The organism is Pseudomonas sp. NFACC37-1, from assembly GCF_900101575.1.
Classification (GTDB): domain Bacteria; phylum Pseudomonadota; class Gammaproteobacteria; order Pseudomonadales; family Pseudomonadaceae; genus Aquipseudomonas; species Aquipseudomonas fluorescens_AA.
In genome coordinates, this window is the sequence record NZ_FMUZ01000031.1 from 1 (window position 1) to 56,523 (window position 56,523).

At 62.8% G+C, this 56,523-nt stretch carries 52 protein-coding genes (1 of these 52 only partly in view); 22 read left to right on the plus strand and 30 right to left on the minus strand.

The window, feature by feature from the left end; translation table 11 throughout:
• The first annotated feature begins 841 nt into the window (after positions 1–841).
• Positions 842–1,786, plus strand: a complete 945-nt coding sequence (locus BLP82_RS23970; protein WP_092173875.1) for a S66 peptidase family protein — start codon at positions 842–844, stop codon at positions 1,784–1,786.
• Between the two features lie 113 nt (positions 1,787–1,899).
• Here BLP82_RS23970 and BLP82_RS23975 read toward each other — a convergent pair whose 3' ends face one another.
• From BLP82_RS23975 to leuS, 5 genes are all read right to left on the minus strand, one after another.
• On the minus strand, positions 1,900–3,222 hold the full coding sequence (locus BLP82_RS23975) for a lytic murein transglycosylase (protein WP_092173878.1): 1,323 nt from the start codon (positions 3,220–3,222) through the stop codon (positions 1,900–1,902).
• Between the two features lie 72 nt (positions 3,223–3,294).
• The gene (gene arfA, locus BLP82_RS23980; RefSeq protein WP_030140368.1) at positions 3,295–3,459 is read right to left on the minus strand and encodes an alternative ribosome rescue factor ArfA; all 165 of its coding nucleotides are present in this window, start codon (positions 3,457–3,459) and stop codon (positions 3,295–3,297) included.
• 177 nt (positions 3,460–3,636) lie between these two features.
• Entirely contained in the window at positions 3,637–4,674 is a 1,038-nt protein-coding gene (holA, locus tag BLP82_RS23985) for a DNA polymerase III subunit delta (protein ID WP_092173883.1), read from the minus strand.
• Positions 4,675–4,713: 39 nt separating this feature from the next.
• Entirely contained in the window at positions 4,714–5,319 is a 606-nt protein-coding gene (lptE, locus tag BLP82_RS23990) for an LPS-assembly lipoprotein LptE (protein ID WP_092173887.1), read from the minus strand.
• A gap of 90 nt (positions 5,320–5,409) precedes the next feature.
• Positions 5,410–8,016 (minus strand): leucine--tRNA ligase, encoded by a 2,607-nt coding sequence (leuS, locus tag BLP82_RS23995; RefSeq protein WP_092173890.1) that lies wholly within the window; start codon positions 8,014–8,016, stop codon positions 5,410–5,412.
• Between the two features lie 292 nt (positions 8,017–8,308).
• On the opposite strand from leuS, the gene BLP82_RS24000 reads away from it, so the two are divergent.
• Both BLP82_RS24000 and BLP82_RS24005 read left to right on the plus strand, forming a co-directional pair.
• Positions 8,309–8,629 carry a hypothetical protein gene (locus tag BLP82_RS24000; RefSeq protein ID WP_092173893.1) on the plus strand — a complete coding sequence of 107 codons (321 nt, stop codon included), beginning with the start codon at positions 8,309–8,311 and terminating at the stop codon, positions 8,627–8,629.
• A 103-nt stretch (positions 8,630–8,732) separates the two neighbouring features.
• A complete protein-coding gene (locus BLP82_RS24005; protein WP_092173896.1) occupies positions 8,733–9,494 on the plus strand; it encodes a YdcF family protein in 762 nt (253 codons plus the stop codon).
• 172 nt (positions 9,495–9,666) lie between these two features.
• Here BLP82_RS24005 and lnt read toward each other — a convergent pair whose 3' ends face one another.
• From lnt to miaB, 5 genes are all read right to left on the minus strand, one after another.
• On the minus strand, positions 9,667–11,190 hold the full coding sequence (gene lnt / locus BLP82_RS24010) for an apolipoprotein N-acyltransferase (protein WP_092173899.1): 1,524 nt from the start codon (positions 11,188–11,190) through the stop codon (positions 9,667–9,669).
• Positions 11,191–11,217: 27 nt separating this feature from the next.
• Positions 11,218–12,057 carry an HlyC/CorC family transporter gene (locus BLP82_RS24015; RefSeq protein ID WP_092173903.1) on the minus strand — a complete coding sequence of 280 codons (840 nt, stop codon included), beginning with the start codon at positions 12,055–12,057 and terminating at the stop codon, positions 11,218–11,220.
• Between the two features lie 39 nt (positions 12,058–12,096).
• Positions 12,097–12,555 (minus strand): rRNA maturation RNase YbeY, encoded by a 459-nt coding sequence (gene ybeY / locus BLP82_RS24020; protein WP_003205868.1) that lies wholly within the window; start codon positions 12,553–12,555, stop codon positions 12,097–12,099.
• Complete coding sequence (locus tag BLP82_RS24025; RefSeq protein WP_060740491.1) at positions 12,548–13,558, minus strand: PhoH family protein; 1,011 nt, start codon at positions 13,556–13,558, stop codon at positions 12,548–12,550. Before BLP82_RS24025 ends, ybeY begins: the two co-directional genes overlap by 8 nt.
• 217 nt (positions 13,559–13,775) lie before the next feature.
• Entirely contained in the window at positions 13,776–15,104 is a 1,329-nt protein-coding gene (gene miaB, locus BLP82_RS24030; protein ID WP_170842368.1) for a tRNA (N6-isopentenyl adenosine(37)-C2)-methylthiotransferase MiaB, read from the minus strand.
• Positions 15,105–15,237: 133 nt separating this feature from the next.
• On the opposite strand from miaB, the gene BLP82_RS24035 reads away from it, so the two are divergent.
• Positions 15,238–15,567 (plus strand): DUF1820 family protein, encoded by a 330-nt coding sequence (locus tag BLP82_RS24035; RefSeq protein WP_003185742.1) that lies wholly within the window; start codon positions 15,238–15,240, stop codon positions 15,565–15,567.
• Between the two features lie 181 nt (positions 15,568–15,748).
• Here the strand turns inward: BLP82_RS24035 and BLP82_RS24040 are convergent, their stop codons facing one another.
• From BLP82_RS24040 to BLP82_RS24055, 4 genes are all read right to left on the minus strand, one after another.
• On the minus strand, positions 15,749–16,303 hold the full coding sequence (locus BLP82_RS24040) for a tetratricopeptide repeat protein (protein ID WP_072411482.1): 555 nt from the start codon (positions 16,301–16,303) through the stop codon (positions 15,749–15,751).
• Between the two features lie 217 nt (positions 16,304–16,520).
• Positions 16,521–17,804 carry a glutamate-1-semialdehyde 2,1-aminomutase gene (hemL, locus tag BLP82_RS24045; protein ID WP_060740493.1) on the minus strand — a complete coding sequence of 428 codons (1,284 nt, stop codon included), beginning with the start codon at positions 17,802–17,804 and terminating at the stop codon, positions 16,521–16,523.
• 28 nt (positions 17,805–17,832) lie between these two features.
• Positions 17,833–18,459: a thiamine phosphate synthase gene (gene thiE / locus BLP82_RS24050; RefSeq protein WP_060740494.1), complete on the minus strand. Its 627-nt coding sequence runs from the start codon at positions 18,457–18,459 to the stop codon at positions 17,833–17,835.
• A 17-nt stretch (positions 18,460–18,476) separates the two neighbouring features.
• The gene (locus BLP82_RS24055; protein WP_060740495.1) at positions 18,477–19,274 is read right to left on the minus strand and encodes a hydroxymethylpyrimidine/phosphomethylpyrimidine kinase; all 798 of its coding nucleotides are present in this window, start codon (positions 19,272–19,274) and stop codon (positions 18,477–18,479) included.
• A 408-nt stretch (positions 19,275–19,682) separates the two neighbouring features.
• Between BLP82_RS24055 and BLP82_RS24060 the strand changes: the two genes are divergently transcribed.
• The 4 genes from BLP82_RS24060 to BLP82_RS24075 all read left to right on the plus strand — a co-directional run bounded on the left by BLP82_RS24060 (position 19,683) and on the right by BLP82_RS24075 (position 26,171).
• Positions 19,683–22,067 carry a hybrid sensor histidine kinase/response regulator gene (locus BLP82_RS24060; protein WP_092173913.1) on the plus strand — a complete coding sequence of 795 codons (2,385 nt, stop codon included), beginning with the start codon at positions 19,683–19,685 and terminating at the stop codon, positions 22,065–22,067.
• Between the two features lie 71 nt (positions 22,068–22,138).
• The gene (locus BLP82_RS24065; protein WP_092173918.1) at positions 22,139–23,788 is read left to right on the plus strand and encodes an acyl-CoA dehydrogenase family protein; all 1,650 of its coding nucleotides are present in this window, start codon (positions 22,139–22,141) and stop codon (positions 23,786–23,788) included.
• Between the two features lie 177 nt (positions 23,789–23,965).
• On the plus strand, positions 23,966–25,465 hold the full coding sequence (gene amn, locus BLP82_RS24070; protein ID WP_170842369.1) for an AMP nucleosidase: 1,500 nt from the start codon (positions 23,966–23,968) through the stop codon (positions 25,463–25,465).
• 139 nt (positions 25,466–25,604) lie between these two features.
• Positions 25,605–26,171: a pseudouridine synthase gene (locus tag BLP82_RS24075; protein WP_170842370.1), complete on the plus strand. Its 567-nt coding sequence runs from the start codon at positions 25,605–25,607 to the stop codon at positions 26,169–26,171.
• On the opposite strand, the gene BLP82_RS24080 is transcribed toward BLP82_RS24075, so the two are convergent.
• On the minus strand, positions 26,166–26,375 hold the full coding sequence (locus tag BLP82_RS24080; protein ID WP_003228500.1) for a DUF2788 domain-containing protein: 210 nt from the start codon (positions 26,373–26,375) through the stop codon (positions 26,166–26,168). The genes BLP82_RS24075 and BLP82_RS24080 overlap by 6 nt on opposite strands.
• Before the next feature lie 241 nt (positions 26,376–26,616).
• On the minus strand, positions 26,617–27,096 hold the full coding sequence (locus tag BLP82_RS24085; protein ID WP_003185723.1) for an Lrp/AsnC family transcriptional regulator: 480 nt from the start codon (positions 27,094–27,096) through the stop codon (positions 26,617–26,619).
• A 414-nt stretch (positions 27,097–27,510) separates the two neighbouring features.
• Between BLP82_RS24085 and BLP82_RS24095 the strand changes: the two genes are divergently transcribed.
• Complete coding sequence (locus BLP82_RS24095; protein ID WP_092173930.1) at positions 27,511–28,518, plus strand: DUF6515 family protein; 1,008 nt, start codon at positions 27,511–27,513, stop codon at positions 28,516–28,518.
• A 184-nt stretch (positions 28,519–28,702) separates the two neighbouring features.
• On the opposite strand, the gene BLP82_RS24100 is transcribed toward BLP82_RS24095, so the two are convergent.
• Both BLP82_RS24100 and BLP82_RS24105 read right to left on the minus strand, forming a co-directional pair.
• The gene (locus BLP82_RS24100; RefSeq protein ID WP_092173933.1) at positions 28,703–29,596 is read right to left on the minus strand and encodes a cation diffusion facilitator family transporter; all 894 of its coding nucleotides are present in this window, start codon (positions 29,594–29,596) and stop codon (positions 28,703–28,705) included.
• A gap of 28 nt (positions 29,597–29,624) precedes the next feature.
• Positions 29,625–30,044 (minus strand): hypothetical protein, encoded by a 420-nt coding sequence (locus tag BLP82_RS24105; protein WP_060740501.1) that lies wholly within the window; start codon positions 30,042–30,044, stop codon positions 29,625–29,627.
• 98 nt (positions 30,045–30,142) lie between these two features.
• On the opposite strand from BLP82_RS24105, the gene hrpB reads away from it, so the two are divergent.
• The gene (gene hrpB / locus BLP82_RS24110; RefSeq protein ID WP_092173937.1) at positions 30,143–32,659 is read left to right on the plus strand and encodes an ATP-dependent helicase HrpB; all 2,517 of its coding nucleotides are present in this window, start codon (positions 30,143–30,145) and stop codon (positions 32,657–32,659) included.
• Positions 32,660–32,793: 134 nt separating this feature from the next.
• Here hrpB and BLP82_RS24115 read toward each other — a convergent pair whose 3' ends face one another.
• Together BLP82_RS24115 and BLP82_RS24120 are read right to left on the minus strand one after the other, a co-directional pair.
• Positions 32,794–33,873, minus strand: coding sequence for an endonuclease/exonuclease/phosphatase family protein (locus tag BLP82_RS24115; RefSeq protein ID WP_092173942.1), 1,080 nt, complete (start codon positions 33,871–33,873; stop codon positions 32,794–32,796).
• Positions 33,874–33,963: 90 nt separating this feature from the next.
• Positions 33,964–34,626 carry a YciC family protein gene (locus BLP82_RS24120; RefSeq protein WP_092173946.1) on the minus strand — a complete coding sequence of 221 codons (663 nt, stop codon included), beginning with the start codon at positions 34,624–34,626 and terminating at the stop codon, positions 33,964–33,966.
• Positions 34,627–34,801: 175 nt separating this feature from the next.
• Between BLP82_RS24120 and BLP82_RS24125 the strand changes: the two genes are divergently transcribed.
• From BLP82_RS24125 to BLP82_RS24135, 3 genes are all read left to right on the plus strand, one after another.
• Positions 34,802–35,551, plus strand: coding sequence for a DUF2076 domain-containing protein (locus BLP82_RS24125; protein WP_092173950.1), 750 nt, complete (start codon positions 34,802–34,804; stop codon positions 35,549–35,551).
• A gap of 128 nt (positions 35,552–35,679) precedes the next feature.
• On the plus strand, positions 35,680–36,159 hold the full coding sequence (locus tag BLP82_RS24130) for a LabA-like NYN domain-containing protein (protein WP_092173954.1): 480 nt from the start codon (positions 35,680–35,682) through the stop codon (positions 36,157–36,159).
• Between the two features lie 21 nt (positions 36,160–36,180).
• A complete protein-coding gene (locus tag BLP82_RS24135) occupies positions 36,181–36,792 on the plus strand; it encodes a 3'-5' exonuclease (protein ID WP_092173958.1) in 612 nt (203 codons plus the stop codon).
• A 180-nt stretch (positions 36,793–36,972) separates the two neighbouring features.
• Here BLP82_RS24135 and BLP82_RS24140 read toward each other — a convergent pair whose 3' ends face one another.
• The gene (locus tag BLP82_RS24140; RefSeq protein ID WP_003205835.1) at positions 36,973–37,425 is read right to left on the minus strand and encodes an Lrp/AsnC family transcriptional regulator; all 453 of its coding nucleotides are present in this window, start codon (positions 37,423–37,425) and stop codon (positions 36,973–36,975) included.
• A 161-nt stretch (positions 37,426–37,586) separates the two neighbouring features.
• On the opposite strand from BLP82_RS24140, the gene yedA reads away from it, so the two are divergent.
• Together yedA and BLP82_RS24150 are read left to right on the plus strand one after the other, a co-directional pair.
• On the plus strand, positions 37,587–38,489 hold the full coding sequence (gene yedA / locus BLP82_RS24145) for a drug/metabolite exporter YedA (RefSeq protein WP_060740508.1): 903 nt from the start codon (positions 37,587–37,589) through the stop codon (positions 38,487–38,489).
• Positions 38,490–38,547: 58 nt separating this feature from the next.
• A complete protein-coding gene (locus tag BLP82_RS24150) occupies positions 38,548–39,885 on the plus strand; it encodes an RNA helicase RhlE1 (protein WP_092173962.1) in 1,338 nt (445 codons plus the stop codon).
• Positions 39,886–40,006: 121 nt separating this feature from the next.
• On the opposite strand, the gene BLP82_RS24160 is transcribed toward BLP82_RS24150, so the two are convergent.
• Positions 40,007–41,242, minus strand: coding sequence for a TIGR03862 family flavoprotein (locus BLP82_RS24160; protein ID WP_092173970.1), 1,236 nt, complete (start codon positions 41,240–41,242; stop codon positions 40,007–40,009).
• Positions 41,243–41,521: 279 nt separating this feature from the next.
• Positions 41,522–42,442, minus strand: coding sequence for a histone deacetylase family protein (locus BLP82_RS24165; protein ID WP_092173974.1), 921 nt, complete (start codon positions 42,440–42,442; stop codon positions 41,522–41,524).
• 73 nt (positions 42,443–42,515) lie between these two features.
• Here BLP82_RS24165 and BLP82_RS24170 point away from each other — a divergent pair, with 73 nt between their 5' ends.
• The 3 genes from BLP82_RS24170 to BLP82_RS24180 all read left to right on the plus strand — a co-directional run bounded on the left by BLP82_RS24170 (position 42,516) and on the right by BLP82_RS24180 (position 44,650).
• Complete coding sequence (locus tag BLP82_RS24170; protein WP_092174073.1) at positions 42,516–43,085, plus strand: GNAT family N-acetyltransferase; 570 nt, start codon at positions 42,516–42,518, stop codon at positions 43,083–43,085.
• 105 nt (positions 43,086–43,190) lie between these two features.
• Entirely contained in the window at positions 43,191–44,060 is an 870-nt protein-coding gene (tesB, locus tag BLP82_RS24175; protein ID WP_072411434.1) for an acyl-CoA thioesterase II, read from the plus strand.
• Positions 44,057–44,650, plus strand: coding sequence for an HAD family hydrolase (locus BLP82_RS24180; RefSeq protein ID WP_092173979.1), 594 nt, complete (start codon positions 44,057–44,059; stop codon positions 44,648–44,650). The genes tesB and BLP82_RS24180 overlap by 4 nt, the downstream gene beginning before the upstream one ends.
• A gap of 141 nt (positions 44,651–44,791) precedes the next feature.
• Here the strand turns inward: BLP82_RS24180 and BLP82_RS24185 are convergent, their stop codons facing one another.
• Both BLP82_RS24185 and BLP82_RS24190 read right to left on the minus strand, forming a co-directional pair.
• The gene (locus BLP82_RS24185) at positions 44,792–45,739 is read right to left on the minus strand and encodes an alpha/beta hydrolase (RefSeq protein ID WP_092173984.1); all 948 of its coding nucleotides are present in this window, start codon (positions 45,737–45,739) and stop codon (positions 44,792–44,794) included.
• On the minus strand, positions 45,740–46,624 hold the full coding sequence (locus tag BLP82_RS24190; protein WP_092173988.1) for a KPN_02809 family neutral zinc metallopeptidase: 885 nt from the start codon (positions 46,622–46,624) through the stop codon (positions 45,740–45,742).
• Positions 46,625–46,876: 252 nt separating this feature from the next.
• Between BLP82_RS24190 and BLP82_RS24195 the strand changes: the two genes are divergently transcribed.
• Positions 46,877–47,755 (plus strand): DMT family transporter, encoded by an 879-nt coding sequence (locus BLP82_RS24195; protein WP_092173992.1) that lies wholly within the window; start codon positions 46,877–46,879, stop codon positions 47,753–47,755.
• 192 nt (positions 47,756–47,947) lie between these two features.
• On the opposite strand, the gene BLP82_RS24200 is transcribed toward BLP82_RS24195, so the two are convergent.
• Entirely contained in the window at positions 47,948–49,285 is a 1,338-nt protein-coding gene (locus BLP82_RS24200) for an MFS transporter (protein ID WP_092173996.1), read from the minus strand.
• 271 nt (positions 49,286–49,556) lie between these two features.
• Between BLP82_RS24200 and quiC the strand changes: the two genes are divergently transcribed.
• Both quiC and BLP82_RS24210 read left to right on the plus strand, forming a co-directional pair.
• Positions 49,557–51,458: a 3-dehydroshikimate dehydratase QuiC gene (gene quiC / locus BLP82_RS24205; protein ID WP_092174000.1), complete on the plus strand. Its 1,902-nt coding sequence runs from the start codon at positions 49,557–49,559 to the stop codon at positions 51,456–51,458.
• Between the two features lie 103 nt (positions 51,459–51,561).
• On the plus strand, positions 51,562–52,239 hold the full coding sequence (locus tag BLP82_RS24210; protein WP_092174004.1) for a TetR/AcrR family transcriptional regulator: 678 nt from the start codon (positions 51,562–51,564) through the stop codon (positions 52,237–52,239).
• A 70-nt stretch (positions 52,240–52,309) separates the two neighbouring features.
• Here the strand turns inward: BLP82_RS24210 and BLP82_RS24215 are convergent, their stop codons facing one another.
• From BLP82_RS24215 to BLP82_RS24230, 4 genes are all read right to left on the minus strand, one after another.
• Positions 52,310–53,161 (minus strand): shikimate dehydrogenase, encoded by an 852-nt coding sequence (locus tag BLP82_RS24215; RefSeq protein WP_371914147.1) that lies wholly within the window; start codon positions 53,159–53,161, stop codon positions 52,310–52,312.
• 5 nt (positions 53,162–53,166) lie between these two features.
• Entirely contained in the window at positions 53,167–53,607 is a 441-nt protein-coding gene (aroQ, locus tag BLP82_RS24220) for a type II 3-dehydroquinate dehydratase (RefSeq protein ID WP_047702651.1), read from the minus strand.
• 299 nt (positions 53,608–53,906) lie between these two features.
• Positions 53,907–54,986, minus strand: a complete 1,080-nt coding sequence (gene trmA, locus BLP82_RS24225; protein WP_092174012.1) for a tRNA (uridine(54)-C5)-methyltransferase TrmA — start codon at positions 54,984–54,986, stop codon at positions 53,907–53,909.
• A complete protein-coding gene (locus tag BLP82_RS24230) occupies positions 54,983–56,278 on the minus strand; it encodes an NCS2 family permease (protein WP_092174016.1) in 1,296 nt (431 codons plus the stop codon). The genes trmA and BLP82_RS24230 overlap by 4 nt, the downstream gene beginning before the upstream one ends.
• Positions 56,279–56,482: 204 nt before the next feature.
• On the opposite strand from BLP82_RS24230, the gene BLP82_RS24235 reads away from it, so the two are divergent.
• Positions 56,483–56,523: the 5' portion of a DUF4879 domain-containing protein gene (locus BLP82_RS24235; protein WP_092174019.1), read on the plus strand. The gene runs 412 nt beyond the window's last position; the window shows 41 of its 453 coding nt (coding positions 1–41); it begins with the start codon at positions 56,483–56,485; its stop codon lies beyond the right edge, outside the window.

The following is a 56,523-nucleotide window of genomic DNA, read 5'->3' on the forward strand; positions in this document are numbered from 1 at the left end:
GGCATTGCTCCGTGGGCCGCCGCGAAGGGCCATCCATGGCCCAGCGCGGCTACCTCGGCATCCATGCCGAGGTGCCCACTGCGCAATACCTGCGTTCGGCCATCGTGGTTAACGGGGCGCCCCAGATCAAAAGCCAGCGCGAGGCGGCCTTATAGCCGGCCTGGCTCAGAGTGAACGCGTTCCTCCTGTGGGAGCGGGCTTGCTCGCGAAAGCGGTGTATTAGTTTGTGATGATGTTGGCTGTGCTTAAGTCATCGCGAGCAAGCTCGCTCCCACAGTTTTTTTGTGTTGTGTGCAGATGCTGTGATTAGCCGCAACCCCATGTGGGAGCGGGCTTGATCACGAAAGCGGTGTATTAGTTTGTGATGATGTTGGATGTGCCGACGCCTTCGCGAGCAAGCCCGCTCCCACAGGTTTTTGCGCATCCCCGGATATTGTGAACACCGCAAAGCCATGTGGGAGCGAGCTTGCTCGCGATAGCGGTGGTTCAGTTACATAGATGCTGGATGTGTCGCGCTCTTGCTTGGATCTTGATCTTGATCTTGATCTGGGCGCCCCGTTAAACCACGCTGGCCGAACGCAGGCATTGCGCAGTGGGCATCCCGGCATGGATGCCGGGATAGCCGCGCTGGGCCATGGATGGCCCTTCGCGGCGGGCCCACGGAGCAATGCCTGCGTTCGGGCATGCCGAGCCTAGGCGAGGCACCGAGTGGTGGGGCAAAGCGTTTTTGGTTACTTTTGGCGCTTTTCCAAAAGTGACCCGCTGTAAGAGCGGAACCATAAGTGGCCGTTACACAAAAAACGGATATACACGCATAGCAAGCCGAAAAACCGGGAACCCCATGGAAGCCACCCAAGTCCTGAACCCACATCAACCCGTCCCAGCACTCCCATCCGAAGGCCTGATCGCCGTGATCGCCCCCGCCGGCCCCGCCCCCCTGGACACGGAAAAAGCCATCCAATGGATGCGCGCCCGAGGCCATGAGCTGCGAATACTCCCAGGCGTCTACAAAAAAAACGGCTACCTCGCCGGCAGCGACGAAATACGCCTCAACGACCTGCACACCGCCTTCGCCGACCCAGAAGTAACCGCGATCATCTGCCTACGGGGTGGCTACGGCACACCACGCCTGCTGGACCGCATCGACTTCGACCTCCTACGACGCAACCCCAAGCCATTCGTAGGCTACAGCGACATTACCGCCCTGCACCTGGCCATCAGCCGTTACGCAGGCTTCGTGACCTTCCACGGCCCGCTGCTCAACGCCGATCTGCTGGGCGACAAGGAACCCCCAACCGTCACCTCGTTTTTCAGCCTGCTGCGTGGACAGTTGAAGACCGGCAGCGAGCTGAACCACCCCGCCGCCTACCCATTGACCACCGTCGAGCCTGGCATCGCCCACGGACGCCTGCTGGGCGGCAACCTGTCGATCATTGCCGCGACCATGGGCACGCCTTATCAGATCGACGCCGAAGGGGTGATCCTGTTCATCGAAGACGTCAACGAGCCGCTGTATCGCATCGACCGTCTGCTGACCCAACTGCGCCTGGCCGGCACGTTGGCACAACTGCGCGGTGTGTTGGTGGGGGACGTGGCCGGGGTCGATGTCGAGGCGCTGAACGGGCTGCTCAAGCAGACCTTCGCGCCGTTGCGCATTCCGGTGCTGTCCGGCTGGCGCAGCGGGCATTGCGATCCGAACCTGACCTTGCCCATGGGGGCGTTGGTGACGCTGGATGCGGGGGAGAAGAGGTTGGTGTTGGAGCAGGATGTGGTGGTCAGTCGCTAGTCATGTAGCGCCTGGGAGTCAGTCATCGCGAGCAAGCTCGCTCCCACAGGTTGATTGAGAACACCTGTGGGAGCGAGCTTGCTCGCGATAGCGGCAGTCGCCAATAAGGTGAATCAGCGGCTACGCAACGCCTCCAGCAACTGCTGCGTCGGATACCCATCCGCCGGCCAGCCGAACGACTGCTGGGCGCTGCGGATGGCCTTGCGGGTGTTGGCGCCGATGATGCCGTCGGGGTTGCCCGCATCGTAGTTGTGCTTGCCCAGCAAGGTTTGCAGTTCGATGCGTTCGCTGCGGCTCAGGGGCAGGTCTTCCTTGGGCCACTGGCCGTAGACCAGCCCGCCGTCGGTAAAGCGCTTTGACAACAGCCCGACCGCCAAGGCATAGGACGACGAATTGTTGTACTTGAGGATGGCACGGAAGTTATCGAAGATCAGGAACGCGGGGCCACGATGGCCGGCCGGCAGGAGCAGGGACGCCGATAGCTGCCTGTCATCCGGGGTGATCGGCAAGCCGCCATATTCTGATACGCCCAGTCGAATCCATTCGGAGACGGGCTTGCGGATCGTGCCATCGGCCAGCGTGTAGTCGAAGCCCTCGGCGAGATCGACCTCGAACCCCCACGGCTGGCCACGTTGCCAGCCGGAGCTTTGCAGGTAATGCGCAGTCGAGGCCAAGGCGTCGGTGGCGCTACCCCAGATGTCCCGGCGGCCGTCCCCATCGAAATCCACCGCGTGGGTGTTATACGTGGTGGGGATGAATTGGGTCTGGCCCATGGCGCCGGCCCAGGAGCCGAGCATTTTTTCCGGTGTGATATCGCCCTGTTGCAGGATTTGCAGCGCGGCGATCAATTGTGCATGGGCGAAGCCCGGGCGTCGTCCTTCGTAGGCCAGGGTCGCCAGGGAGTTGATCACCGACTTGCTGCCCTGGAACTGGCCAAAGTTGCTCTCCATGCCCCACACCGCCACCAGTGCTTCGCGATCAACGCCATAACGCTGCTCGATGCTTTGCAGGACCTGGGCGTTTTGCTGGATCAGGCTCTTGCCTTTGTTGACCCGCAGTGGCGACAGCGCGCCATCGAGGTATTCCCACACGGGGCGGGTGAATTCCGGCTGGCTGCGGTCGGCCTTGATCACGCTCATGTCCGGGCTGACGCCGATAAACGCACGGTCGAACAAGTCGGCGCGGATCCCGGCGGCCAGGGCTTCCTTGCGAAATCCGGCCTGCCATTGAGCGAAGGTCTGGGTGGGCGCAATGGCCAGGTCATCACCGGTGGGCACCACGGGCGGCACGATGGCCGGAGCGGTCACGGCGGGAACGGTCTGGAGCGGTTGGGCGTCGGCGGCGGTAGGTTTTTCGGCGCAGGCGACAAGCAGGACAACGCTTGCGGCAACAATCATTTGGCGCAGTGGCCAACGATGGGAAAGACAGAAGGGCATGCACGGGTCCAGAAATACAAATCAGGTGCTGACCTTAACATGCGAAAGGGGCGTAGGGCTTGTCCGAGTGTTTCAAGCGGCTAGAAAGCAAGAAGCCTCCCAGTTGTCAGACTGGAAGGCTTCGCGGCGGTAGCTGCCTTTGCCCTTGGCGGGTCGTTCCTGGCGGCTGCGGAACAGGGGCTGGGCGACGATGGACTTGGCCTTGTTGGGGCCATGCCTGGATGGCTTTTTGCTCATGATGGGATCTCTCGTGGGGTGGTTTTGCGGGGCAAATCATGGGACAGAGTTGGGGCGTTGTCCATAGGGTAAATGGAGGCGATATTTGTAGGATCAAGAGCGAAAAAGATCGCAGCCTTCGGCAGCTCCTACAATGAAATGCACGCATCTGTAGGAACTGCCGAAGGCTGGGATCTTTTATTCCGCTGGCAGAGTCAGCCGCTGACCGGCCATCAACAACGACAACCGGCTGAGGCTCATCCACGGCGAGCCGGCGGCCTGGCCCTTGATCTGCGCGTCGATGCGCTGGGCCTCGAGCAGCAATTGCGCCCAGCGTGGCGCCGAATAGCGTTGCAGGGCCTTGCTCATCAGGGGTTTGCGCTTGTCCCAGATGGGCGGGCGGGCCTGGCTGAAGGCTTTGTCCAGCGGTACGCCCTGGCTGTACTGCAGGGACAGGTTGGCCAGCAGGCGCAACTCCCGGGCCAGGGCCCAGAGGATCACCGGCGGCTCGACGCCTTCGCCCCGCAGGCCTTCGAGCATGCGCAGGGCATGGGCGGCTTCACCGTTGAGGATCGCATCGGTCAGGCCGAAGACGTCGAAGCGCGCACTGTCGGCCACGGCAGCCTGCACCGTTTCTACGGTGATCTGCCCGCCTTCGGCCATCAGCTTGAGCTTTTCGATTTCCTGGGCGGCGGCCAGCAGGTTGCCTTCGACCCGGGCGGCTATCAGTTCCACTGCGTCCTGGCTGGCCGACAGGCCGGCCTGGGACAGGCGTTGGCGGATCCAGCTGGGCAACTGGCTGACATCCACCGGCCAGATTTGCACGAACTGGGTCTGCTGGCCTTCAACCAGGGCCTTGCCCCATTTGGTCTTCTGCGCGCTGCCGTCGAGTTTCGGCAAGCTGATGAGCAGCAGCGTGTCCTCGGCCGGGCGTGAGCAATATTCGATCAGCGCAGCGGCGCCTTTGTCCCCGGGTTTGCCGGAGGGCAAGCGCAGTTCCAGCAGGCGTTTTTCGGCGAACAACGACATGCTCGCCCCGGCCTGCAGCAGCGTGCCCCAGTCGAAACTGGCGTCGGCGGCGAAGACCTGGCGCTCGTCGAAACCTTGCTGGCGTGCAGCAGTGCGGATGGCGTCGGCGGCTTCCTGGCACAGCAGCGGGTCATCGCCACTGATGATGTAGACCGGCGCAAGGGCGCCTTGCAGGTGTTTGCCGAGTTGGGCGGGAGCGAGCTTCATAAGAGAAAGCGAGCGGGGCGCCGGAGCGCCCCGCAAGGCTTATTCAGCCGGGATCTGCATCGGCGACTGTTGCGGGGTTTCCGCTTCAGCCTTGCGCGCCGCTTCCAGGGCTTCGGCTTCGGCTTTGGCCTTGGCATCGGCGGTCTGTTGCAACTGGTCCAGTTGAGCCGGGGTCAGCTGTTGCAGGCGCAGCATCATGCGTTGCACGAGGTCGCGACGCATTTCGTCGCGCACTTCGCTCGACTCCTGGTCGGAACCGGTGATGTTGTTGCCATCGTGCAGGTAGACCTTCTGCACTTGCAGCTTGTCGTCCAACAACACCAGATTGTTCTGGCCGCGGATTTCATAGCTCAGCACGTTGTTCAGTTCGTACTCGGCCGACCGACCGGCACCGGCATAGCTCAGGCTGCGCTGGCTTTGCTGTTCACGGGTCAGTACCAGCTTGTAGGGCGCCCCGCCGTAGACTTTCACACCGCTGTTTTCCAGGTTGTCGCGCAGCAACTTGACGGTGTCGCCATAGGCGTCCCGTGCGCTGAGGTCCAGTTCCTTGATCGCCAGCTCGGTGGTGCCGGTGCCGCGCAGTTGGAAGCCGCAGGCGCTCAACAGGACCGCCAGGCCCACTACCAGCAGATTACGTTTGATCATCTTGTTGCTCCCCTTGAACCCTATGGGGGTCGACCATGCGACCCCGCAGGTTGTATTCGGCGCCAGGCTTGAGCCTCGCGCCCGATCCAATTAGCTTGCGACGATATTGACCAGCTTGCCGGGCACGACGATCACTTTGCGAATCGTCAGGCCATCGACAAAGCGCAGCACGTTTTCATTGGCCCGCGCAGCGGCTTCGACTTCTTCACGTGTGGCGGCGGCCGGCATTTCGATCTGGCCGCGCAGCTTGCCGTTGACCTGGATGACCAGGGTCAGGCTGTCCTGCACCAGTGCGGTTTCGTCCACCACCGGCCAGCGAGCGTCAATCACCGGGTCGGCGTGACCCAGTTGATTCCACAGCTCGTGGCTGATGTGCGGGGTGATCGGCGCCAGCAGCAGCGTCACGGCTTCCAGGCCTTCGTGAATCAGCGCGCGATCCTGCTCGGTGCCTTGCGCGGCTTTTTCCAGTACGTTCATCAGCGTCATCACCTGGGCGATGGCGGTGTTGAATTTGTGGTTCTGGCCGACGTCATGGCTGGCCTGCTTGATGGCCAGGTGAATCGAGCGACGAACGGCTTTCTGCTCATCGTTCAGGCCGGCGACGTCCAGCTTGCCCGGCAGGCCCTGGGTGACGTGGGCCTGGGCCAGGCGCCAGACGCGCTTGAGGAAGCGGTGCGAGCCCTCGACGCCCGAGTCGGACCATTCCGCGCTCATGTCAGGTGGCGAGGCGAACATCATGAACAGGCGGCAGGTATCCGCGCCGAACTGGTCGATCATCGACTGTGGGTCGACGCCGTTGTTCTTCGACTTGGCCATTTTCTCGGTGCCGCCGATTTCCACCGGCAGGCCGTCGGCGATCAGCTTGGCGCTGATGACCTTGGCCTTGCTGTCGCGTTCGAGCTCGACGTCGCTCGGGTTGAACCAGGTGTAGGCACCGTTGGCTTCGCGACGATAGTAAGTCTCGGCGATCACCATGCCTTGGGTCAGCAGGTTCTTGAACGGCTCGTTGGAGCTCACCAGGCCTTCGTCACGCATCAGCTTGTGGAAGAAGCGTGCGTAGAGCAGGTGGAGAATGGCGTGTTCGATGCCGCCGATGTACTGGTCCACCGGCAACCAGTGGTCGGCCGCGGATTTTTCCACCAGGCCGCCCTCATAGTGCGGCGAGGCGTAGCGCGCGTAATACCACGAGGACTCGACGAAGGTGTCCATGGTGTCGGTTTCACGCTTGGCCGGTGCGCCGCATTTCGGGCAGGTGCACTCGTAGAACTCGGGCATGCGTGCCAGGGGCGAGCCGGCGCCGTCGGGCACGACGTCTTCCGGCAGGACCACGGGCAACTGGTCTTCCGGCACCGGTACGTCACCGCAGGTGTCGCAATGCACGATCGGGATCGGGCAGCCCCAGTAGCGCTGGCGGCTGATGCCCCAGTCCCGCAGGCGGAACTGGGTGCGCGAGGCACCGAGGTTCTTCTTGATCAGGGCGACTTCGATGGCATCGAATGCACCTGGGAAGTCCAGGCCGTTGAACTCGCCGGAGTTGATCAGTTCGCCGTGTTCGCCATAGGCGTCCTGCCAAGGTGCCGGAGTCTGGTCGCCGGCGCTGGTGCGCACGACCGGTTTGACCGGCAGGTTGTACTTGTGGGCGAATTCGAAATCACGTTCGTCGTGGGCCGGCACGGCCATGACCGCGCCGTCGCCGTAGTGCATCAGCACGTAGTTGGCGACCCACACCGGCAGTTTCTCGCCGGTGAGCGGGTGTTCGACGAACAACGACGTCGCCAGGCCTTTCTTCTCTTGAGTGGCGACATCGGCTTCGGCGACGCTGCCGCCCTTGCATTCGGCGATGAACGCCTGCAGCTCGGGGTTGTTCCGGGCCGCCAGGGTGGCCAGCGGATGCTCGGCGGCCACGGCCACGTAGGTGGCGCCCATCAGCGTGTCCGGACGGGTGGTGAAGACTTTCAGGGTGCCGGCTTCGCCAATGGAGGCGACGTCATACGGGAACTGCACTTCCATGCCCCGGGACTTGCCGATCCAGTTGCGCTGCATGGTCTTGACCTGCTCGGGCCAACCGGTCAGCTCGTCGAGACTCTCCAGGAGTTCATCCGCGTAGGCGGTGATCTTGAAGTAGTACATCGGGATCTCGCGCTTTTCGATCAGCGCGCCGGAGCGCCAGCCGCGGCCGTCGATCACTTGTTCGTTGGCCAGTACGGTCTGGTCCACCGGGTCCCAGTTCACGGTGCCGTTCTTGCGGTAGATCACGCCTTTTTCGAACAGGCGCGTGAACAGCCATTGTTCCCAGCGGTAGTAGTCCGGCTTGCAGGTGGTCACTTCGCGGGACCAGTCCACCGCCAAGCCCAGGCTGCGCAGCTGGGTCTTCATGTAGGCGATGTTTTCGTAGGTCCACTTGGCCGGGGCCACGTTGTTCTTCATCGCGGCGTTTTCCGCCGGCATGCCGAAGGCGTCCCAACCCATGGGTTGCAGGACGTTCTTGCCTTGCATGCGCTGGTAGCGGGAGATCACGTCGCCGATGGTGTAGTTGCGCACGTGCCCCATGTGCAGCTTGCCGCTGGGGTAAGGGAACATCGACAGGCAGTAGTAAGTCTCCTTGCCTGGCTGTTCACTGACTTCAAAGGACTTTTGCTCGTCCCAGAACGACTGGGCGGCGGCTTCGATTTCACGGGGCTGGTAGTGTTCGTGCATGGCTACTTTTGTACTGAATGGGGTGGCCCAATCCTCTTCGTGGCCATACTGGACGCAGACGACGCCGAATGCGGCGTTTTCGATGCCCAGCCAAGCTGGAAGTGGAGTTACAGGAAGCGCCGTAGCATACATGACCGCGCTCTGCCGAGGGAAACCCTGATTGCGTGCTGGCCATCGACGACCGCTGGCGGGGACCCGTGTTCAGGGCCGTTGGTCGCGGCGCCCTGCCGGTTTGCCCAACGAAGCTAAGCTTCTCAATGGGGAGTGAGTCTTATCTTCAATGAGGTGAGGGATGGTTGAATCACAACGAAAAGTCGCTACACCTGAGTTGTATGAAAAACTGATCGATCGTCTCGGGGTGGCCCTGGACGCTGCAAGAACCGCCGGTCGCTTGCGTGATGAGCGTCCGGTAGAGCTGGAGCTGCGTGGCTTGAGCCCCGCAGAGTTCGAACTGGTCGAGGCTTACCTCGAACAGGCCGGACATCAACCCCCCGCCAGTGGGGCCCAGGTAATCAAGCGTCTCGATGCGCCCCGTTCGGCCAAGGTTGTATGGCTCAAGGACCGGACGCCTGACAAGGATGCTATAAAGGTCCGGTCACTGCAGTTCAAGTAGCGCCGGATTCACGCGTGTCGCTTTTTTTGATTCAAGGTTTTTTCGAATCTGTTGTCGCTTTGCGTCAACCCACCTAGGCTTCGGGCATCTATGGAGATGCCCGATGCCGTTTCGTTATTTCATCAAACAACTTTTATTGCCGCCCGGCATTCTTTTGCTGTTGTTGGCGCTTGCATGGTGGTGGCGTCATTCGCGGCCGCGCCTGGCTCGCCTGTGTTTCGCCGTGGGCCTGGGCGGCTTCTGGCTGATGAGCCTGCCGGTGGTGGTGCAGTGGAGCGCCAAGGCACTGGAGCGTGAACCGCCGTTGCCGCGCAGTGAATGGGCGACCCTGGCCCAGCGTGCCGACGCCATCGTGGTGCTGGGTTCCGGTCGCGAGCGCGGCGACCTGGCCTGGGGTTCCGACCAGCCCACCGGTGTCGGTCTCGAACGCCAGCGTTATGCGGCGCGACTGGCCAAGGCTTCGGGCTTGCCCGTGCTGACGACCGGCGGCTTGCACTATGGCACCCCACCCAGTGAAGCGAAGTTGATGGCCGATTCGATGCGGGACGACTTCGGCGTCACCGTTCGCTGGCAGGAAGAGCGCAGCCGCACGACTTGGGAAAACGCCCAGATGAGTGCCGAGATCCTGCTGCCGGAAAACATAAAGCGAATTGTGGTGGTCACCCAGGCCTGGCACATGCCACGTGCCGTCTGGAGTTTCGAGCGCTCAGGATTTGAAGTGGTGCCGGCGCCTGTCGGCTTCCTGGGCCCGGACAATGCCCGGCCGCTGGGCGGCTGGATGCCGGAGTTCAAGTCGATCTGGCAGTCCGGGCAGTTGATGAATGAGGCGATGGGGTTGTTGGGGTATACGGTGTTTTATCGCTGAGCATGCGAAATGTCCGGATCGTTCCCACGCTCCTGCGTGGGAATGCCTCAAGGGACGCTCCGCGTTCCAGGACGGGCGAATATTTCGCGTCGGGCGCCGATGTGACGCGGAGCGTCACGGCTGCATTCCCACGCGGAGCGTGGGAACGATCGGCAGGGGGACCAAAGGGCCCTTAAACCGTCTTGGCCATCCGGCTCGCCACCAGCGCCCAGCCCAGCAGCAACAGGCACAAAATGATCAGCGGCCACGAGCGCCATTGCAGGTACGGCGTCAGGTTGTGCATCGGCACCACTTCGCCGTAGAGGATACCGCGCTCGAATTGCGGGATCTGCGTGGTGATCTGGCCGAAGGGGTTGATCAGGCCGGTCACGCCGTTGTTGGTGGCGCGGATCATCCAGCGGCCGGCTTCCAGGGCGCGCATCTGGGCCATTTGCAGGTGTTGCAGCGGGCCGATCGAGGTGCCGAACCAGGTGTCGTTGCTGATGGTCAGCAGCAGGTCGCTGCGCGCCGAGAGGCCGGCGGCGAATTCCGGGTAGACCACTTCATAGCAGATGAACGGGGCGATCTGGTAACCCTTGGCTTGCAGCAACGGCTGGTCGGCCGGGCCCCGGGCGAAATCCGACATGGGCAGGTCGAAGAAGGCGATCAGGCCGCGCAGGATGTCCTGTAGCGGTACGTATTCGCCAAACGGCACGAGTTTTTGCTTCAGGTAGGTACCGTCACCTTCGCCGGTCACGGTGATGCCGTTGTAGTAACGCTTCTCGTGATGCACCAGTTGCCGAATCGGCACGCCGGTAATCAACGCCGACTGCCGCTCGGCGGCGAAGTTGCCCATCATGTCCAGGTAGCCCTGGGCGGACTCCTTGAGCACCGGCACCGCGGTTTCCGGCCAGATCAGCAGGTCGACGCGCTTGGAGGCGAAGCTCATGTCGCGGTACAGCGCCAACTGCGCGTTGAGCTGCTCGGGGTCCCATTTCATGCTTTGTTCGATGTTGCCCTGGATCGCCGCGACGCTCAGCGGGTCGCCCGAGGGGCTGGTCCAGGCATGACCCTTGAGTGCCATGCCGGCCACCCACGGGCCGATCAACAGCAGCACGCCCGCGGCAATAAAGCCTTTGCGGGCGCTGCGGATCAGCCGCGGCGCGTTGTACAGCAGCGCCGCGGTCAGGGCCAGGGTGAAGGAGATCAGCCACATCCCGCCCAGTGGCGCGAGGCCGGCCAGGGGGCCGTCGAGCTGGCTGTAACCGGAATACAGCCACGGGAACCCGGTGAGGAACCAGCCGCGGAAGGCTTCCTGGCCCAACCACAGCGCGGCGAACGCCAGGGCATCGGCCAAGGGCGCCTCGTTGCGGCGCAGCCAGCGCGCCCACAGCCAGGCGGGCAGGGCGAAGAACCAGGCGATGGCGGCGATGAACAGCAGCATCAACAGCCCGGCGAGCAGCACCGAGGCGCCGCCGAAGTTATGGATGCTGACGTAGATCCAACTGGTGCCGGCGCCAAACAGGCCAAAACCGAAACACCAGCCACGGCCCAGGGCCTGGCGCGGCGAAAGCTCGCGCAGCCCGGCATAGAACAAGCCGACCGCCAGCAATGCCAGCGGCCAAAGGTCGAACGGCGCCAGGGCCAGGGTGGTGATCGCACCGGCCGCCACGGCCAGCAGGTTACCGGGCCAGCCGGGGCGGGTTATCCAGCGCATGTATATCCTTAGCGGGTCTCGCAGGGGTTATCGGCCAATGGGTGACAGGCGCAGCAGGTGAATCCGGCGGCTGTCGGCATTGAGGATGCGGAAGCGCCAGGAGCCGATTTCCGTGGTTTCGTTGCGCTTGGGCAGATGCCCGAAAGCACTCATCACCAGGCCGCCGACGGTGTCGAACTCATCGTCGGAGAATTGGCTGTCGAAGAATTCGTTGAAGTTCTCGATCGGCGTCAGGGCCTTGATCAGGAAGTCACCGCTGGGCAGCGGCTTGATGTAGCTGTCTTCTTCGACATCGTGCTCGTCCTCGATGTCGCCGACGATCTGCTCGAGTACGTCTTCGATGGTGACCAGGCCGGCCACGCCGCCGTATTCGTCGATGACGATGGCCATGTGGTTGTGGTTGGCGCGGAATTCCCGCAGCAGCACGTTCAGGCGCTTGGACTCGGGCACAAAGGTGGCCGGGCGCAGCAGATCCTTGATGTTGAAGCTGTCGCCGTTCTCCTTGAGGATCAGCGGCAGCAGGTCCTTGGCCAGCAGTACGCCCATGACGTCGTCATGGCTCTCGCCGACGACCGGGTAGCGCGAGTGAGCGGAGTCGACCACAGCGGGCAGGAATTCACGGGGGGTCTGGGTCGCCTTGATGCTGACCATTTGCGAGCGCGGGACCATGATGTCCCGCACTTGCAGGTCAGCGACCTGGATGGCGCCTTCGACGATGGCCAGCGCTTCGCTGTCCAGCAGTTTGTTCTGGTGTGCATCGCGCAGCAGCTCCAGCAGCTCCTGGCGGTTTTTCGGCTCATGGGCAAAAGCCTGGGTGAGCTTGCCCAGCCATGACTTCTGCCCGTTGCTCGATCGATCTTCGCTCATAGCGATTACTCTGAATCCTTTGTCGTTACAGTTGATGTATCAGTGTTCGTCGCCGGCGTAGGGGTCGGGATGACCCAGCTCTGCAAGCAACGTTCGTTCCAGTGCTTCCATTTCTTCGGCTTCGTCATCTTCTATATGGTCGTAACCCAGTAGATGCAAGCAGCCGTGAATCACCAGATGGGCCCAGTGGGCCTCGGGGGTCTTGTCTTGTTCGGCCGCTTCACGCTCCACCACCGGGACGCAGATCACCAGGTCGCCCAGCAGCGGGATGTCGAGCAGCTCGTCGGGAACGTCGGCGGGGAACGACAGCACGTTGGTGGCGTAGTCCTTCTGCCGCCAGGTGTGGTTCAGTTCGCGGCCTTCGGGCTCGTCCACCAGGCGGATCGTCAGCTCCGAGTCGGCGCTGCGCTGGCGCAGGGCCAGTTCGCACCATTGGCGGAACTGGGCTTCGCTGGGGGCGGCGTGTTCGCAGGCCACCTGCAGGTCGAGTTCAAGCATTGTGGCGATTGCCTTTGCCTTCGGTCGTGTCGTCGGCCTCGCGATTCTCGAAGCGCTCGTAGGCTTCGACAATGCGCTGTACCAACGGATGGCGCACGACGTCCTTGGGCATGAAGTGCGTGAAGCTGATGCCCGGCACGTCCTTGAGGACCTGGATCACATGGTTCAGCCCGGACTTGGTGCCACGGGGCAGGTCGACTTGGGTGATGTCCCCGGTGATGACGGCGGTGGAGCCGAAGCCGATCCGGGTCAGGAACATTTTCATCTGCTCGACCGTGGTGTTCTGGCTTTCGTCGAGGATGATGAAGCTGTTGTTCAGGGTGCGACCGCGCATGTAGGCCAGCGGCGCGACCTCGATGACCTGGCGCTCGATCAGCTTGGCGACGTATTCGAAGCCGAGCATTTCATACAGCGCGTCATAGAGCGGGCGCAGGTACGGGTCGATCTTCTGGGCCAGGTCGCCGGGCAGGAAGCCGAGTTTTTCACCGGCTTCGACCGCCGGGCGCACCAGCAGGATGCGCCGCACCTGTTCGCGCTCCAGTGCATCGACGGCGCAGGCCACGGCCAGGTAGGTCTTGCCGGTACCGGCCGGGCCGATGCCGAAGTTGATGTCGTTGCCCAGGATTTCCTTCACGTAGCGCTGCTGATTCAAGCCGCGAGGGCGAATCATGCCTTTTTTCGTGCGCAGGGCCACGGCAGGTTCCGACGGGGCGTGGTTGTCGAGTTCTTCGACAGCCGACTCCTGCAGGAACAGGTGGACCGTATCCGGCGACAGCTCGCTCCCCTTGGTTTCCCGGTAGAGACGGCGCAGCAGGTTTTCCGCGGAGGTGGTGTGCTTGGGTTCGCCGATCAGCTCGAACTGGTTTCCGCGGTTGCGGATCTCGATGGCCAGGCGCTGTTCGATCAAGCGCAGGTGCTCGTCGAATTGCCCGCACAGATTGGCGAAGCGGCGAGCCTCAAAGGGCTCGAGAATAAAGCGATGTGGTTCGATGGGTGCGTTCAAGGTCGTTTTTAGCCGCCCAGGGGCAATTGAGATGAAACCAAGGATAGCGCCAGTAGGCTGGGTGCGAAAGCTCTTAAACGGGCGAATCTGATTCCAGCGACCGGCGCGGTCTTTTGTGGGAGCGGGCTTGCTCGCGAAAGCGGTCTTGCATCCAGTACAGGTGTCGCCTGGCATGCCGCCTTCGCGAGCAAGCCCGCTCCCACAAGGATTCGCGTTGCTACTGGATCAGCGAACCCCGCAGGGAGTGCGGTTGCGCGGCGTCGATGTGCACGTCGGCGAACTGGCCGATCAGGGCCGGGGTGTCGCAACGGAAATTGACGATGCGGTTGTTTTCGGTACGCCCTTGCAGCTCGCCGGGGTCTTTTTTCGAATAATCGGTCACCAGAATCCGCTGGACGGAACCGACCATTTGTCGGCTGATCTCGAAACCTTGCTGGTTGAGGCGATGTTGCAAGGCGTTGAGCCGTTCTTTTTTCAGTTCTTCCGGGGTGTCGTCCGCCAGGTCGGCCGCCGGGGTTCCAGGGCGCTGGCTATAGACGAAGGAATAGGAGAAGTCGAAGCCCACGTCTTCGATCAGCTTCATGGTCTGCTGGAAGTCTTTCTCGGTTTCGCCGGGGAAACCGACGATAAAGTCCGAGCTGATGCAGATGCCCGGCACTGCCGCGCGCAATTTGCGCAGCTTGGATTTGTACTCCAGGGCCGTGTGGTTGCGCTTCATGGCCGCGAGGATCCGGTCGGAACCCGATTGCACAGGCAAATGCAGGTGCTTGACCAGCTCGGGAACCTCGGCGTGGGCCTGGATCAGGCTGTCGGAGAACTCCAGCGGATGGGACGTGGTGTAGCGGATGCGGTCGATGCCGTCCACCGCCGCCACCACGCGGATCAGCTCGGCGAGGTCCGCCAGGCGCCCGTCATGGGTCAGGCCGCGATAGCCGTTGACGTTCTGCCCCAGCAGGGTCACTTCGCGCACGCCGTTTTCCGCCAGGTGGATGATCTCGGCGATCACGTCGTCGAACGGTCGGCTGACTTCTTCGCCGCGGGTATAGGGCACCACGCAGAACGTGCAGTACTTGCTGCAGCCTTCCATCACCGACACATAGGCGCTCGGGCCGTCGATGCGCGGTTCGGGCAGGTGGTCGAACTTTTCGATTTCCGGGAACGAGACGTCCACTTGCGGCAGCTTGGTGCTGCGCGCCGCGTCGATCATCTCCGGCAGGCGGTGCAAGGTCTGCGGGCCGAAGACCACGTCCACGTACGGGGCACGATCACGAATGGCCGCGCCTTCCTGGCTGGCCACGCAACCGCCCACGGCGATGACCATGTCCGGGTTGGCCAGCTTCAGCTCGCGCCAGCGGCCGAGCTGGGAATACACCCGGTCCTGGGCGCGTTCGCGAATCGAGCAGGTGTTGAGCAGGATCACGTCCGCGTCTTCGGCGCGGGCCGTGACTTCCAGGGCCTGGTGTTCACCCAGCAGATCGACCATGCGCGAGCTGTCGTACTCGTTCATCTGGCAACCGTGGGTTTCGATGTAAAGCTTCTTGGCCATGGACGGGGTCATCACGTGATTCAAAGAACCGCGCATTATAGGGAACAAGTCCCGCGGTTCCTACCGCTGTGCGAGCAGTGGCTATGCTATAGTTCGCGCCCTCATTTTTACCCGCCGATGTGTTTCGCCAGCCATGACCAAACGTGAAGCTCCAATCTACAAGGTGATTTTCCTCAACCAGGGCCAGGTGTTCGAAATGTACGCCAAGCAGATCTATCAAAGTGATCTGTGGGGCTTCCTGGAAGTGGAAGAGTTCGTCTTTGGCGAGCGCACGCAAGTGGTCGTCGATCCGAGCGAAGAAAAGCTCAAGGCGCAGTTCGAAGGCGTGGTGCGCAGTTTCGTGCCGATGCATTCGATCGTGCGCATCGACGAAGTCGAACGCCTGGGCACCCCGAAAATCAGCGAAGCCCGCGGCGCGGTCGGCAATGTGATGCCGTTTCCGATGCCGATGCCTGAGAAGTAGCACTTGGCTCTTGGTAACATGAGTTTCTAAGGTCGGGCACAGTCCTTGTGGCGAGGGGATTTATCCCCGCTGGGGCGCGAAGCGACCCTAAGACCTGACACTGCGGTATTAGAGCTCGATTGAGTTGACGGATTTGGGGCTGCTTCGCAGCCCAGCGGGGATAAATCCCCTCGCCACAAATTCAGGGCAGCGGCGAGAAAGGCGTGCGCCCGTCGGCGTTCTGCAATTCCATCAGGTATTTGCGGAAGATCTGCCCCAGCACCTGGGTGGCGACTTCCAGCTCATCGCGAGGCATCTGCTCGGCGACTTCGTCGGCGGTGTCCAGGGCGTCTTCGGCGCCGTTGACCGCCGCCATCTTCAAGACGATGTAGGCCTGGACATTATTGGCGGGGACACCTTCGCCATGGAAGAACATGCCGCCGAGCTTGAATTGCGCCTGGGCATGGCCTTGCAGCGAGGCTTTTTCGAAGTAGTTGAGGGCTTGCTTGAGGTCGCGGGGTGCAGCCTTGCCTTCGTAGTAGAACTCGCCCAACTCGTATTGCGCTTGTGCATCGCCCGCGTCCGCCGCTTTTTGACAGGCGTCGAGTGCCGGTGCGAGATCTTGTGGCTGGGTATTGAGCGTGCAACGGCCCAGCGCCGGGATCAACAACGAGTTGCCGCCTGCCTGTGCATTCGCCAGCAGCGGCTGAAGGAGCAACAGGCAGCCCAAGGCAAGGGTGCGGCCGGTGCGGTTCATGGGAATCGACTTACCTCTGAGGGGCGCGCGGACCCTCCGGGGGATCCAATAAGCGCGCATTATGAAATAAGCGGGGCCATCCTTACAAAGTCTTTACTCGTTTTTCTGCTGCACGGGAATGTTAATAGCAGCTTCGGGCATAAATACGTAGGAAAAGGGCGGGAGGTTGTCAGTAATCACTGACGCCAGCTTCAGCCAGCGTCAGTTATCCACAGGCTTACTTCAGTGCCGCGAAGGCCCGCTCGGCTGCATCGAGGGTGATCTTCAGCTCGGTCTCGCCATGGGCGATGGAGGTGAAGCCGGCTTCGAACGCACTCGGGGCCAGGTACACGCCGCCGTCGAGCATCAGATGGAAGAAGCGCTTGAAGCGGTCGGCATCGCTGGCCATGACGTCTTCGAAGGTGACGATGTCATCGGCGCCGCTGAAATACAGGCCAAACATGCCGCCGGCCTGGGTGGTCACGAAGGGGATACCCGCCGCATCGGCGCGGATCTGCAGGCCGTCGAGCAGGCGAGTGGTGTAGTCGGTCAGTTCGGCGTGGAAGCCCGGGCGGCTGATCAGGCGCAGGGTGGTCAGGCCGGCGGCCATGGCCAACGGGTTGCCCGACAGCGTGCCGGCCTGGTAAACCGGGCCCAGCGGTGCGATGCATTCCATGATGGCGCGCTTGCCGCCGAAACAGCCGACCGGCATGCCGCCGCCGATGATCTTGCCGAAGGTGCTCAGGTCCGGCGTGACGCCGTAATGGGCCTGGGCGCCGCCGAGGGCGACGCGGAAGCCGGTCATCACTTCATCGAAAATCAACACCACGCCATGCTGGTCGCACAGGCTGCGCAGGCCTTCGAGGAAACCCGGCGCCGGCGGCACGCAGTTCATGTTGCCGGCCACCGGCTCGACAATGATGCACGCCACTTCCTGGCCGACTTCGCCGAGCATCTTCTCGACTTCTTCAAGGTCATTGAACGGCAGGGTCAGGGTGTGTTTGGCGAACGCCGCCGGCACGCCGGCCGAGCTCGGCACGCCTTGGGTCAGTGCGCCGGAGCCGGCCTTGACCAGCAGGCTGTCGGAGTGGCCGTGGTAGCAGCCTTCGAACTTGATGATGCTGTCGCGACCGGTGTAGCCCCGCGCCAGGCGGATCGCACTCATGGTCGCCTCGGTGCCGGAGCTGACCATGCGCACCATTTCCATCGACGGCACGATCGAGCAGACCAGGTCGGCCATCTCGGTTTCCATCGCGGTCGGGGCGCCGTAGGACAGGCCGTGGACCAATTGCTTGCGCACCGCATCCAGCACGTCCGGATGGCTGTGGCCGAGGATCATCGGGCCCCAGGAGCCGACGTAGTCCACATAGCGCTTGTCGTCTTCGTCGGTGACGTATGCGCCTTCGGCGTGCTTGAAGAACAGTGGGGTGCCGCCGACGCTCTTGAACGCACGAACGGGGGAGTTCACGCCGCCGGGAATGTGTTTCTGGGCGTTGGCAAACAGGGTTTCGGAACGGGACATGGTTGGGCTCTCGAAAACGAAAAATGGACTATTTGATCTGCAGCAGCTCGTTGAAGGCGCGGGCGCGGCGCGTCACTTCAGCGCTGCTGTCGGCGCCGAACAGGCCGTGGACCACCGCCAGCAGATCAACCCCGTGGGCCACCAGCGGGGCGGCGTTCTCCAAGGTGATGCCGCCGATGGCGCACACCGGAATATGCAGTTTGATGCGCGCCTGTTCGAGCAGTTCAAGGTTTGCGCTGGGGGCGCCGGGCTTGGTGTTGGAGTTGAAAAAGCGCCCGAACGCGACATAACTGGCGCCTTCGCTGGCGGCCTGTTCGGCCAGGGCCAGGCTGGCGTGGCAGGTGGAGCCGACGATCGCCTTGTGCCCGAGCAGCGCCCGCACCGGCGCCAGCGGGCCATCGGTCTGGCCCAGGTGCACACCGACGCCCAGGCGCGCGGCCAGTTCGGCGTCGTCGTTGATGATCAATTGGGTCTTGTAGCGCTCGCACAGGTTGCGCAGGGCTTCGGCCTCCCGCAGGCGGCGGGCTTCGTCACTGCTTTTGTCGCGGTATTGCAGCAGGGTCACGCCACCTTCCAGCGCCGCTTCTACATAAGCGAGGAACTTGCCGGCCAGCAATTGGCTATCGGTGATGGCGTACAGGCCACGTAATTTCATTCCACAGGCCTCCGGTGCTACGAGCAGAAATCCAGCGGCAGGCGACGCGGCACGAACTGGCCTTTGCCCAGTTGTTCGGCATCGCGCAAGGTGCGCCAGGTGTAATCCAGTGCTGTCTTGACGGCGCTGGCGAGTTGTTCGCCCTGGGCCAGCCGACCGGCCAGGGCGCTGGCCAGGGTGCAGCCGGAACCGTGGTAGCTGCCGGGCAAGCGCTGGCAGGTAAAGGTTTCGCGGCGGCCATCGCGGCTGTACAGGCGATTATGGACTTCATGTTCGTCGCCGTGGCCGCCGGTGATCAACAGGTGTTTGACGAAGGGCAGCAGTTTTTCCGCGCACTCGTCGGCGCTGCCCTCGGGCAGTTCGGCGAGGATGCGTGCTTCAGGCAGGTTGGGGGTGGCGATGATGGCCAGGGGCAGCAGGCGTTCGCGCATGGCGTAGCCGACTTCATCCTTGCCCAGGCGCCCGCCACCGCCGGCGCGCAGCACCGGGTCGCAGACCATCGGCAGATGTGGGTGGGCCTGGAGCAGTTCGACCACCGTGTCGACCATTTCCAGTGAGCCGAGCATCCCCAGCTTGACCGCCGCTACCGGCGAATCGTTGAGTACGGCATTGGCTTGTGCCAGCACCCACTCGCGATCGAGCACGCGGAAATCGCTGACATTGACGGTGTCTTGCACGGTCAATGCGGTAACGGCCGGGGCGGCATGACAGCCCTGGGCGAGCAGGGCTTCGATATCTGCCTGCAAACCGGCGCCCCCACTGGGATCGTGGCCGGAGAGACAGAGGACAACGGGGCGAGAGCTGTAGATATTCATGGTGCGCGAGCTTACCACCAAACCCATTATCGGGCGCACGATCCTTGTAGGAGCTCTGTAGGAGCTGTCGAGCGAAGCGAGGCTGCGATCTTTCCATTGCCAATTGAATCGAGGAGTGAAAGATCAAGATCAAAAGATCACAGGCTCCTACACCCCGTGGGAGCGAACTCCCTCGCCACATTTGTCCAGTCCGATGCCAACCTGACCAAAGCAACAGCTCTATCTCAATGCTTTGCTCTGAAACGCCCGTTCTAGAGCCTTCAGTAGGAAAAATTTCAATGGTGCAAATTGGCCATCAGCGGCTATGCTAGAGATGGATCCAACACATAACAGGTAATGCCGGTTTTACGTCTACTCAGGGAATGGGGGGCTTCCTGACTCAACCGGACAGGCCACGCTGGGGCTTAAATGCGCTATTTGCTGATGTTACTGCTGTGCTTGTCCCCTCTGGCAAGTGCCCTGGAATTCGATGAATTCACCCAAAGCCTACCCTTGGGCCATGCCTTGCAAGTGTTCGAGGACGCCGGCGGCACGGCTACCCTGGATGAGGTCCTGGCCCAGTCCGCAGCGGGTGCTTTCAAGCCCCACGACAAAGCCACGCTGAACGCCGGTTACTCGCGATCAGCCTTCTGGTTGAAAATCGACCTGCACTATCGCCCCGACAATCCGGACGCCCAGCGCACCTGGCTGCTGGAGCTGGCATACCCGCCGCTGGACCACCTCGACTTGTACCTGCCCGACGCGGCGGGGGCCTATCACCTGGTTCGCCAGACCGGTGATGCGTTGCCGTTCGCCAGCCGCGAGATCCGCCAGAACAATTACCTGTTCAGCCTGGCGTTCAAACCCGAACAGCAACAGACCGTCTATTTGCGCCTGCAAAGCCAGGGTTCGATCCAGGCGCCGTTGACGCTGTGGTCGAGCACCGCGTACCTCGAGCAACAGCCGGTGCGCCTGTATGTGCTGGGCATCATCTATGGCGTGCTGTTGGGGATGCTGGTGTACAACCTGTTCATCTACCTGAGCGTGCGCGATACCAGCTACCTCTATTACATTTTCTACATCGCCTCGTTCGGCCTGTACCAGTTGTCGGTCAACGGTGCCGCCGTGGAGTACTTCTGGCCGGACAACCCCTGGTGGACCAACGCCGCGACGCCGTTCTTCATCGGCTGCGCGGGTCTGTTTGGCAGCCAGTTCGCCCGCAGCTTCCTGCAAACCGCCCAGCATGGCCGCTGGATGGACCGCATGCTGCTGGCACTGATCGGCTACAGCGCCGTGGTCATCAGCCTGTCGCTGATGACCAGCTATGCCCTGGCCCTGCGCCTGGCGACGGCGTTGGCGCTGGTGTTCACGGTGGCGATCTTTGCCGCGGGGTTGTTCGCCTGGTGGCGTGGCCTGCGGGTGGCGCGCTATTTCATCATTGCCTGGTCGGCGTTTCTGCTGGGGGGCATCATCAATACCTTGATGGTGCTGGGCTACCTGCCGAACGTTTTCCTGACCATGTACGCCAGCCAGATCGGCTCGGCCATCGAGGTGGCGCTGTTGTCCCTGGCCCTGGCCGATCGCATCAATGCCATGCGCGAACAGCAGGCCCAGACCCTGTTGGACGCCGGGCAGAAACTCGAAGTACTCAACCAGCAACTGGCCCACGGCAACAAGCTCAAGGATGAATTCCTCGCCACCTTGACCCACGAGCTGCGCACGCCGATGAATGGCGTGATCGGTTCCCTGGAGTTGATGGAAACCGTCGAAATGGACGAGGAACTGACCCAGTATCAACAGACTGCCGCCGGCTCGGCGCGGGACATGATGCGCATGGTCAATGGCATCCTCACCCTCACCGAGTTGCAGGCCGGCAAGCTCAAGGTCTATCCGGCACCGTTCAGCCTGCGTGGGGTGATCGATGCGCTGCAGGTGCAGTTCGGTGCCAATGCCGCGGCCAAGGGCCTGGATTTCAAGGTCGACGTGTCCCCGGGCCTGGCGGACCGGTTGATCGGCGACAGCGGCAAACTGGCCCAATGCCTGGAATGCTTGCTGGACAACGCGATCAAGTTCACTCGGTTGGGCGGCCTGGCGCTGCGTGTCAGCGGTCGGCCGACGGAGCTCGATCGGCTGGTGTTGTCCTTTGCCGTCATCGACACCGGGATCGGCTTTACCGACCTGGGGGAAGCGACCTTGTACCAGCGCTTCTTCCAGCTCGACGGCTCGATGACCCGCGAATATGGCGGTCTCGGCGTGGGCCTGGCCATCTGTCGGCAATTGGTGGAGCTGCTGGGCGGGCGCCTGACCCACACTTCCGAGCCCGGTCGCGGCAGCCGGTTCCAGTTGGACGTGGAGTTTGACGTGGCCTTGCCGGCGGCGGTCCCGACGCCGTTTTCCTTCGGTGGCCGCCAGGGCTCGCGCCAGCCCCAGGATTGCACGGTGCTGCTGGCGGATGACAACAACATCGATCAGTTGGTCATGCGTGGCATGTTGCTCAAGTTGGGTTATCGGGTGCGCACCGCCGACAGTGGCCGCGCCGCGCTGGATCTGCTGCACGGCGAGCGCTTTGACGCGGTGCTGCTCGATTGCCAGTCGCCGCCGCTGGACGGTGTGTCGGTCTGCTGCCAGATCCGCGCGTTGTCTGGCTGCGAAGAGCTGCCGGTACTGGTGGTCAGCCCGAACCTGGGGCAGGAGCGCTGTCCCTCGGGCGCGTTGATCGACTACCTGAGCAAACCGGTGAAATTCGAGGCATTGCAGGCCACGCTCCAGCGCCGGGTGCTTTGCCCGAGGCAGGGTGAAAGCGCCGATATTTAGGCGTATATGACACTTTGTTCGGCCTGGAGGCGGTGCTTAACTGAATCCCTGGCCGATCGAGGAGCCCTGTCATGAACCTGCACCAGTTCGCTGAAACCCACGACGTCACCAATCAGCCGCCGTCCCTGGATGGCGCCAACCTGTACCGCATCGACCTGCCGTTGCAGCAGTGGTCGCAGCGCTTCGGGGCTGGCTGGGCGCAGGCGCGGATCGATGCGTATGGGGCGCTGGCCGGCGGGCCGTTGATGGAAGCGGGCTTCCTGGCCAACCAGAACAAACCGGTTTTTTCCAGTCATGACCGCTACGGCCATCGCATCGATCTGGTGGAATTCCATCCCGCTTATCACCAGTTGATGCGCACCGCCGTCGAGCATGGCCTGCCGAGTTTGCCTTGGGCCCATCCACAGCCCGGCGCACATGTCGCCCGGGCGTCGATGACCTATCTGCACAGCCAGGCCGAAGCCGGTACGGGGTGCCCGTTGACCATGACCTTCGCCAGCGTGCCGGCGCTGCGCCTGCAACCGGATCTGGCCGAGCGCTGGCTGCCGAAGGTGCTGGCCACCGAGTACGACCCGCGCAATGTCGGCATGGCCCACAAGGCCGGTGTGACCCTGGGCATGGCGATGACCGAAAAGCAGGGCGGCACCGATGTGCGGGCCAACACCACCAAGGCCTACCCGGTGGGCGCCAGCGGTCCGGGCCAGGCCTATGAGCTGGTGGGACACAAGTGGTTCTGTTCGGCACCGATGTGCGACGCCTTCCTCACCCTGGCCCAGACCGACAAGGGCCTGACCTGTTTCCTGCTGCCGCGTCATCGCCCGGACGACACGCGCAATCAGTTCTACATCCAGCGCTTGAAGAACAAGCTGGGTAACTGTTCCAACGCCTCCAGCGAAGTCGAGTTCCGTGGCGCACTGGCCTGGATGGTCGGTGAAGAAGGCCGCGGCGTGCCGACGATCATCGAGATGGTGGCCATGACCCGCTTCGATTGCATGGTCGGCTCCAGCGCCCTGATGCGCCAGGCATTGACCCAGGCCAGCCATCACTGTGCGCACCGCAAGGTCGGTGGCAAGCTGTTGAGCGAACAGCCGCTGATGCAGAACGTCCTGGCAGACCTGGCGTTGGAAAGCGAGGCCGCCCTGGCCCTGAGCCTGCGCATGGGCCGGGCGCTGGACCATTTGAATGACGAGCACGAGGCCAAGTTCGCCCGGCTGGTGACGGCGGTGGGCAAGTACTGGATCTGCAAGCGCGCCCCCGCGATGATCAACGAAGCCGCCGAATGCATGGGCGGCGCTGGCTACGTCGAAGACAGCATCCTGCCGCGCCTGTACCGTGAAGCACCGGTCAACTCGACGTGGGAAGGCTCCGGCAATGTGCAATGCCTCGATGTGTTGCGCGCCCTGTCCAAGGAGCCGGGTGTGCTGGAGGTCTTGTTCAACGAGCTGGGCGATGGCCACGGCGACAAGCGCCTGGCCGGCCACATCCACCAGTTGCAGGCAGCGTTCAAGGACACCGATGACATCCAGTACCGCGCCCGGCAATTGACCGAAGACATCGCCGTCGGCCTGCAAGCCAAGCTGTTGCTGGAGGCGGGGAACAGTGGGGTCAGCGATGCTTTCATCGCCAGTCGCCTGGGTTCGACCGGCCGGGCGTACGGTGCCCTGCCTCGGGGCTTGAATGTCGAGGCCATCGTTACCCGCTCGACCCCGCACGGATTCTAGGCAAGAAGGCCAACACAAAGTCCTGTGGGAGCGGGCTTGCTCGCGAAAGCGGTGTGTCAGTCGCCGAAGAGGCTGGATGTGCCGACGCCTTCGCGGGCAAGCCCGCTCCCACAGGTTTTCATGACGCCGAGAATACTCAATACGCCACTGTTCCCGTCGGGCGGCGATGCAGGCAAGATGAAGGCCTGCAAGTCAGAACACAGGAAGCTGATCGTGACCGAAGCGTTTATTGTCGTTCAAACCGCCGAACAAGCCGTGGATCGTCTAGCGGCCCTGCACGAGCGTGCGACCACCGCGCTGAACCAGGCGCTGATGCGTTATCTCAAGGACCGCATCGAACCGGATGCCGAGCAGCGTGCATTGTTTCGCTATCCCGCCCTGCGCCTGACCTATCACTGCCACGGCGAAGTCCCGCAAACCACACGGGCCTATGCCAAGGTCCAGTTGCCGGGCACCTACAGCGTCACCGTCACCCATCCCGCCGCGTTCCGTAAATACCTGCTGGAGCAGCTGGTCCCGCTGATGCACGACTTTACCGTCACCGTGGAAGTGGGCGTCAGCGAGCAGAACATCCCATATCCGTACGTGGTGGAGCAGGGCGACGAACTGGCCGGCTCCGGTGTGACCGCCGCCGTACTGGCGCGGGTATTCCCCAGCACCGACCTGTCGGCCGCCACCGATGGTATCGCCGACGGCCTCTATGACTGGGAAAACACCGACCCGCTGCCCCTGGCGCTGTTCGACGCCGCCCGCGTGGATTTCTCCCTGCGCCGATTGGTGCATTACACCGGCAGCGACTGGCGCCATGTGCAGCCGTGGATCCTGCTGACCAACTACCACCGCTATGTCGACCAGTTCATCGTCCATGGCCTGGAGCAGTTGCGCAGCGACCCGCGCTTTGTGCGCATGGTCCTGCCGGGCAACGTGATCATCGACAAGAACATAGACCATGGCGAAGCGTCGGCCATCGCTGCCGGCGTGGTCTGGCACCGTTACCAGATGCCGGCTTATCACCTGCAGAGCAACGATGGCCATGGCGTGACGCTGGTGAACATCGGCGTCGGCCCGTCCAACGCCAAGAACATCACCGACCACCTGGCTGTGCTGCGCCCGCATTGCTGGTTGATGATCGGCCACTGCGGCGGGCTGCGGCAGTCCCAGACCATTGGTGACTACGTGCTGGCCCACGCCTATATGCGTCGCGATGGCATTCTCGACCGGGTGGTGCCGCCGAACATCCCGATTCCAGCCTTGGCCGAAGTGCAGATGGCGCTTCAGCAGGCGGCAGCGAACATCACCGGCGAGAAGGGCGATGAGCTGAAAAAGCGCCTGCGCACCGGCACCGTGCTGACTTATGACGATCGCAACTGGGAACTGCGCTGGGCCCAGGAACGTCCGCTGATCAACCTGTCTCGCGCCGTGGCGGTAGATATGGAGAGCGGTACCATCGCTGCCCAGGGTTATCGCCTGCGAGTGCCCTATGGCACGTTGCTGTGCGTTTCGGACAAGCCACTGCATAGCGAAATCAAGCTGCCGGGCTCGGCCAACGCGTTCTATGAGCGAGCGGTCAACCAGCACCTGAAGATCGGCATCGAGGCGCTGGACCTGTTGCGCACCGAACTCAACTCGTTGCATTCGCGCAAACTGCGCAGCTTCGACGAGCCGCCGTTCCGCTGATCGGATGGTGGTCATTTGACGGTCGGGCCACTAGCATGGTCGGCCCCGACCGTTAGATGTTGTATTCGCCATGCCCCGTCCTCCACGCCCTGCTTCCCGTCGCCCTGGCGCGAAGCTTCCCGCCGCTGCGCCGCGCCGTGTGGCCAAGGCTCCGCCAGCCGAGCCAAAGCTGATCCTGTTCAACAAACCCTTCGACGTGCTGACGCAATTCAGCGACGGTGAGGGGCGGGCGACGCTCAAGGATTTTATCGACGTACCGGGCATCTACCCGGCCGGGCGGCTGGATCGCGACAGCGAAGGTTTGTTGTTGCTGACCAACGATGGGCAATTGCAGGCGCGTATTGCCGACCCCAAACACAAGCTGGCCAAGACTTATTGGGTGCAGGTGGAAGGCGAACCGAATGCCGAACAGTTGCAGCGTTTGTGCGATGGGGTGGAATTGAACGACGGCATGACCTTGCCGGCCGAGGCGCGCCAGTTGGACGAGCCGCAGTTATGGCCGCGCAACCCGCCGGTGCGTTTTCGTAAAAGCGTGCCCACGAGTTGGCTGGAGCTGGTGATTCGCGAAGGGCGCAACCGCCAGGTACGGCGCATGACCGCCGCGGTAGGCTTGCCGACACTGCGCCTGGTGCGGGTCAGGATCGGTGACTGGACGATCGAAGGGCTCGATCAGGGCCAGTGGCAAGAAGTCCCGGCGCGCTTATAACGCGCCTGATTCGATCAGGCCGATCACTACGCTCTTGATGATGAACGCGGCCACGCCGAGGCCCAACACGAAAAACAGGATGAACGAGCCGAAGCGCCCGGCCTTGGACTTCTTCGCCAGGTCCCAGACGATGAAGCCCATGAAAATGATCAGGATGCTGACCAGGCCGGTCATCATCCACTCTTCGAAAACAGCAGGATCCATCAGGAAACTCCGGCGTGGGCGGGATTGAAAAGGCGCGGCGAGTATACGGCATGGGGGAACGACGGGGGATTGGCCTGCGGCGGTGTGTCGCAGCTATTCATCGCCCGGCAAGTACTCTGGATCGTTCCCACGCTCCGCGTGGGAATGCAGCCCCGGGACGCTCTGCGTCCCCAAGAGCCGAACGCGGAGCGTCCGTAGAGGCGTTACCACGCGGAGCGTGGGAACGATCTGAATGGCGTTCTCAGCTGCGCAGGTGAGTCAACGGCAGTTCGGTGCTGTTGAGCACCTGGTTCAGCACAAAGCTGGAGCGCACGCTGGTGACGCCATCGATCCGGGTCAGGTGCCCCAACAGCAGTTTCTGGTAATGGTCCATGTCCGGCACCACCACCTTGAGCTGGTAGTCCGCGTCCATGCCGGTGACCAGGCTGCACTCCAGCACTTGCGGCAGGTTGCGGATGGCGGCTTCGAAGTTCTCGAAACGCTCGGGTGTGTGGCGGTCCATGCCGATCAGCACATAAGCCGTCAGGCTCAGGCCCAGTAGCTTGCGGTCGAGCAGGGCGACCTGGCGGGTGATGTAGCCGTCATCCTCCAACTGCTTGACCCGCCGCGAGCAGGGGGAGGGCGACAGGCCGATGCGTTCGGCCAGTTCCTGGTTGGAGATGCGCGCATCGCGCTGCAATTCCGCCAGAATGCTCAGGTCGTAACGGTCGAGTTTGCTCATCGGTCGGGCCTTTATCTTGATAATTGCGGAGGATTATCTATCCGGGGTTAAAAATTGCGCAAGTGATGTTTATTTCCGCAATCTTCGCAATCATCTGTCGGCGCCCCAGGCTTATGCTTACCACCAAGATCACTGCTCGGACAAACAGTCCAGTGCAGCCCGCCCAATCAGGCCGGCTGCGGTCGCAGTACCCACCGGTACTGGCAGACCCCCGAGCTGCACACCGTCCAGAAGACGGCGTGAGGTGAGCCGACGTCATAAGCGTCGAGCACGGACGAAATTCTCAAGGGGAGGCCGACGGGTCTCCCTTTTTTAATGCCTGCGAAATAAACCTCGTGGCTGATAATCTGTCGCAGAACCGGCCTGGGCTTTCCCAGTCTTATCATCAGGCCCTGAACCGTTGTGAGGAATTTCATGAAGTCGCGCATCTGGCGTTTGGCAGGTGTTGGTCTGTTGTGGGCAAGTGTCAGTGCGCAGGGAATGGCCGACGATCAGCAAAACCGTGGCGGCCCGGACGGCGGTCGCGGGCAGGACGGGCGCGGCGGCAACGGCCAGGGTTACTCGGGCCAGCCGCGGCCGCAGAGCAACGAAATCATTCGGGGTGACAACAGTCGTCAGTTCGAGGTCACGCCGCAGAACCCGGGTGGACAACGCTACGACCGTCCACCGCAGGACCCTAACGCTCACGGTCGTCCGCCGCAGCCGCCGCCCGGCAACAACTTGCCCATTCAGGGCCGGCCCGACAGCGTGACCCAGACCCGCGAACCGCAACCGGGGTATTACCGCGATATTCCTCGGCGCAACGATGGCTATCCGAACGCAGGTCCGCGACCAGACCATGACGGTCGTCCCGGCCAGCATTGGCCCGGTCGGCCGGATGGGCATGGCAACGGGTGGGGCCCGGGGCCGCAATACCGTCCGGGTTATGTGATCGACCGTTTCCCGGATCGCAACTACCGCGTGCCCTATCGCGGCCAGGACTATTTCTATTCGGGCGGCTACTGGTATCGCCCGCAAGGACCGCGTTACGTCGTGGTCGCGCCACCGCGGGGCATCCGCACCCGTTACCTGCCCGATTACGCCCGGGAAGTGTGGATCGGCAGTTCGCTGTTCTTCCTCGCTGCCGGCGCCTATTACATCTATGAAGCCAACACCCAGGATTATGTCGTGGTCGATGCGCCGGTCGCCAACCCGCAGCCGCAACCCCAAGGCAACAGTTTCGATGTGGTGGCCTATCCGGCCAACGGCCAGTCGCCCGAGCAGGTCAATCAGGATGGCTACGACTGCTATCGCTGGGCGGTGCAGCAGAGCGGCTTCGATCCGCGCAACTACACCTACCCGCCGGCACCGGAAGTGGTGCAGACCTATCGCCAGGCCCAGGGCAGTTGCTTGAGCAGCCGAGGGTATCAGGTGACGTACTGAGTATTCATCGCTGAATCAGAGTCGGACACCTGCTTCTGTGGCGAGGGGATTTATCCCCGCTGGACTGCGCAGCAGTCCCAAAAAGCAGCCGCCTCGATCTGTCTGGCAGACCGAGTGGTGAGGTTTCAGGGCTGCTGCGCAGCCCAGCGGGGATAAATCCCCTCGCCACATTCTGTGTTCGGCATCACGCGCTGGCGTGCTTCACCACGTCCGACGGATCGGCATGCACCAGCACTTCGGCCTTCGGATAAGCGCGGTGGATGGCATCGGCGGCCTGGTCGCTGATGCCGTGGGCCACTGACAGGGTCAGGTCCCCCGGCAACTCCAGGTGCAGTTGCACGAACCAGTGGTTGCCGGAGACCCGTGTACGCAGGTCATGGGCGCCAAGCACGCCGGGCACCGCGCAGGCCAGCTCCAGCATGCGCTGGCTGACGTCCGGCGGCAGTTCTTCATCCATCAGCACCGCGAAGCTTTCCCGGGCGATCTGGATGGCGCTCCACAGGATATACGCGGCGATCCCCAGGCCGAACCAGGCGTCGAGTTGATACCAACCGAACCCGGCCAGTACCAGCGCGATCAGGATGCTGCCGTTGAGCAACAGGTCGGAGCGATAGTGCAGCGAGTCGGCGCGCACGGCGTTGGAGCCGGTGGCGCGGATGACCCGATGCTGCAACGCCAGCAGCGCCACGGTCAGCCCCAGGGAAAACACGATCACCCCGACGCTGAGCCAGGGCGCCTCCACCGGCACCGGGGTTTTCAGGCGTTCGAAGGCCTGCAAGGCAATCAGTACCGCACTGGCGCCGATAAACAGCGCCTGGGCCATGCCGGCCAGGGATTCGGCCTTGCCATGACCATAGCGATGGTCATCGTCGGCGGGGCGCAGGGCGTAATGCACCGCCAGCAGATTGAGCAGCGACGTAACGCCGTCCAGGGCCGAGTCGGTCAGGCCGGCGAGCATGCTCACCGAACCGCTGAGCCACCAGGCCAGCGCCTTGGCGATCACCAGTGTGAGCGCCACGGCCACCGACGCCCGGGTGGCCAGGCGCAGCAGGCGAGCGTGTTCGGTGCTGGTGGTCATGGCGCGGTCGTTCCTTCAGTGGCGTCGGTCATGCGGCCGGTTTCAGACCGAGGGTGGCCAGTTGCTGCGCGCTGCCCTTGTGCTGGATCAGTCGAGGATCGTCCAGTGGGAAGCTGCGGCCCAGTTCGCGTTCCAGGATCGCCTGCAGTTTTTGGTTATTGACCGTGCCGTCGGGGTTGATGGCTGGCTTGAGTTTCTCTGGCTCGATCTGGACGCTGCGGCCCGGTTCGAAATAGATGGCGCCGGTGGCAAAGTCCACGGCGAAGGCGATCAGGCCGGGGATGATGTAGAACAGTAGGCCGACGGCATCGAGGGCGGCGATGGCCGGGTCGATCTTGCCGTCGATCTGGCCGCGACGGTCCGGGTAGAAGATCGAGCCACAGGCGCTGATTTGAGTCAGCAGGGAGGCGACCAGCACGCCACCGATCACGCGAAAGGGAATACGCATAGCAATCTCCTGAACAGGTAGTAGAGGCGTTGCTGGTTGGAGTCCAGACCACGCTAAACAGTTCGCCGTTATACTCGGCCCTCTGTTTTGGAGCCAGCATGATTTCTTTGCCGATTGATGAAGTTTTACCCGCCCTGCGCCAAGCCTTGGCATCACGCCACGAAGCCGTGCTCGAAGCGCCGCCCGGTGCCGGTAAAACCACCCGTGTTCCCCTGGCCTTGCTGAACGAGCCCTGGCTGGCCGGACAGACCATCCTGATGCTCGAACCCCGGCGCCTGGCGGCCCGGGCGGCGGCCGAGCGGCTGGCCAGCGAACTGGGGGAAAAGGTCGGTGAAACCGTCGGCTACCGGATTCGTCTCGACAGCAAGGTCGGGCCCAAGACCCGCATTGAAGTGGTCACCGAAGGCATCCTCACCCGCCGTTTGCAGGACGACCCGGCGCTGGAAGGAGTGGGACTGCTGATTTTCGACGAATTCCACGAACGCAGCCTCGATGCCGACCTGGCCCTGGCCTTGAGCCTTAACGGCCGCGAACTGTTTCGCGAAGAGCAGCCGCTGAAGATCCTGCTGATGTCCGCGACCCTGGAAGGCGAACGCCTGGCCGGGCTGTTGGACAACGCGCCGATCCTGCGCAGCGAAGGCCGCATGTTTCCGGTGACTGTACGCTGGGGACGGCCGTTCCAGCCCGGCGAATTCATCGAGCCGCGACTGGTGCAGACCGTGCTCGAAGCGCTGCACGATGAAACCGGCAGCGTCCTGGTGTTCTTGCCCGGGCAGGCGGAGATCCGCCGGGTCCATCAGCAACTGGCCGAGGCCTTGGGCGAGGGCGGCAACGTCTTGCTCTGCCCGCTGCACGGCGAACTGGACCTCGCCGCTCAACGCGCCGCCATCGACCCGGCACCCGCCGGCCAGCGCAAGGTGGTGCTGGCCACCAACATTGCCGAAACCAGCCTGACCATCAATGGCGTGCGGGTGGTGATCGACGCCGGACTGGCCCGGGTGCCGCGTTTCGACCCGGGCAGCGGCATGACCCGGCTCGACACCCAGCGCATTTCCCGGGCCAGCGCCACCCAGCGGGCCGGTCGCGCCGGGCGCCTGGAGTCGGGGGTGTGCTACCGGTTGTGGTCCGAAGACCAGCATGAACAATTGGCCGCTTACGGTAGCGCGGAGATTCTGTCGGCGGACCTGGCCGGGTTGGCCCTGCAACTGGGGCGCTGGGGCGTGACGCCGCAGCAATTGGTCTGGCTCGACGTCCCGCCCGCCGCTGCCTATGCCCAGGCCCGGGACCTGCTGCAACGCCTGGGCGCGCTGGAGGGCGAGCAACTGACCCGCCACGGTCAGGCCATGGCCGAACTGCCGGCCCATCCGCGTATCGCGCATCTGCTGTTGCGCGGCCAGGCGCTGGGGCTGGCGGACATGGCCTGCAACGTCGCTGCGCTGTTGGGCGAGCGGGATATTCTCCGAGGTGCCGGCGCGGACTTGCACAGTCGCCTGGCCTTGCTGTCCGGCGAAGAACGCGCGGCGCGCGGCGCTCAGGGTGGGGTGCAGCGGGCGCGACAATTGGCCCGGCAATATCGCGGCTATCTGCGGGGCAAGGCCGAAGAGGCCGTGGCCGATCCCGATCATCCGCGCTGGCTCGGCGCGTTGCTGGCGTTGGCCTACCCCGACCGCGTCGCCCAGCAGCGTCGGCCCGGCGGCGCGGAATATCGTCTGGCCAACGGCCGGGCGGCGCTGTTTGCCGAGGCCGACAGTCTTATGAAACAGGCGTGGCTGGTGATCGCCGACCTGGGCAGTCGCCAGGGCCAGCGGGAAGAGCGGATCTACCTGGCGACGGATTTCGACCCGGCACTGTTCGACTCGGTATTGGCTGAGCAAGTGCACACGGTGGATCAGTTGGATTGGGACGAGCGCGAAGGCGTGCTGCGGGCCGAGCGCCAGCGCAAGGTCGGCGAACTGGTGCTCAGCCGCGAACCGTTGACCGGCCTGGATGAGTCGGCCCGTAGCCAGGCCCTGGTGAACCTGGTGCGGCGCAAGGGCCTGGAATTGCTGCCCTGGACTCCGGAGTTGCGGCAATGGCAGGCGCGGGTGGCGTTGTTGCGTCGACTTGAATGGGAGGCCAAGGGCGAGAGTGAATGGCCAGACGTCAGCGATGCAGCGCTGCTGAACACCCTCGAACACTGGTTGATGCCGTATCTGGGCCGCGTCTCGCGTCTCAGCCATTTCGCCAACCTGGACCTGTCGGGCATCGTCCACAACCTGTTGCCCTGGCCGTTGCCGCAACGCCTGGATGAACTGGCGCCGCACCATCTGAGCGTGCCCTCGGGCTCGTCGATCCGCCTGGACTACAGCGAGCATCCACCGATCCTGGCGGTGCGCCTGCAGGAACTCTTCGGCCTGGCCGATACCCCGCGCATCGCCGGCGGACGCCAGGTCGTCAAGCTGCACCTGTTGTCACCGGCACGCCGGCCGGTACAGGTGACCCAGGACCTGGCGAACTTCTGGCGCAGCACCTACGCCGAGGTGAAGAAGGATTTGAAAGGGCGCTATCCCAAGCATTACTGGCCGGATGATCCGCTGGTGGCGGAGGCGACCGCGCGGGTCAAGCCGCGTAAGTAATTGGGGCCGACACAAAACCTTTGTGGGAGCGAGCTTGCTCGCGATGGCGTCGGCACATCCCGACATCTGTGCTGGTTGAAAGATCGTTATCGCGAGCAAGCTCGCTCCCACATTTGTCCGGTGGTGGCTTCAAATCAAGGCGCAGCCGGCAGCAAAAAACGCGCAATCACCGGCAAGTGGTCGGAGATGCGCAAGGTGTCATCCTGGCGTACCTGGGCTTCGACCCGTTTGATTCGCGGGCTGTAGAACAGGTAGTCGACGGTGCGGTCCGGGCCGTTGAGGCCGGGGTCGTTCGGGTAATGGGTCAGCCAGTGCTCGCGGTCGATGCCGCTGGCTTCGTTGTTGGTGGGAATCATCGGGTACTTGTCCCACAGCAGGTGCAGCGGGCTGTCGGCGGAGTAGGGCGTGCGTTGCTCGGACGGCAGGCGTCGGTACTGGCCCAGGGGCAGCAGGTTGAAGTCGCCGCCGATCAGCCAGGGCGTGCCTGCGGATTCGAATTTGTCCAGTGCCTTGGTCACGGCGGTGATTTGTCTGGGCAGGGTTTCGTCCGGTTCTGTGGCCCGTTCCAGGTGCGTGTTGAGCACCGCCAACTGGCTGCCGTCGCTCAGTGACAGGTAGCTCACCAACAAGGCATTTTTCGGCTGGAACTGACGGCTGATGAAGTTGACATCGGCCACCGGCAGTTGCACCCGTTCGGCATGGTCGATGCGGTAGCGACTCAGGGTCGCCAGTTGCCGGCCGACGCTGCCGAAGATGTGCGGGTCGGGGATGAAATCGGCTTTCCAGTCGAAGGCGCTGGTACCGCATGGATAGAGGTCGGCCACGCGTTCCTGCAGCAGCTTGAGCTGGTCCTGGTAATCGCTGGCCTTGGCGCCCTTGTCCAGTTCCTGGAGCAACACGATGTCCGGTTGCTCGTCGCGGATGACCCGGGCCACTTCGTCGAGGCTGAAGGCCATGTCTTCCAGGGTCGGGCTTTCATCGTCGCCTTGGGCCAGGTCGTTCCAGAACACATAGCGCTTGCCCGCGAGGAACTGGACGTTCCAGGTCATCACCTTCAAGGCCTGGCCGGGTGCCAGCGCTGCTGCATTGGCGGTGCAACTGACCGGCACGGTTTCCCGGGGCTGTGGCCGCCAGGTCAGGCCGTAGATCGACAGGGCGGCCAGGCTGAGGATCAACAGCAGGGCCAGCAAGGTGTAGCGCAGTAGACGGATCATGGCTCGGCTTATGGGCGAAACGCAAAAGTGCTCCCGAGCATAACCGAGAGCGGTTCTCAAGCCCAAGCCCAGGGCTGTCTTCGTGTGCGATCAGCGGCGCTCGGGCTTGGCTTCAATCAGCATGAACAGGCGGAACAGCACCACGGTAGTGAACAGTTGCAGGAAGCTGTGGACGCTTTCGATCAGCAAGCTGAGCGCGGGGTTCTGTGGCGACGGATACACCGAGACGCTGGCGCCCTTGAGCAGCCACAGTGGGCCCATCACCGCGAGAATGCACAGCAGGATCCGCCAGAAGTTGCCGCGGGACAGGTTCAGGCTTTCCTTCATCGCCGCCAGGGGGGCCAGGCCCCTGAGGACCAGCAGGTATTCGCCGAAGGCCAGGGTCACCATCAGCCACAGGCCCGGCAGGAAGTACAACGACAGCCCCACCAGGATCAACAATGTGTTGAGGGCCGTCAGCAAGGCAAAGCGTGGCCACAGCGTGAGGGCCGTTGCGAGCAGGTCCCGGGTGCGTGGTGCTTCGCCGCGGCTGCGGGCGTCGAGAAACAGGATCAGCGCGGCGGTGTACAAGGGGTACACCAGCAGCCCGACGATCACGCTGTAGCCGGGAAAGCCGTCGGGGCCGAGGGCGCTGTCCACCCCTTGCTGCAGCAGGGCCTCGAGTATCACCAGTGGCAGGCACAACTGGGCGATCCGGCCCAGATGGCGCTTGAAGAAATACAAAGAGTCGCGCAGCACGTCAAACGGATTCATGGGTCGGTATCGCAGTTGAAAAAGCGGTCCGACACTTTAACCGATCAGGCGCCCGCACAAGCAAACGTAAACATCAGGTAAAGACCATTGAAAGCTTTCCGGCGAGCCCCATTACTGATGGGCACCGGTCTTCGGGATCGGAATGGTTTCTACCCGGCAATCGAATGAGGTCGCCATGAACAACGAAGAACAAACCCTGATCGATGGACTGTTTTCACGGCTGCAACAGGCCGAAAAGGATTCAGCCCCGCGCGACGCCCAGGCCGAGGCGCGGATCAAGGAACATCTGGCGAGCCAGCCAGCGGCGGGCTATTTCATGGCCCAGGCGATCCTGGTGCAGGAGGCTGCGATCAAGCGCCTCGATGAGCAGAACAGGCAACTGGCCCAGCAGGTCGAGCAATTGCAGGCTGATCTGCAACAAGCGCGCAAGCAAGCGCCGGCACCCAGTGGTGGCGGCGGTTTCCTCTCGAGTATCTTCGGCGGCAGCCCTAAGGATTCACGCCCGGCGAGCGCGCCGGCCTCCAGCGGTGGTGGTTGGCGCGAACCGGCGCAACCGTCCTTCAATGCTCCGGCCCAACAGGGCTTCGGCGCGCCGCCCGGCAATTATGGCGCACCGCAGCAACAGGCCCCGGCAGCGGGCAGCTTCCTCGGCGGCGCCCTGAAAACCGCCGCGGGTGTGGCGGGCGGCGTGATGCTGGCCCAAGGCATCAGCAGCCTGTTCCACAGCAATCAGCAACCGCAGGAGATCGTCGAGGTCATCAAGGAAGAACCGGCGCAACCGGTCAACGACACCGCAGGCAACGGTTGGGGCGATGACTCGCGCGTGGCCGACAACGACGCCTACGGCAACGACCAGGGCGGGTTCAGCGACGCGGACTACAGTGACGATTCATCTTCCTTCGGCGACGACGACTCTTTCGTCTGACCTGCCATTCGTCCGGGGCGCCCTGGCGCCTCGGGCCGATTATTCGCGGAACAATCCTTCGGGCTGGCATACTGGGCGACTTTTCGGCCCTGGTGGGCTGCGTACGTGTGCATCCAAGAGGAAACGCGGTGAAAAAAATTGCAGTGTTCGCCGATGTCCAGAACCTCTACTACACCGTGCGCCAGGCTTACGGTTGCCATTTCAACTACGCCGCGCTGTGGGCCGATGTCAGCAAACAGGGGCAGATCGTCGAGGCCTATGCCTATGCGATCGATCGCGGTGACAGCAAGCAGCAACAATTCCAGCAGATCCTGCGCAACCTGGGCTTCGTCGTGAAGCTCAAGCCCTACATCCAGCGCAGCGACGGCTCGGCCAAGGGCGACTGGGACGTGGGTATCACGCTGGACATCATGGACGCCGCCGACCACGTCGATGAAGTGGTGCTGGCCTCCGGCGATGGCGATTTCGACATGTTGCTCGAACGCATCATCCACAAGCACGGCGTGCAAGCCGTGGCCTACGGCGTGCCGGGGTTGACCGCCAACTCGCTGATCCGCGCCGCCAGTCGCTATGTGCCCATTGAAGGCGCGTTGTTGCTCAAGAATTGATTTTCACGGAGTTCAAAAGGTTTGGAACGCATCGCAGTCATCGACTTTGAAACCACCGGGATCACTCCGAGCAGCAGTTGCCGGGCCACTGAAATCGCGGTGGTGATGCTCGAGCAGGGCCGGATCGTCGACCGCTACCAGAGCCTGATGAATGCCGGTGTGCGCATCCCTGCGTTTATCGAGCAACTGACTGGCATCAGCAATGCCATGCTGCGCAGCGCACCCTCGGCGGAAAAAGTCATGAACGAGGTCAACGAGTTCGTCGGCATCACGCCACTGCTGGCCCACAACGCCGCGTTCGACCAGAAGTTCTGGGATTTCGAGCTGGGACGTATCAAACGCACCCGCTTGCAGAATTTTGCCTGCTCACTGTTGCTGGCCCGGCGCCTGATGCCGGCGGCGCCGAACCACAAGCTCGGCACGCTCAATGCGTTCGCCGGCTTGCCCCACACCGGCCAGGCTCACCGGGCCATGGCCGACGCCGAAATGGCCGCCAACCTCACCGCGCACCTGGCTTCGCAACTGCGGCAAAAGCATGGGTTGCGGGAGTTGTCCCATGATTTGCTGTGCAGTTTGCAGAAAGTGCCGGCGGCGAAGATCAACGAGCATCTCAAGCGCCATCGCGGCTTTTAAGTACACCGCCGGACAACTGTGGGAGCGAGCTTGCTCGCGATAGCATCGGATTTGATCGTTCCCATGCTCCGCGTGGGAATGCCTCAACGGACGCTCTGCGTTCGGCTCTTGATGGGACGCGGAGCATCCCGGGCTGCATTCCCACGCAGAGCGTAGGAACGATCTGGTCAAGGTTGACGGTTATTTCCCATTGCCTTCCAACTGCCCCAACGGCACGCGCTTTTCAATGGCGCTGGACAGCACGATCGAAGTCTTGCTGAAACCGAACTTGGCAATGCGGTTGATCAGCTCTTCCAGCTCGGGCATCGAGCCAACCGCCGCTTGCATGATCACGCACGGATCCCCGGTGACCCGGTGGCATTCGGTCAGTTGTGGGATCTTGCACAGTTCGTCGTAGGTCTTCTGGTTGCCATGCTGGTTCATTCGCAGTTCGATGACGCATTGCACCGGCAGGCCGATCTTCGCCATGTCGACTTTGGCTTGATAACCGGTGATGACACCGCTGGCTTCCAGTTTGCTGACCCGTTCGGCCACGGCGGGGGCTGACAGGTTCACTTTGCGGGCCAGTTCGGCGTAGGACGCACGACCGTTTTCCAACAGGGCGCTGAGCAACATGCGGTCGTATTTATCCACGGTTTGGCTTCCTGTCGGCGCAACTTTCGAAAGCGCGATTTATAGCGCTGATCGCCGTGTTTTGAAAAGTGTATGGCCTGGATAAACAGGTTTTGTAGCTTAATTTCCGTCTGTCGCCTTTCTAGAATAGCGTCTCTCATTGTCCTGACTTCGAGCTGAACATGCCTGGCCCACGCCGTTTTCCCCTGCCATTGATCGCTGCCTTTTTTGCCTTGTACGTCATCTGGGGTTCGACCTACCTGGTGATTCGCATCGGTGTGGAGCATTGGCCGCCGCTGTTGCTGGCCGGGATTCGTTTTGTGCTGGCCGGTTCGTTGATGTACGGCTTCCTGCGCTGGCGCGGAGCGCCGGCGCCGACCTGGGCACAATGGAAGGCCGGGGCCATCATTGGCGTGCTGTTGCTCAGTTTCGGTAACGGTGCGGTCAGTGTGGCCGAGCACACAGGCGTGGCGTCCGGGGTCGCGGCGCTGGCGGTGGCGACGGTGCCTTTGTTTACCTTGCTGTGCGGATATTTCTGGGGCGCGCGTAATACCCGTCTGGAATGGGCGGGGATTGTGCTGGGGTTGATCGGCATCGCCATGCTCAACCTCGGTTCCAATCTGCAGTCCAGCCCGTTGGGGGCGACCTTGCTGGTGTTCGCCGCGGCCTCCTGGGCCTTCGGCTCGGTGCTCAGCAAGCACCTGCCGCTGCCGGCCGGGGCGATGGCCAGTGCCGTGGAAATGCTGGTGGGCGGTGTGGTGCTGTTGATCGGCAGCGTGGCCAGCGGTGAACACCTGGACAGCATGCCGCCGCTGGAAGGCTGGTTCGCGCTGGCGTACCTGACCTTCTTCGGTTCGATCATCGCCTTCAACGCCTACATGTACCTGCTCAAACATGTGCGTCCGGCGGCGGCCACCAGCTATGCCTACGTCAACCCGGCCGTGGCGGTGCTGCTGGGCATCGTATTCGCCGGTGAAACCATCGGCATCGAGGAGGCCCTGGCGATGTTGGTGATCATCAGTGCAGTGGTGTTGATCGGTTTGCCGCAGTGGCGCAAACCCAAGCCTGCGCCGGCCGTCTCCTGATTTAGGGTAAACTGCCGCGCATTGCACACCTTGCGCTGATTTTTCCTACGGTATCTCCATGACTTTCGCCACCCTTGGCCTGATCGAACCCTTGCTGCGCGCCCTCGAGACGCTCGGCTACCAGACCCCGACTCCGGTTCAGGCCCAAGCCATGCCGGCAGTGCTCGCCGGTCGCGACCTGATGGCCGCGGCCCAGACCGGCACCGGCAAGACCGCCGGCTTTGCGGTGCCGCTGTTGCAGTTGCTGACCACCGAAGGGCCGAAGGTCGCGGCCAACTCGGTGCGGGCGCTGATCCTGGTGCCGACCCGTGAATTGGCTGAGCAGGTCCATGAAAGCGTGCGTCAGTACGCGCAAAACCTGCCGCTGAGCACCTACGCCGTGTACGGCGGTGTCAGCATCAACCCGCAGATGATGAAGCTGCGCAAAGGCGTCGACCTGCTGGTCGCCACGCCGGGTCGTTTGCTCGATCTGTTCCGCCAGAATGCGCTGAAGTTCAATCAACTGCAGACGTTGGTGCTGGACGAAGCCGACCGCATGCTCGACCTGGGCTTCTCCGAGGAACTGGCGAATATCTACAAGGCCCTGCCGAAGAAGCGCCAGACCCTGCTGTTCTCAGCGACCTTTTCCGATGCGATCCGTTTGCTGGCCGGGCAGATGCTCAATGATCCGCTAAGCATTGAAGTGAGCCCGCGCAACGTGGCTGCCAACACCGTCAAGCAATGGGTGGTGACGGTGGACAAGAAGCGCAAGCCGGAATTGTTCGTGCACCTGATGCGCAAGCACAAGTGGAAGCAGGTGCTGGTATTCGCCAAGACCCGCAACGGCGTCGATGCGCTGGTGGAGAAGCTCCAGGGCCTGGGCGTCAACGCCGACGGTATCCATGGCGACAAGCCCCAGGCCACCCGCCAACGTGCGCTGGACCGCTTCAAGGCCAGCGAAGTGCAGATCCTGGTAGCCACCGACGTCGCCGCCCGTGGCTTGGACATCGAGGATTTGCCGTTGGTGGTGAACTTCGACCTGCCAATCGTGGCCGAGGACTACATCCACCGTATCGGCCGTACCGGCCGTGCGGGCGCTACAGGGCAGGCGATTTCCCTGGTCTGCGCCGATGAAGTGAATTTGCTGTCAGCCATCGAGATGTTGACCCGTCAGACGTTGCCTCGCCAGATGGAACAAGACTTCGAGCCTGAGCACCGCGTGCCGGACACCGATGCCAGCGGTCAGGTAATCAAGAAGCCGAAAAAGCCGAAGAAACCGAAAGCCTCCGGGAGTGGCGGTAAGCGCAATCTGGGCAAGTGGGTGGACAGTGGCGACGCTGCGCCTGTGGAGCCTTCGGTCAAGCCGGTGCGCAAAGTGCCGGTGTTCAATACCGGGCCGCGTAAGAAGAAACCCTGATAGTTTACTGACCGATGATCGTTCCCATGCTCTGCGTGGAAACGCCTCTACGGACGCTCCGCGTTCGGCTTTGGGACGCGGAGCGTCCCGGGCTGCATTCCCACGCGGAGCATGGGAACGATCACTGCCTCAAGAATTCCACCATCCCCAACCCCGCTGCCCGGCCGCTGGCAAAACAGGCCGTGAGCAGGTAGCCGCCGGTCGGCGCTTCCCAGTCGAGCATTTCACCGGCGCAGAAAACCCCGGGCACTTGCTTGAGCATCAGGCGTTCGTCCAGGGCTTCGAATGTCACGCCACCGGCACTGCTGATGGCTTCGTCCAAGGGGCGGGGCTTCACGAGGGTGACCGGCAAGGCCTTGATGGCCTGGGCCAGCCGCGCCGGGTCAGCAAAGCAATCGGCTGGCGTGAGTTCGCGCAGCAGCGCGGCCTTGACCCCGTCGATCCCCAGCTGGCTGTGCAAGTGCTTGGCCATCGAGCGTGAACCGCGAGGCTTGCTCAGGGCTTGCTGGATTTTATCCACAGGTCGGCCCGGCAGCAGGTCCAGATGAATGGTCGCACTGCCATGCTGGTTGATCGCTTCGCGAATCGGTGCCGACAGGGCATAGATCAGGCTGCCTTCGAGGCCGGTAGCGGTGAGCACGCATTCGCCGAGGCGCGGTACATCGTCGTTCAGGCCCATGGCGATGTTCTTGAGGGGGGCGCCAGCGAATTTGCTGATCATCAGGTCGCTCCAGGCCTCTACCTCGAACCCGCAGTTGCTGGGTTGCAGTGGCGCCAGGGCTACGCCGCGTTGTTCCAGCGGTAGCATCCAGGCGCCGTCGGAGCCCAGGCGCGACCAACTGCCGCCGCCCAACGCCAGCAAGGTGGCCTTGGGGTGCAGGATTTTGTCGCCTTCCGGGGAGGCAATGCGCAAGCTGCCATCCGGGGTCCAGCCAAGCCAGCGATGACGCGTGTGGATCACCACGCCCGCATCGCGCAGGCGCTTGAGCCAGGCGCGCAACAGCGGGGCGGCCTTCATGTCGGTGGGAAATACCCGCCCGGAGCTGCCGACAAAGGTGTCGATGCCCAGCCCGTGGATCCATGTGCATAACTCATCTGCCCCGAATGCCCGCAACAGCGCCGCGAGGTTTGGCGCGCGTTCGGCGTAGCGGGACAGGAAAGCCGGGAAGGCTTCGGAGTGGGTGATGTTCATGCCGCCCACGCCGGCCAGCAGGAATTTCCTGCCCACCGATGGCATGCCGTCGTACAGGTCGACTCGCAGGCCGGCCTGGCTCAACACCTCGGCCGCCATCAGGCCAGCGGGGCCGCCGCCGATGATGGCGATGTTTGGTGTGTAGGATTGGGTGGCTTGGGTCATGGCAATTGGTGAGGCTGGGGAATAAGCCGCGCATTCTATCAGCACAGATCTCTGTGGGAGCGGGCTTGCTCGCGAAGGCGGTGTGACAGTCAGATATCCATGTAGCTGATACACCGCTTTCGCGAGCAAGCCCGCTCCCACACTTGTATGCGGTGTTCTTGAGAGGTGTGATCAAAAAATAGCCAAGCGTTCGCAAGCTATAGGCAACATAGCCTGTAGGCCGTTTCGCTCAGGTTATCCACAGGCCGCTCCACAGGCATTGTGGGTAAAGCCCAGGTTTCAGTGACAACCTGATGACGTCCAGACCCTTTGTGCGCTGTGGTGCAGGATCCCGTGGCGGCGAGCCAGGGCCTGACGGTCCTTGCTGTAGCCACCGCCGATCACGCCGACCATCGGGATGTCGCGGCCCAGGCAATGGCGCATGACGCTCTCGTCCCGGGCGGCCAGGCCTTCGTCGGTCAGTTTCAGATAGCCGAGGGCATCGTCCTTGTGCACATCGACACCGGCGTCATACAGGACCAGGTCCGGTTGGTAGAGCGGCAGCAGGTAGTTGAGGGCGTCGTCCACCACGTTCAGGTAGGCGGCGTCGCCCATGCCCATTGGCAGCGGGATGTCCCAGTCACTTTGCGCCTTGCGTGCGGGAAAATTCTTTTCGCAGTGCAAGGAAACTGTCACGGCGTCCGGGGTGTCATGGAGTATTCGGGCGGTGCCGTCGCCCTGATGCACATCGCAATCGAAAATCAGCACCCGCGAAACCCGACCGCTGGCCAGGAAATAGCGGCTGATTACCGCCAGGTCGTTGAAAATGCAGAACCCGGCCGGGTGGTCGTAGTGGGCGTGATGGGTGCCGCCGGCCAAGTGACAGGCCAGTCCGTGTTCAAGGGCCTGTTCGGCCGCCAGCAGCGAACCGCCCACGGCGCGCACCGTTCGGCGGGCCAGGGCCTCGCTCCAGGGCAGGCCAAGTCGCCGTTGGTCTTCGCGGGACAACTCGCCGCCCATGTAGCGTTCGATATAGGCGCGGTCGTGGGCCAGGGCGAGGATGTCCGGCGGACACAGCGATGGGCGCAACAGGTCCGCGTCGCGGGTCAGGCCGCTGTCCACCAGGTGATCGCGCAGCAGGCGAAACTTGTCCATGGGGAAACGGTGTTCCGCCGGGAATTCGGGGCTGTAGTCTTCGTGATAGATCAGCGGCAGCGGCATGGTGTTTTCAGCGGTGATTGAGTGACGGATCCTACCAGCGATGTAGACTCAGGGGCATGGAAGAGGAATGAAAATGGAGCCGATACTGGAACTGGAAAGCGCACGGCTGCTTTTGCGGCAGTGGCGCGATGATGACTTGCCGGAATTTGCCGCCATGTGCGCCGACCCGCAGGTGATGCGTTATTTCCCGGCGCGCCTGAGCCGTCTGGAAAGCGCCGCCCTGATCGGCCGCGTGCGGGGGCATTTCGCCGAGCACGGTTTTGGCTTGTGGGCGCTGGAACGCAAGGACACCGGGGCCTTCATTGGCTTTACCGGGCTCGGTGTGGTCGGGTTCGACGCGCCGTTCACGCCGGCCATCGAAATCGGCTGGCGCCTGGCCCGGGAGCATTGGGGCCTGGGGTATGCCAGCGAAGCGGCGTGGACCGCCCTGCGTTGTGCCTTCGACCAGTTGACGCTGGACGAAGTGGTGGCGTTCACCGCCGTCGATAACCTGCCCTCGCAAAAGGTCATGCAGGCCATTGGCATGCAGCACGACCCGGTGGATGATTTCGAGCACCCGACACTCGCCGTCGGTCATCCATTGCGTCACCATGTGCTCTATCGCATCAATCGTGAGCAGTGGTTGCAGACCCTTCACGGTTAGCCGACACGGACGTTTACAATGCCCGTCCAAATGGCCCGGGCCAACCATCGATCCACCGCCGCAGCGTAGACTGCGCGGTCATTGCGCTGTGTGAGGAAAGTCTGAATGAGCCACGTGTTGGAAGATCTGGTCGACCTGCTGACCCTGGAACCGATCGAAGAGAACCTGTTTCGCGGTCGCAGCCAGGATCTGGGGTTTCGCCAGTTGTTCGGCGGCCAGGTGCTGGGCCAGTCGTTGTCGGCGGCCAGCCAGACCGTGGAAGAGGCGCGCCATGTGCATTCGATGCACGGTTATTTCCTGCGTCCGGGCGATGCCGCGCTGCCGGTGGTCTATCAGGTGGACCGGGTGCGCGACGGGGGCAGCTTCAGCACCCGCCGGGTGACGGCGATCCAGAAGGGCAACCCGATTTTCACCTGCAGTGCGTCGTTCCAGTACGACGAACAGGGCTTTGAACACCAGAGCACCATGCCGCAAGTCGTCGGCCCGGAAAACCTGCCGTCCGAGCTGGAACTGACCCAGCAGCGCGCGCACCTGCTGCCCGAGCACATGCGCGAAAAACTGCTATGCCCCAAGCCGATCGAGGTGCGCCCGGTTACCGAAAAAGACCCTTACAACCCGCAACCGGCCGACCCGGTGAAATACGTGTGGTTCCGTGCCGATGGCGCCCTGGCGGACTCGCCGGCCTTGCACAAATACCTGCTGGCCTACGCCTCGGACTTCGGCCTGCTGACCACTTCGCTGCTGCCCCATGGCAAATCGGTGTGGCACAAGGATATGCAGGTCGCCAGCCTCGATCACGCCTTGTGGTTCCATGCCGACCTGCGCGCCGATGACTGGTTGCTCTACGCCATGGATAGCCCGTGGGCCGGCAATTCCCGTGGATTCTCCCGGGGCAGCGTGTTCAACCGCGCCGGGCAATTGGTGGCCTCGGTCACCCAGGAAGGCTTGATTCGCCACCGCAAGGACTGGGCATGAGCCTGTCCGAGGTTCGTCACTGGGTGTTCGACATGGATGGCACGCTGACCATCGCCGTGCATGACTTCGCGGCAATCCGCGTGGCCCTGGCGATTCCGCCCGAAGACGACATCCTCACTCATCTGGCAGGGTTGCCCGCCGAGGAAGCGGCGGCCAAGCATGCCTGGTTGCTGGAACACGAACGGGACCTGGCGCTGGGCTCCAAGCCTGCGCCGGGGGCGGTCGAGCTGGTGCGAGAACTGGCCGGGCGCGGCTATCGCCTGGGGATCCTGACCCGCAACGCCCGCGAACTGGCCCACGTGACCCTGGAGGCCATTGGCCTGGCGGACTGTTTCGCCGTGGAGGATGTGCTGGGCCGCGACGAGGCTCCGCCCAAGCCGCATCCCGGTGGCCTGTTGAAATTGGCCGAGGCCTGGAACGTGGCGCCGGACACGCTGGTGATGGTGGGTGACTACCGCTTCGACCTGGACTGTGGCCGGGCAGCGGGTGCGCGGACGGTGTTGGTGAACCTGCCGGACAATCCATGGCCGGAGCTGACGGATTGGCATGCACGCGATTGTGTCGAGTTGCGGCGGATGCTTTTGGCTTGAGATGGGTGGTGACTGACCCGCCGCCTTCGCGAGCAAGCCCGCTCCCACAGGAGGGTTGTCGATTACAGAATCTGTGTTCGACACAAATCTATTGTGGGAGCGGGCTTGCTCGCGAAAGGGCCTTCCTAGTCGACATAAAGCTTACTGCCCGAACAACGCCTTCAGCCCCTCCGGCGAATTGAACATCCCACTCCCATCGTGCCCAACCCCCGGCACTTCGATCAGCCGCTGGTTCAGGCCCACGGGATGACGCCGGGTCAGGTAGTCGAAAAAGAAATGCCCGCGCAGTAACCGGTACGCGCCCTGGGTTTGCGCTTCACAGCCCTTGTCCAGCGCCGGATGCTCCGGGTCGACGTCCTGCTGCCCGAGCAGATAAACGATGTCGCGTTTGATGTAGTTCTCCTCCAGGCGGGCGGGCGTCTGTCCGGCGGCATAGGCGGGCAGGTCCTGCAGGCCGTATTTCCAGCGATTGAAACCAGGGCAACTGGCGGGGTCGAAGGCCATGGGCCGTTGCCCATCGAAATAGGCATAGGACGACGGGTTGGCGATGACAAAACGCGGTTTGATCCGGTATTGGTCGTGGGCGAGCAGGGCATAGCGCTGCACCACCTGGGCGCCGCCGGAATGGCCGGCGATGACGATCTCCTTCACTTCCGGAAACTGCTGCCGGTCACTGACCCGCGCAACGATGTCATCGAGCACTTGGAAGGAACTGACCGGATTCGGCCCTGTGGATAAACCACCGGCCATCCAGTCGTTGCCGTGCCAGCGCAAAAGGTCGTTGGGCAATTGATGCCGGGCCACGTCCTGCTCGTTGAGAAACTGCGGGGCGATGATCAGGGTCGTGGCCAATTGACCCGCCTGCTCGGCGGCTTTTTCGGCGCTGTGCAGGTAGGTCTCGGCATTGCGCAGCCGACCATGGAGGATGATCAGCACGCGCTGGATGGACGCCGGGGGCGGGCTGACGGCGACGGTCATGGCGCCGCCCTTGAGTTGCAGGCGCCCTTGGGCGACCACGTTGACGCCGTGTTCCTCGGCCTGGGCAACGGTGCAGCACAGCACCAGCCCGATCAACGCGCGCCACTTCATCTACAGGTTTTTCGCCGCGAACGTGTCGCACTGGCTGACCTGGCCCTGGGCGAAGCCGGTCTTGAACCAGCGCACCCGTTGCGCCGAAGTGCCGTGGGTGAAGGAGTCCGGCACTACGCGGCCCTGGCCTTGTTGCTGCAAGCGGTCGTCGCCGATGGCGTTGGCGGCGGTCAAGGCCTCCTCGATGTCCCCCGGCTCCAGCCAGTTCAGGCGTTTTTGCGCATGGTTGGCCCAGACGCCTGCCAGGCAATCGGCCTGCAATTCCTGGCGCACCAACAAGCCGCCGTCGCCTTCCATCTGCCGGCCTTGCTGGCGGGCTTCCTGGATCTTCGCCGATACACCCAGCAGCGTCTGCACGTGGTGGCCGACTTCGTGGGCAATGACGTAGGCCTGGGCGAAATCGCCAGCGGCGGCGAAACGTTGGGACATTTCCTTGAAGAAGCTCATGTCCAGGTAGACCTGGCGGTCCGCCGGGCAATAGAACGGACCTGTCGCCGAGGAGGCCAGGCCGCAGGCCGAGTTGACTCGACCGCTGAACAACACCAGTTTGGGTTGCTGGTACTGGCGTCCGGCCTGTTGGAAAACCTGGCCCCAGGTGTCTTCGGTATCGCCGAGGATCGAGCGCACGAATTCGGCCTGTTCATCGTTGGCCGGTGGCGCCTGGCGGGTTTGTGAAGTGGCAGGCGCGGACTGGTCCATCTGCCCGGCCAGTTGCCCGAGAATCTGCATCGGGTCTTGGCCAGTGATCCAGCCAATGCCGACGATCAGGAGAATGGCGGTCAGGCTCAATCCCTTGCCGCCACCGAAACGCATTCCGCCACCGCCCCCACCTTCACCACGGGCGTCCACCACGTTGTCACTGCGGCGACCTTTTTTCCATAACATGTGGGAAGTCCTCTGAATGACTCTGCTGGAAATGACTGCTGTGGCAGTGAGTCTAGCTTTTAGGCGCCCAAGGTGCGCGCCACGCTTGAGCTGTCAGGCAACGGACACGGGTTTTGGTTCAGCGGTGAGCCAATCCTGCCTGGCGCCGGAATTTTCATTACACTTCGGATTCAGAACTTATCGGCATGCTCGCTGGCCCAACAACTGCAACGTGCGTCAAGGCCCCTACATCAAGCAACGCAGGTTTCCCTCATGACCGTCAGCACTCCGCTCTCCGGCGTCAATCAGGCTTTCAAGGGCATCGTGCTTATTCTGGTCGCAACGTTCCTGTTCTCCAGTCATGACGCGTTGTCCAAATATCTGTCGGGTTTTTATCCGATCATCATGGTGGTATGGGCACGTTACGTGGTGCACACCTTGTTGATGGCAGGTATCTTCCTGCCGCGCTCGGGGCTGCGGGTGCTACGTACCAAGCGCCCGTTGTGGCAGTTGGCCCGGGCGTTGTGCCTGCTGGGCACCAGTCTGTTTTTCACCACTGCATTGATGTTCATCCCACTGGCAGAGGCGACGGCGGTCAACTTCCTCGCGCCCGTGCTGGTGACTGCGTTGTCGGTGCCGTTGCTGGGCGAACACGTGACGCGCGGTCAATGGATCGCGGTGATCTTCGGTTTTATCGGGGTGTTGATCATCGTCCATCCCGGTGGCGATCTGTTCACTCCGGCGGTGTTGTTGCCTTTCTGTTCGGCGTTGTTTTTCTGTTTCTACCAACTGCTCACGCGCAAGCTCAGCGAGATCGACAGCCCGACCACCAGCAATTTCTTCGCCGGTCTGTGCAACACGTTGGTGATGAGCGCGCTGGTGCCGTTCTTCTGGCAAGTGCCGAGCCTGATGCACGGAATGATGATGTTGGCGCTGGGGGCCTGCGGGATGACCGCGCACCTGATGCTGACCCAGGCCTTCCGCTTTGCCGCCCCGGCGCTGCTCGCGCCGTTCGGGTATTGCCAGATCGTGTTTGCCGGCCTGCTGGGCTGGTTGTTCTTCAGCCATACGCCGACGCTGACCACCGTGGTGGGCATCGCCCTGATTTGCTTGAGTGGGTTGGCGGCGGCGTGGCAACAGCGGCGTAAGTAAATAGACCTGTTTGGTCCGGGACATGGTGGACCCTGTGGTGAGGGGATTTATCACCGTTGGGCTGCGCAGCAGCCCCAAAACAATCAGCTCGATTGGCCTGACACACCGAGTTGCCTGATTTCAGGTCTGCTGCGCAGCCCAGCGGGGATAAATCCCCTCGCCACAAAGTTGGGTTCCAACCTCAATAACTCATCAGCTTTCCAGCGTCGGCACCTTGCGCGGCGCCATGAAGTACAGCCAGGTCAGGGCAATGAAGTACATCGCTGGAATCAGGGTGAACAGCACGGTGTAGTTGTTGTTGGTGATCGTGAGGATGTGGCCCACCAACTGGGTCATGAACATCCCGCCGATGGCCGCGCACATGCCGCCGAAGCCGAACACCGTACTCATCATGTGCTTGGGCGTGTAGTCCATCACCAGGCTCCAGATGTTGGCGGTCCAGGCCTGGTGCGCGCCGATGGCCAGGGAAATGGCGAACACCGCCATCCACAGGTTGCTTGCGCCGGCGGCCATGATCACGCCGATGATGCAGCAGGCGAACAGCAGCATGGACACCAGGCGCGCCTTGATCGGATTGAGGCCGCGACCGATCAGGAACGAAGACAGGATCCCGCCGCCCACGCTGCCGAAGTCGGCGGTGAGGTAGATGATGATCAGCGGGATGCCCATCTGGGTCACGTTGATGCCCAGGTTGTATTGCTGGTTCAGGAACGGCGGCAACCAATAGAGATAGAACCAGAACACCGGCGCGGTGATCGAGTAGGCCAGGGCGAACGCCCAGGTACCGCGCATGCGCAGGATGCGTGAGAACGGTACGCGGACCTGGTCCGGTTCGTCCTGGGCCTGGATGTAGTCCAGCTCCGACTGTTTGACGCTGGGGTGGTCTTCGGGGTTGAAGTATTTCAGGCCCCAGAACAGCAGCCAGATCCCACCCAGGGCGGCCATGCACAGGAACGCGGCCTGCCAGCCCCACACGTGCAGGACCAGCGGCAGCAGCATCGGGGTGAACATCGCGCCAACGTTGGTCCCGGCGTTGAAAATACCGGTGGCCACGGCCCGTTCGCCCGCCGGGAACCACAGTCGGGTGGTCTTCACGCAGGCCGGGTAGTTGGCGGCTTCGGTGAGGCCGAGGATGAAGCGGCAGACCATGAAGCCCACCGCCGACGTCGCCAGGCCATGGGCGCCGGTCGCCAGGCTCCAGAGCAGCACGGCGCAGAAGAACACGCGCTTGACGCCGATCCGGTCGATCAACCGACCCTGTAGCACGAAGCCGACGGCATAACCGACCTGGAACCAGAAGTTGATGTTGGCGTAATCCATCGCCGTCCAGCTCATTTCCTTGGCCAGGATCGGCTGCATGACGCCGAGGGCGGCGCGGTCGATGTAGTTCAGGGTGGTGGCGAAAAACACCAGGGCGAGCATGCCCCAACGGGTCTTGCCCACGGCCATGGCGCCGCGGATCTTGTCACCGACGCTGCCGGTGGAGGCACCCAGGCCAGGGGCCAGGCGGGAACTTTGGGAAGGAATCATAGCGTGTACCCGTTTTTGAAATTCTTATGGTCGGTCTGGGTCTGTCCATCGACGTCGGCGATCAGGGCTTGCGTCGATGTGGGGAGCGATGGTGCGCAGTGAGCAAAAAATCGTCAATTCGGCAATCGGCATTTTGTTCGATAATCGCCCAAAAAACTAACCGGATGGTACATATTAAATTGCTGAAAGAAACCGGCAGCTCAATAATCGGCTGACTCTTTCAAAAGCGGCGCACCTTTTGTAGCCGATGCCTGTCCCGGGAGCCGAAGTCATGCAGCGTTCCATTGCCACCGTATCCTTGAGCGGTACCTTGCCGGAAAAACTCGAAGCCATTGCCGCCGCCGGTTTTGACGGGGTGGAAATCTTCGAGAACGACCTTCTCTATTACGATGGCAGTCCGCGGGAAATCAGGCAGATGTGCGCCGACCTGGGCATCGCCATCACCTTGTTCCAACCGTTTCGTGACTTCGAGGGCTGCCGTCGCGATCGCCTGTCGCGCAACCTGGAGCGGGCCGAGCGCAAGTTCGACTTGATGCAGGAACTGGGCACCGACCTGGTGCTGGTGTGCAGCAACGCCTCGGCCGACAGCGTCGGCGATGAACAGATCCTGATCGATGACCTGCGCCTGCTGGCCGAACGGGCCGGTGCGCGGGGCTTGCGTATCGGTTACGAAGCGCTGGCCTGGGGCCGCCACGTGAATACTTATCAACAGGTCTGGAACATCGTGCGTCAGGCCGATCACCCCAGCCTTGGCGTATTGCTAGACAGCTTCCATACCTTGTCCCTCAAGGGCGACCCGAGGGCGATCGCCGAGATCCCGGGCGACAAGATCTTCTTCGTGCAGATGGCCGATGCGCCGATCCTGGCCATGGATGTCCTGGAGTGGAGCCGGCATTTCCGTTGTTTCCCGGGGCAGGGCGAATTCGACTTGCCTGGGTTCCTGGCGCCGATCATCAAGAGTGGTTATACCGGGCCGCTGTCGCTGGAGATCTTCAACGACGGCTTCCGCGCCGCGCCGCCACGGGCCAATGCCGCCGACGGCCTGCGCTCGCTGCTGTACCTGGAAGAAAAGACCCGCCAACGCCTGGCCGAAGAAGCGAGCGTCGTTGGCAATGCCGACATCCTGTTCGCCACCCCGCCGGCCAGCGAATATGACGGCATCGAATTCCTCGAGTTCGCCGTGGACGATAGCCTCGGTGCCAAGCTCTCCCATTGGCTGGAGCGGCTGGGATTCGTCAAGGCCGGCCAGCATCGTTCGAAGAATGTCAGCCTGCTGCGCCAGGGTGATATCAACCTGATCCTCAACAGCGAACCGTACTCCTTCGCCCACAGTTTTTTCGAAGCCCACGGGCCTTCGTTGTGCGCCACCGCCGTGCGCGTGAAAAACAGTGCCAGCGCCTTGGCGCGGGCCATTGCCTACAAGGGCCAGCCCTATCGCGGACTGGTGGGGCCCAATGAGCTGGAGCTGGCGGCGGTGCGTGCACCGGACGGCAGCCTGATCTACCTGGTGGACCAGGAAGCCGACGTCTACGGCACCGATTTCAACCTGCAGCCGGGGGCTGTCATCGGGGCCGGGCTCAAGCGTATCGACCACATGGCTATGGCGCTGCCGGCCGACAGCCTCGACAGTTGGGTGCTGTTCTACAAGAGCCTGCTGGATTTCGAGGCCGACGACGAAGTCGTCTTGCCCGACCCCTATGGCCTGGTGAAAAGCCGTGCGCTGCGCAGCCGCTGCAGTTCGATCCGCTTGCCGCTGAACATTTCCGAGAACCGCAACACCGCGATCTCCCACGCGCTGTCGAGTTATCGCGGCTCCGGCGTGCATCACATCGCCTTCGATTGCGACGACATCTTCGCCCAGGTCAGTCGTGCCAAAGAGGCGGGCGTGCCGTTGCTGGACATCCCGCTCAATTACTACGACGACCTGGCGGCGCGTTTCGATTTCGACGACGAGTTCCTTAGCGAACTGGCCTATTTCAACGTGCTGTACGATCGCGACGCCCAGGGTGGCGAGCTGTTCCACGTTTACACCGAGCCGTTCGAGGGGCGGTTTTTCTTTGAGATCATCCAGCGCAAGAACGGTTACGCCGGTTATGGCGCCGCCAACGTCGCGGTGCGTCTGGCGGCCATGGCCAAGTCCCGCAGCGGTGGCTTGCGGCACGCCAAGTTGTAGAGAAATCGTAAACGCGGCGGTAATGGGCAGTGTCGTGGCTTCCTTCAGTGCACGGTGCGGCCCATAATCGCCAGCTTGTGCAGTGATGGCCGTGAGCCCCGCAATGACTATGAATCCAGAGCTTTCCGCAGCGCTCGACGAACCCGTCGCCACGCCGCGCAAGAGTCGCAAGAACAACCCGGAAAAGACCCGGGAAAACATTCTTCAGGAAGCCATCGTCGAGTTCGTCCAGCAAGGCCTGGCCGGCGCCCGGGTCGATGCCATCGCCGAGCGCATCCACACTTCCAAGCGCATGATCTACTACTACTTCGGCAGCAAGGAGCAGTTGTACGTCGAGGTGCTGGAAAAACTCTACGGGGATATCCGCACCACCGAGAGCCGCTTGCACCTGGCGGAACTGGCCCCGATCGACGCGATCCGGCGCCTGGTGGAATTCACCTTCGACCACCACGACCGCAACGTGGATTTCGTACGCATCGTCTGCATCGAGAATATCCACAACGCCGAGTACGTGAAGCAGTCAGGCACGATCAAGGCGATGACCAACACCATCCTCGATTCCCTGGGGGTGATCCTGCGTCGCGGCGCCGAAGAGGGCGTGTTCCGTGCCGGCCTCGAGCCGCTGGATATACACCTGCTGATCAGCTCGTTCTGTTTCTACCGGGTGTCCAACCGCCAGACGTTCGGTGAAATCTTTCAGATCGACCTGTCGGATGAAGCGGTCAAGCAGCGGCATCGGCAGATGGTTTGTGAGTCGGTGTTGCGCTACTTGCAGCCCTGATACCGAACCGAATGTGGGAGCGGGCTCGTGTGGGAGCGAGCTCGCTCCCACAAGGGATTATCACCAGGCTTTAGTGATTCATGCTTTGAAAATGCGCCAGCATCCGCTGCGCATCCGGCGCCACGCCACTGAACAGTTCGAACGCCTTCACCGCCTGGAACACCGCCATATTGCCGCCATCCAGGGTGCGGCAGCCGATGGCGCGGGCGTTGCGCAGCAGTTCGGTTTCCAGTGGGAAGTAGACGATTTCCGCGACCCACAAGGCGCCCCGCAACAGCTCGACGGGCACCGGCATGCCCGGTAGTTTCGCCATGCCCATGGGGGTGGTGTTCACCAGGCCGTCGGCCTCGGCCATGGCGCTGGGCAGGTCATGCCCGGCGCGAGCGCGGCCTGGGCCGAAGTGTTGGTTCAAGTTGTTGACCAGTGCCTCGGCACGGCTGACCTCGACGTCAAAAATGCTCAGGGTTTCCACGCCCTCCAGCAGCAACGCGTGGGCCACCGCCGCGCCGGCGCCCCCGGCACCCATCTGGACCACGCGCTGGCGCGCCACATCCCCCAGGCCACGGCGAAAACCTTCGGCGAACCCCAGGCAGTCGGTGTTGTGGCCGATACGCTTGCCATCCTTGAGCACCACCGTATTGACCGCGCCGATGCCGCGGGCCTCGGGCGACAACTCATCCAGCAGCGGGATGATCGCCTGCTTGCAGGGGAAGGTGATGTTCAGGCCGGTGAAGTCCATGCGTTCGGCGGCCACCAGCAAGTCAGCCAGGGCGCCGCTGTCGAGTTTCAGCGCGTCGAGGTCGATCAGCCGATAGAGGTAACGCATGCCTTGGGCATCGCCTTCCTGCTCATGCAGCGCAGGCGTGCGAGACGCTTGGATGCCCGCACCGATCAGGCCGGCCAGCACAGTGATATTCGACATGCTCATCAACCCTTCAACCGCTGACTGAAATGTTCAAGGGCCAGGCGATAACCGTGGCTGCCAAACCCGCACATCACGCCAATGGCGACGGATGAGACGAAGGAGTGATGGCGGAATGTTTCGCGGGCGTGGACATTGGACAGGTGGACTTCGATGACCGGTACTTCGCTGGCCACCAGGGCGTCGCGGATCGCCACGGAGGTGTGGGTCCAGGCCGCCGGGTTGATGACGATACCGGCGCACCGCCCCCGGGCGCCGTGAATCCAGTCCAGCAGCTCGCTTTCCTGATTGGTCTGGCGAAACTCCACCGCCAAGCCGAATTCTTCAGCGGCGCGGCCACACAGTGCCGAGATGTCGGCCAGGGTTTCATGGCCGTAGGTTGCCGGCTCGCGGGTGCCGAGCAGGTTCAGGTTCGGGCCGTTGAGCACCAGAACGATCGGAGGCATCGCAATTTCTCCACATTTTTATTGTTGGTGTCGGCGGGGGTTCAGCCGGTGGAGATAAATTGTACTAGATGGTTAATTTGGTCAAATAAAGCCGATGACGTCGGGCAATAAGTGTTCGATGATCGAACAATGGGGCTTGCCGAGGTTAAAGGGGGCATTGTGGCGAGGGGATTCATCCCCGCTCGAGTGCGCAGCGCTCGCAAGCTTTTTGCAGGATTGAAGAGCTTGGGGCTGCTTCGCAGCCCCGCGGGGATAAATCCCCTCGCCACAGGGTAATTCTTCACCTCAAAAGGAAGGGCTTACCGCCGAGTCAACAACACCCCGGATTCCATATGATGGGTCCAAGGAAATTGATCGAACAACGCGCAGCGCGTGATGCGGTGGGTGTCGTTCAGTTGCGCGATGTTCGCGGCGAGGGTGTCAGGGTTGCAGGAGATGTACAGGATATTGTCGAAGCGCCGGGTCAGCTCGCAGGTATCCGGGTCCATGCCGGCGCGAGGCGGGTCGACGAAGACGCTGCCGAATTCGTAGCTTTTCAGGTCGATGCCCTGCAGGCGGCGGAACGGCCGGACTTCGTTCAGGGCTTCGGTCAGCTCTTCGGCAGAGAGGCGCACCAGCGTGACGTTATCCACAGCGTTTTCGCTGAGGTTGCTCAGCGCGGCGTTCACCGAGGTCTTGCTGATTTCGGTCGCCAGGACCTTGCGCACACGGGTGGCCAGGGGCAGGGTGAAGTTGCCGTTGCCGCAGTACAACTCCAGCAGATCGTCGTTGCGCTCGCCCAAGGCTTCGAATGCCCAGTTGAGCATCTTCTGGTTCACCGTGCCGTTGGGCTGGGTGAAGGCGCCTTCGGGCTGGCGATAGCTGAAAGTGCGGCCGCCCACTTCGAGTTGCTCCACCACATAGTCATGGCCGATCACTTCCCGCTTGCCCTTGGAGCGGCCAATGATGCTCACGCCCAGGTCGGTTGCCAGTTTCGAGGCCGCAGCGTGCCAGTGTTCGTCCAGCGGGCGGTGATAACACAGGGTGATCATCGCGTCGCCCGCCAGGGTGGTCAGGAACTCCACCTGGAACAGCTTATGGCTCAGGGGCGCGCTGGCTTGCCAGGCGGCCTTGAGTTGCGGCATCAACTGGTTGATGCGCAGGCTGGCGATGGGAAATTCCTCGATGAGGATCGGCGTGCGCTTGTCGTCCTGGGAGAACATCGCGTAATGCCGTTCACCGGCCTCGCGCCACAGGCGGAACTCGGCCCGCAGGCGAAAGTTTTTCAGGGGCGAATCGAACACCGCAGGTTCCGGTGCCTCGAACGGAGCCAGCAGGTCACGCAAGCGGGTGACCTTGTCCTGCAACTGAGCGGCGTAGGCCTGGGAATCAAAAGTCATGCGTTGAACCAACCCAACTTGATCACGAACAGGATCGACAGAATGACCAGCGCCGGGTTCAGCTCACGGCCACGGCCAGACACCAGTTTGATGGCGGTCCAGGCGATGAAGCCGAAAGCGATGCCGTTGGCGATGGAATAAGTGAATGGCATCGCCAGGGCGGTGATCACCACCGGGGCGGCGACGGTGATGTCATCCCAGTCGATCTCCGCCAGGCCCGAGGTCATCAGCACGGCGACGAACAGCAAGGCCGGCGCAGTGGCGAAAGGCGGGACGCTAGCGGCCAGTGGCGAGAAGAACAGCGCCAGCAGGAACAGGATCGCCACCACGATGGCGGTCAGGCCGGTGCGCCCGCCGGCGCTGACGCCCGCTGCCGATTCGATGTAACTGGTGGTGGTAGAGGTGCCCAGCAGCGAACCGGCCATGGCGGCGGTGCTGTCGGCGATCAGCGCACGGCCCATCTTCGGCATGTGGCCGTCCTTGCCCATCAGCCCGGCGCGCTTGGCGACGCCGATCAGGGTGCCGGAGTTGTCGAACAGGTCGACGAACAGGAAGGCGAAGATCACGCTCACCAGGCCGATGTCCAGGGCGCCCTTGATATCCAGTTGCAGGAAGGTCGGGGCCAGGGACGGTGGCGCGGAGATGACGCCGCCGAACGGGGTGAAACCCATCAGGATCGAGACAAGGGTGACCGCCAGGATGCCGATCAGCACCGCGCCGCGCACTTTCAGCGCTTCGAGGGCGACGATCAGGACGAAACCGAGGGTCGCGAGGATCGGCGCCGGTTGCTTCAAGTCGCCGAGGCCGACCATGGTCGCCGGGTTTTTCACCACGATGCCGGCATTGTTCAGGGCGATCAGCGCCAGGAACAGGCCGATGCCCGCGGCGATGGCCGAGCGCAGAGGCAGCGGGATGCTGTTGATGATCCACTCGCGGATGCGAAAGATCGACAGCAGGAAGAACAGCACCGCGGAGATGAACACCGCGCCCAGCGCCACTTGCCAGGTATGGCCCATGTGCAGGACCACGGTGTAGGTGAAGAAGGCATTCAGGCCCATGCCCGGGGCGAGGGCGATCGGGTAGTTGGCGATCAGGCCCATGACCGTGGAGCCAATGGCCGCCGCCAGGCAGGTGGCGACAAACACCGCGCCTTTGTCCATGCCGGTTTCGCCAAGGATGCTCGGGTTGACGAACAGGATGTAGGCCATGGCCAGGAACGTCGTGACGCCCGCCAGGATCTCGGTCCGCACGTTGGTGTTGTGTGCCTTGAGTTGAAACAGCCTTTCCAGCATGTCTGCTCCCCGTGGCGCGCCCGGCGCCGTGAATGTATCGACCTCAACAGCAAAGCACAGGTCGCCAGCGGCGCCCGGGAATTTTCTGCGGGTCGGAAAAAGCCGCGCATCATACCAGCAGCGTAGCGTTATGGCTGCGATCGTCGTCGATGTTTTGCCAACGCGCCAAGTGGGCCATACTGCGCGCGGTTCCGGGAGGTCTCTATGCTTAAGATGAATAAAAAGCTGCTAGCTGCCGTGGGCTG

Coding starts and splice junctions, on each gene's coding strand:
- amn (WP_170842369.1), top strand. CDS start 23,966: ATGAAGGCCTGCAAGTCAGAACACAGGAAGCTGATCGTGACCGAAGCG.
- BLP82_RS24105 (WP_060740501.1), bottom strand. CDS start 30,044: ATGCGTATTCCCTTTCGCGTGATCGGTGGCGTGCTGGTCGCCTCCCTG.
- BLP82_RS24195 (WP_092173992.1), top strand. CDS start 46,877: ATGACCGTCAGCACTCCGCTCTCCGGCGTCAATCAGGCTTTCAAGGGC.
- ybeY (WP_003205868.1), bottom strand. CDS start 12,555: ATGCTTGAACTCGACCTGCAGGTGGCCTGCGAACACGCCGCCCCCAGC.
- BLP82_RS24085 (WP_003185723.1), bottom strand. CDS start 27,096: ATGAGCAAACTCGACCGTTACGACCTGAGCATTCTGGCGGAATTGCAG.
- BLP82_RS24125 (WP_092173950.1), top strand. CDS start 34,802: ATGAACAACGAAGAACAAACCCTGATCGATGGACTGTTTTCACGGCTG.
- BLP82_RS24170 (WP_092174073.1), top strand. CDS start 42,516: ATGGAGCCGATACTGGAACTGGAAAGCGCACGGCTGCTTTTGCGGCAG.
- quiC (WP_092174000.1), top strand. CDS start 49,557: ATGCAGCGTTCCATTGCCACCGTATCCTTGAGCGGTACCTTGCCGGAA.
- yedA (WP_060740508.1), top strand. CDS start 37,587: ATGCCTGGCCCACGCCGTTTTCCCCTGCCATTGATCGCTGCCTTTTTT.
- BLP82_RS24200 (WP_092173996.1), bottom strand. CDS start 49,285: ATGATTCCTTCCCAAAGTTCCCGCCTGGCCCCTGGCCTGGGTGCCTCC.
- leuS (WP_092173890.1), bottom strand. CDS start 8,016: ATGCACGAACACTACCAGCCCCGTGAAATCGAAGCCGCCGCCCAGTCG.
- trmA (WP_092174012.1), bottom strand. CDS start 54,986: ATGACTTTTGATTCCCAGGCCTACGCCGCTCAGTTGCAGGACAAGGTC.
- BLP82_RS24230 (WP_092174016.1), bottom strand. CDS start 56,278: ATGCTGGAAAGGCTGTTTCAACTCAAGGCACACAACACCAACGTGCGG.
- aroQ (WP_047702651.1), bottom strand. CDS start 53,607: ATGCCTCCGATCGTTCTGGTGCTCAACGGCCCGAACCTGAACCTGCTC.
- BLP82_RS24120 (WP_092173946.1), bottom strand. CDS start 34,626: ATGAATCCGTTTGACGTGCTGCGCGACTCTTTGTATTTCTTCAAGCGC.
- BLP82_RS24065 (WP_092173918.1), top strand. CDS start 22,139: ATGAACCTGCACCAGTTCGCTGAAACCCACGACGTCACCAATCAGCCG.
- BLP82_RS24160 (WP_092173970.1), bottom strand. CDS start 41,242: ATGACCCAAGCCACCCAATCCTACACACCAAACATCGCCATCATCGGC.
- BLP82_RS24100 (WP_092173933.1), bottom strand. CDS start 29,596: ATGACCACCAGCACCGAACACGCTCGCCTGCTGCGCCTGGCCACCCGG.
- BLP82_RS24055 (WP_060740495.1), bottom strand. CDS start 19,274: ATGAATATCTACAGCTCTCGCCCCGTTGTCCTCTGTCTCTCCGGCCAC.
- BLP82_RS24040 (WP_072411482.1), bottom strand. CDS start 16,303: ATGAACCGCACCGGCCGCACCCTTGCCTTGGGCTGCCTGTTGCTCCTT.
- BLP82_RS24000 (WP_092173893.1), top strand. CDS start 8,309: ATGGTTGAATCACAACGAAAAGTCGCTACACCTGAGTTGTATGAAAAA.
- BLP82_RS24080 (WP_003228500.1), bottom strand. CDS start 26,375: ATGGATCCTGCTGTTTTCGAAGAGTGGATGATGACCGGCCTGGTCAGC.
- BLP82_RS24015 (WP_092173903.1), bottom strand. CDS start 12,057: ATGAGCGAAGATCGATCGAGCAACGGGCAGAAGTCATGGCTGGGCAAG.
- BLP82_RS24035 (WP_003185742.1), top strand. CDS start 15,238: ATGACCAAACGTGAAGCTCCAATCTACAAGGTGATTTTCCTCAACCAG.
- miaB (WP_170842368.1), bottom strand. CDS start 15,104: ATGGCCAAGAAGCTTTACATCGAAACCCACGGTTGCCAGATGAACGAG.
- BLP82_RS24180 (WP_092173979.1), top strand. CDS start 44,057: ATGAGCCTGTCCGAGGTTCGTCACTGGGTGTTCGACATGGATGGCACG.
- BLP82_RS24095 (WP_092173930.1), top strand. CDS start 27,511: ATGAAGTCGCGCATCTGGCGTTTGGCAGGTGTTGGTCTGTTGTGGGCA.
- holA (WP_092173883.1), bottom strand. CDS start 4,674: ATGAAGCTCGCTCCCGCCCAACTCGGCAAACACCTGCAAGGCGCCCTT.
- BLP82_RS24165 (WP_092173974.1), bottom strand. CDS start 42,442: ATGCCGCTGCCGCTGATCTATCACGAAGACTACAGCCCCGAATTCCCG.
- BLP82_RS24115 (WP_092173942.1), bottom strand. CDS start 33,873: ATGATCCGTCTACTGCGCTACACCTTGCTGGCCCTGCTGTTGATCCTC.
- tesB (WP_072411434.1), top strand. CDS start 43,191: ATGAGCCACGTGTTGGAAGATCTGGTCGACCTGCTGACCCTGGAACCG.
- BLP82_RS24060 (WP_092173913.1), top strand. CDS start 19,683: ATGCGCTATTTGCTGATGTTACTGCTGTGCTTGTCCCCTCTGGCAAGT.
- thiE (WP_060740494.1), bottom strand. CDS start 18,459: ATGAAATTACGTGGCCTGTACGCCATCACCGATAGCCAATTGCTGGCC.
- BLP82_RS24210 (WP_092174004.1), top strand. CDS start 51,562: ATGACTATGAATCCAGAGCTTTCCGCAGCGCTCGACGAACCCGTCGCC.
- hrpB (WP_092173937.1), top strand. CDS start 30,143: ATGATTTCTTTGCCGATTGATGAAGTTTTACCCGCCCTGCGCCAAGCC.
- BLP82_RS24150 (WP_092173962.1), top strand. CDS start 38,548: ATGACTTTCGCCACCCTTGGCCTGATCGAACCCTTGCTGCGCGCCCTC.
- BLP82_RS24185 (WP_092173984.1), bottom strand. CDS start 45,739: ATGAAGTGGCGCGCGTTGATCGGGCTGGTGCTGTGCTGCACCGTTGCC.
- BLP82_RS24005 (WP_092173896.1), top strand. CDS start 8,733: ATGCCGTTTCGTTATTTCATCAAACAACTTTTATTGCCGCCCGGCATT.
- arfA (WP_030140368.1), bottom strand. CDS start 3,459: ATGAGCAAAAAGCCATCCAGGCATGGCCCCAACAAGGCCAAGTCCATC.
- lptE (WP_092173887.1), bottom strand. CDS start 5,319: ATGATCAAACGTAATCTGCTGGTAGTGGGCCTGGCGGTCCTGTTGAGC.
- BLP82_RS23975 (WP_092173878.1), bottom strand. CDS start 3,222: ATGCCCTTCTGTCTTTCCCATCGTTGGCCACTGCGCCAAATGATTGTT.
- BLP82_RS24215 (WP_371914147.1), bottom strand. CDS start 53,161: ATGTCGAATATCACTGTGCTGGCCGGCCTGATCGGTGCGGGCATCCAA.
- hemL (WP_060740493.1), bottom strand. CDS start 17,804: ATGTCCCGTTCCGAAACCCTGTTTGCCAACGCCCAGAAACACATTCCC.
- BLP82_RS24190 (WP_092173988.1), bottom strand. CDS start 46,624: ATGTTATGGAAAAAAGGTCGCCGCAGTGACAACGTGGTGGACGCCCGT.
- lnt (WP_092173899.1), bottom strand. CDS start 11,190: ATGCGCTGGATAACCCGCCCCGGCTGGCCCGGTAACCTGCTGGCCGTG.
- BLP82_RS23970 (WP_092173875.1), top strand. CDS start 842: ATGGAAGCCACCCAAGTCCTGAACCCACATCAACCCGTCCCAGCACTC.